At 47.3% G+C, this 57,384-nt stretch carries 55 protein-coding genes and 1 tRNA gene (1 of these 56 only partly in view); 28 read left to right on the forward strand and 28 right to left on the reverse strand.

The genetic code is table 11. From position 1 onward, the window contains the following. Nucleotides 1–471: 471 nt before the first annotated feature. The 3 genes from EGK14_RS19825 to EGK14_RS19835 all read left to right on the forward strand — a co-directional run bounded on the left by EGK14_RS19825 (nt 472) and on the right by EGK14_RS19835 (nt 3,362). Nucleotides 472–1,647, forward strand: coding sequence for a glycosyltransferase family 9 protein (locus tag EGK14_RS19825; RefSeq protein WP_125290813.1), 1,176 nt, complete (start codon nt 472–474; stop codon nt 1,645–1,647). Between the two features lie 210 nt (nt 1,648–1,857). Further along, a tRNA-Arg gene (locus EGK14_RS19830) sits at nt 1,858–1,932 on the forward strand. A 179-nt stretch (nt 1,933–2,111) separates the two neighbouring features. After that, nucleotides 2,112–3,362 (forward strand): integrase arm-type DNA-binding domain-containing protein, encoded by a 1,251-nt coding sequence (locus tag EGK14_RS19835; RefSeq protein ID WP_125290814.1) that lies wholly within the window; start codon nt 2,112–2,114, stop codon nt 3,360–3,362. Nucleotides 3,363–3,637: 275 nt separating this feature from the next. Here EGK14_RS19835 and EGK14_RS19840 read toward each other — a convergent pair whose 3' ends face one another. Genes EGK14_RS19840 through EGK14_RS19850 form a run of 3 tightly spaced genes read right to left on the reverse strand, consistent with a single transcriptional unit; the run spans nt 3,638 to nt 6,775 of the window. Further along, on the reverse strand, nt 3,638–4,198 hold the full coding sequence (locus tag EGK14_RS19840; protein WP_125290815.1) for a dCTP deaminase: 561 nt from the start codon (nt 4,196–4,198) through the stop codon (nt 3,638–3,640). Continuing rightward, nucleotides 4,195–4,929, reverse strand: coding sequence for a hypothetical protein (locus EGK14_RS19845; RefSeq protein WP_125290816.1), 735 nt, complete (start codon nt 4,927–4,929; stop codon nt 4,195–4,197). Before EGK14_RS19845 ends, EGK14_RS19840 begins: the two co-directional genes overlap by 4 nt. Then, the gene (locus EGK14_RS19850) at nt 4,922–6,775 is read right to left on the reverse strand and encodes an NUDIX hydrolase (RefSeq protein WP_125290817.1); all 1,854 of its coding nucleotides are present in this window, start codon (nt 6,773–6,775) and stop codon (nt 4,922–4,924) included. Before EGK14_RS19850 ends, EGK14_RS19845 begins: the two co-directional genes overlap by 8 nt. A gap of 1,079 nt (nt 6,776–7,854) precedes the next feature. Between EGK14_RS19850 and EGK14_RS19855 the strand changes: the two genes are divergently transcribed. The 4 genes from EGK14_RS19855 to EGK14_RS19870 all read left to right on the forward strand — a co-directional run bounded on the left by EGK14_RS19855 (nt 7,855) and on the right by EGK14_RS19870 (nt 10,670). Then, nucleotides 7,855–8,241 (forward strand): hypothetical protein, encoded by a 387-nt coding sequence (locus EGK14_RS19855; RefSeq protein ID WP_125290818.1) that lies wholly within the window; start codon nt 7,855–7,857, stop codon nt 8,239–8,241. Then, a complete protein-coding gene (locus EGK14_RS19860; RefSeq protein WP_233598545.1) occupies nt 8,210–9,445 on the forward strand; it encodes a relaxase/mobilization nuclease domain-containing protein in 1,236 nt (411 codons plus the stop codon). Before EGK14_RS19855 ends, EGK14_RS19860 begins: the two co-directional genes overlap by 32 nt. Before the next feature lie 222 nt (nt 9,446–9,667). Further along, nucleotides 9,668–10,309 carry a DUF4755 domain-containing protein gene (locus EGK14_RS19865; protein WP_158616070.1) on the forward strand — a complete coding sequence of 214 codons (642 nt, stop codon included), beginning with the start codon at nt 9,668–9,670 and terminating at the stop codon, nt 10,307–10,309. Nucleotides 10,310–10,337: 28 nt separating this feature from the next. Continuing rightward, nucleotides 10,338–10,670 carry a hypothetical protein gene (locus EGK14_RS19870; protein ID WP_125290820.1) on the forward strand — a complete coding sequence of 111 codons (333 nt, stop codon included), beginning with the start codon at nt 10,338–10,340 and terminating at the stop codon, nt 10,668–10,670. A gap of 158 nt (nt 10,671–10,828) precedes the next feature. Here EGK14_RS19870 and EGK14_RS19875 read toward each other — a convergent pair whose 3' ends face one another. From EGK14_RS19875 to EGK14_RS19890, 4 genes are read right to left on the reverse strand one after another with little or no spacing between them, the layout of a single operon-like run. Next, entirely contained in the window at nt 10,829–11,740 is a 912-nt protein-coding gene (locus tag EGK14_RS19875; protein ID WP_125290821.1) for a hypothetical protein, read from the reverse strand. Beyond that, nucleotides 11,737–13,758 carry a hypothetical protein gene (locus EGK14_RS19880; protein ID WP_199746497.1) on the reverse strand — a complete coding sequence of 674 codons (2,022 nt, stop codon included), beginning with the start codon at nt 13,756–13,758 and terminating at the stop codon, nt 11,737–11,739. The genes EGK14_RS19875 and EGK14_RS19880 overlap by 4 nt, the downstream gene beginning before the upstream one ends. 3 nt (nt 13,759–13,761) lie before the next feature. Then, nucleotides 13,762–14,664, reverse strand: coding sequence for a hypothetical protein (locus EGK14_RS19885; RefSeq protein WP_125290822.1), 903 nt, complete (start codon nt 14,662–14,664; stop codon nt 13,762–13,764). After that, the gene (locus tag EGK14_RS19890) at nt 14,661–15,854 is read right to left on the reverse strand and encodes an N-6 DNA methylase (RefSeq protein ID WP_125290823.1); all 1,194 of its coding nucleotides are present in this window, start codon (nt 15,852–15,854) and stop codon (nt 14,661–14,663) included. The genes EGK14_RS19885 and EGK14_RS19890 overlap by 4 nt, the downstream gene beginning before the upstream one ends. A gap of 329 nt (nt 15,855–16,183) precedes the next feature. On the opposite strand from EGK14_RS19890, the gene EGK14_RS19895 reads away from it, so the two are divergent. Beyond that, nucleotides 16,184–16,510, forward strand: a complete 327-nt coding sequence (locus EGK14_RS19895) for a hypothetical protein (protein WP_125290824.1) — start codon at nt 16,184–16,186, stop codon at nt 16,508–16,510. Here EGK14_RS19895 and EGK14_RS19900 read toward each other — a convergent pair. Next, on the reverse strand, nt 16,498–17,289 hold the full coding sequence (locus EGK14_RS19900; protein ID WP_125290825.1) for a DUF4225 domain-containing protein: 792 nt from the start codon (nt 17,287–17,289) through the stop codon (nt 16,498–16,500). The two genes, EGK14_RS19895 and EGK14_RS19900, sit on opposite strands and share 13 nt — an antisense overlap. Before the next feature lie 81 nt (nt 17,290–17,370). Here EGK14_RS19900 and EGK14_RS19905 point away from each other — a divergent pair, with 81 nt between their 5' ends. The 3 genes from EGK14_RS19905 (at nt 17,371) to EGK14_RS19915 (ending at nt 19,902) form a co-directional block, all read left to right on the forward strand. Continuing rightward, on the forward strand, nt 17,371–17,853 hold the full coding sequence (locus EGK14_RS19905) for a type VI secretion system tube protein Hcp (RefSeq protein WP_125290826.1): 483 nt from the start codon (nt 17,371–17,373) through the stop codon (nt 17,851–17,853). Between the two features lie 63 nt (nt 17,854–17,916). Then, on the forward strand, nt 17,917–18,903 hold the full coding sequence (locus EGK14_RS19910; protein WP_125290827.1) for a toll/interleukin-1 receptor domain-containing protein: 987 nt from the start codon (nt 17,917–17,919) through the stop codon (nt 18,901–18,903). Nucleotides 18,904–18,948: 45 nt separating this feature from the next. Further along, entirely contained in the window at nt 18,949–19,902 is a 954-nt protein-coding gene (locus tag EGK14_RS19915) for a hypothetical protein (protein ID WP_125290828.1), read from the forward strand. Between the two features lie 74 nt (nt 19,903–19,976). Here EGK14_RS19915 and EGK14_RS19920 read toward each other — a convergent pair whose 3' ends face one another. From EGK14_RS19920 to EGK14_RS19945, 6 genes are all read right to left on the reverse strand, one after another. Next, nucleotides 19,977–20,285: a DUF3892 domain-containing protein gene (locus tag EGK14_RS19920; RefSeq protein ID WP_125290829.1), complete on the reverse strand. Its 309-nt coding sequence runs from the start codon at nt 20,283–20,285 to the stop codon at nt 19,977–19,979. 134 nt (nt 20,286–20,419) lie between these two features. Then, a complete protein-coding gene (locus tag EGK14_RS19925) occupies nt 20,420–20,842 on the reverse strand; it encodes a hypothetical protein (protein ID WP_125290830.1) in 423 nt (140 codons plus the stop codon). A gap of 95 nt (nt 20,843–20,937) precedes the next feature. After that, entirely contained in the window at nt 20,938–21,357 is a 420-nt protein-coding gene (locus EGK14_RS19930; RefSeq protein ID WP_125290831.1) for a hypothetical protein, read from the reverse strand. A gap of 12 nt (nt 21,358–21,369) precedes the next feature. Further along, nucleotides 21,370–23,202, reverse strand: a complete 1,833-nt coding sequence (locus tag EGK14_RS19935; RefSeq protein ID WP_125290832.1) for an integrase — start codon at nt 23,200–23,202, stop codon at nt 21,370–21,372. Continuing rightward, on the reverse strand, nt 23,195–24,715 hold the full coding sequence (locus EGK14_RS19940; protein WP_125290833.1) for a site-specific integrase: 1,521 nt from the start codon (nt 24,713–24,715) through the stop codon (nt 23,195–23,197). The genes EGK14_RS19935 and EGK14_RS19940 overlap by 8 nt, the downstream gene beginning before the upstream one ends. Continuing rightward, nucleotides 24,708–25,925, reverse strand: coding sequence for a site-specific integrase (locus tag EGK14_RS19945; RefSeq protein WP_125290834.1), 1,218 nt, complete (start codon nt 25,923–25,925; stop codon nt 24,708–24,710). The genes EGK14_RS19940 and EGK14_RS19945 overlap by 8 nt, the downstream gene beginning before the upstream one ends. A gap of 407 nt (nt 25,926–26,332) precedes the next feature. Between EGK14_RS19945 and EGK14_RS19950 the strand changes: the two genes are divergently transcribed. Continuing rightward, the gene (locus EGK14_RS19950; protein ID WP_125290835.1) at nt 26,333–26,740 is read left to right on the forward strand and encodes a hypothetical protein; all 408 of its coding nucleotides are present in this window, start codon (nt 26,333–26,335) and stop codon (nt 26,738–26,740) included. Nucleotides 26,741–26,836: 96 nt separating this feature from the next. On the opposite strand, the gene EGK14_RS19955 is transcribed toward EGK14_RS19950, so the two are convergent. From EGK14_RS19955 to EGK14_RS19975, 4 genes are all read right to left on the reverse strand, one after another. After that, nucleotides 26,837–27,160, reverse strand: a complete 324-nt coding sequence (locus EGK14_RS19955) for a hypothetical protein (RefSeq protein WP_125290836.1) — start codon at nt 27,158–27,160, stop codon at nt 26,837–26,839. Between the two features lie 12 nt (nt 27,161–27,172). Then, nucleotides 27,173–27,379, reverse strand: a complete 207-nt coding sequence (locus EGK14_RS19960) for an AlpA family transcriptional regulator (RefSeq protein WP_125290837.1) — start codon at nt 27,377–27,379, stop codon at nt 27,173–27,175. A 99-nt stretch (nt 27,380–27,478) separates the two neighbouring features. Then, nucleotides 27,479–28,333, reverse strand: coding sequence for a DUF6387 family protein (locus tag EGK14_RS19965; protein ID WP_125290838.1), 855 nt, complete (start codon nt 28,331–28,333; stop codon nt 27,479–27,481). Nucleotides 28,334–29,312: 979 nt separating this feature from the next. Further along, a complete protein-coding gene (locus tag EGK14_RS19975; protein ID WP_125290839.1) occupies nt 29,313–29,540 on the reverse strand; it encodes a DUF333 domain-containing protein in 228 nt (75 codons plus the stop codon). A 183-nt stretch (nt 29,541–29,723) separates the two neighbouring features. On the opposite strand from EGK14_RS19975, the gene EGK14_RS19980 reads away from it, so the two are divergent. The 3 genes from EGK14_RS19980 to EGK14_RS19990 all read left to right on the forward strand — a co-directional run bounded on the left by EGK14_RS19980 (nt 29,724) and on the right by EGK14_RS19990 (nt 32,131). Further along, entirely contained in the window at nt 29,724–30,047 is a 324-nt protein-coding gene (locus EGK14_RS19980; RefSeq protein WP_125290840.1) for a hypothetical protein, read from the forward strand. Between the two features lie 117 nt (nt 30,048–30,164). Further along, nucleotides 30,165–30,377: a hypothetical protein gene (locus EGK14_RS19985; protein ID WP_125290841.1), complete on the forward strand. Its 213-nt coding sequence runs from the start codon at nt 30,165–30,167 to the stop codon at nt 30,375–30,377. 140 nt (nt 30,378–30,517) lie between these two features. Then, nucleotides 30,518–32,131, forward strand: coding sequence for an NAD-dependent malic enzyme (locus EGK14_RS19990; protein WP_125290842.1), 1,614 nt, complete (start codon nt 30,518–30,520; stop codon nt 32,129–32,131). 106 nt (nt 32,132–32,237) lie between these two features. Here the strand turns inward: EGK14_RS19990 and EGK14_RS19995 are convergent, their stop codons facing one another. After that, nucleotides 32,238–34,157 carry a methyl-accepting chemotaxis protein gene (locus EGK14_RS19995; RefSeq protein WP_125290843.1) on the reverse strand — a complete coding sequence of 640 codons (1,920 nt, stop codon included), beginning with the start codon at nt 34,155–34,157 and terminating at the stop codon, nt 32,238–32,240. 283 nt (nt 34,158–34,440) lie between these two features. On the opposite strand from EGK14_RS19995, the gene EGK14_RS20000 reads away from it, so the two are divergent. Further along, on the forward strand, nt 34,441–35,685 hold the full coding sequence (locus EGK14_RS20000; RefSeq protein WP_125290844.1) for a mechanosensitive ion channel family protein: 1,245 nt from the start codon (nt 34,441–34,443) through the stop codon (nt 35,683–35,685). A gap of 261 nt (nt 35,686–35,946) precedes the next feature. Beyond that, nucleotides 35,947–37,170: an MFS transporter gene (locus EGK14_RS20005; RefSeq protein ID WP_125290845.1), complete on the forward strand. Its 1,224-nt coding sequence runs from the start codon at nt 35,947–35,949 to the stop codon at nt 37,168–37,170. Nucleotides 37,171–37,189: 19 nt separating this feature from the next. On the opposite strand, the gene EGK14_RS20010 is transcribed toward EGK14_RS20005, so the two are convergent. After that, the gene (locus EGK14_RS20010) at nt 37,190–38,071 is read right to left on the reverse strand and encodes an SMP-30/gluconolactonase/LRE family protein (protein WP_125290846.1); all 882 of its coding nucleotides are present in this window, start codon (nt 38,069–38,071) and stop codon (nt 37,190–37,192) included. Nucleotides 38,072–38,360: 289 nt separating this feature from the next. Between EGK14_RS20010 and EGK14_RS21350 the strand changes: the two genes are divergently transcribed. Next, nucleotides 38,361–38,504 (forward strand): hypothetical protein, encoded by a 144-nt coding sequence (locus EGK14_RS21350; protein WP_199746503.1) that lies wholly within the window; start codon nt 38,361–38,363, stop codon nt 38,502–38,504. A gap of 111 nt (nt 38,505–38,615) precedes the next feature. On the opposite strand, the gene EGK14_RS20015 is transcribed toward EGK14_RS21350, so the two are convergent. The 3 genes from EGK14_RS20015 to EGK14_RS20025 form a co-directional block, all read right to left on the reverse strand. Then, nucleotides 38,616–38,900: a hypothetical protein gene (locus EGK14_RS20015; protein WP_125290847.1), complete on the reverse strand. Its 285-nt coding sequence runs from the start codon at nt 38,898–38,900 to the stop codon at nt 38,616–38,618. A 323-nt stretch (nt 38,901–39,223) separates the two neighbouring features. Further along, the gene (locus tag EGK14_RS20020) at nt 39,224–39,676 is read right to left on the reverse strand and encodes a universal stress protein (protein WP_125290848.1); all 453 of its coding nucleotides are present in this window, start codon (nt 39,674–39,676) and stop codon (nt 39,224–39,226) included. A 12-nt stretch (nt 39,677–39,688) separates the two neighbouring features. Further along, entirely contained in the window at nt 39,689–40,471 is a 783-nt protein-coding gene (locus EGK14_RS20025) for an IclR family transcriptional regulator (protein WP_125290849.1), read from the reverse strand. 162 nt (nt 40,472–40,633) lie between these two features. Here EGK14_RS20025 and EGK14_RS20030 point away from each other — a divergent pair, with 162 nt between their 5' ends. The 3 genes from EGK14_RS20030 to ypdK all read left to right on the forward strand — a co-directional run bounded on the left by EGK14_RS20030 (nt 40,634) and on the right by ypdK (nt 43,529). After that, nucleotides 40,634–42,232: an MFS transporter gene (locus EGK14_RS20030; protein WP_125290850.1), complete on the forward strand. Its 1,599-nt coding sequence runs from the start codon at nt 40,634–40,636 to the stop codon at nt 42,230–42,232. A 5-nt stretch (nt 42,233–42,237) separates the two neighbouring features. Continuing rightward, on the forward strand, nt 42,238–43,260 hold the full coding sequence (locus EGK14_RS20035; RefSeq protein WP_125290851.1) for an HlyD family secretion protein: 1,023 nt from the start codon (nt 42,238–42,240) through the stop codon (nt 43,258–43,260). Nucleotides 43,261–43,457: 197 nt separating this feature from the next. Continuing rightward, on the forward strand, nt 43,458–43,529 hold the full coding sequence (gene ypdK, locus EGK14_RS21930; protein WP_125290871.1) for a membrane protein YpdK: 72 nt from the start codon (nt 43,458–43,460) through the stop codon (nt 43,527–43,529). 60 nt (nt 43,530–43,589) lie between these two features. Here the strand turns inward: ypdK and alaC are convergent, their stop codons facing one another. Then, entirely contained in the window at nt 43,590–44,816 is a 1,227-nt protein-coding gene (alaC, locus tag EGK14_RS20045) for an alanine transaminase (RefSeq protein ID WP_125290852.1), read from the reverse strand. A 105-nt stretch (nt 44,817–44,921) separates the two neighbouring features. Beyond that, the gene (locus tag EGK14_RS20050; RefSeq protein WP_125290853.1) at nt 44,922–45,446 is read right to left on the reverse strand and encodes a GNAT family N-acetyltransferase; all 525 of its coding nucleotides are present in this window, start codon (nt 45,444–45,446) and stop codon (nt 44,922–44,924) included. Nucleotides 45,447–45,665: 219 nt separating this feature from the next. Between EGK14_RS20050 and EGK14_RS20055 the strand changes: the two genes are divergently transcribed. Beyond that, a complete protein-coding gene (locus EGK14_RS20055) occupies nt 45,666–47,345 on the forward strand; it encodes a sensor histidine kinase (RefSeq protein WP_125290872.1) in 1,680 nt (559 codons plus the stop codon). 24 nt (nt 47,346–47,369) lie between these two features. Next, on the forward strand, nt 47,370–48,098 hold the full coding sequence (locus EGK14_RS20060; protein WP_125290854.1) for a LytTR family DNA-binding domain-containing protein: 729 nt from the start codon (nt 47,370–47,372) through the stop codon (nt 48,096–48,098). A 28-nt stretch (nt 48,099–48,126) separates the two neighbouring features. On the opposite strand, the gene glk is transcribed toward EGK14_RS20060, so the two are convergent. Then, nucleotides 48,127–49,092, reverse strand: coding sequence for a glucokinase (gene glk / locus EGK14_RS20065; RefSeq protein ID WP_125290855.1), 966 nt, complete (start codon nt 49,090–49,092; stop codon nt 48,127–48,129). 181 nt (nt 49,093–49,273) lie between these two features. Beyond that, the gene (locus EGK14_RS20070; protein WP_125290856.1) at nt 49,274–50,920 is read right to left on the reverse strand and encodes an alpha-keto acid decarboxylase family protein; all 1,647 of its coding nucleotides are present in this window, start codon (nt 50,918–50,920) and stop codon (nt 49,274–49,276) included. A gap of 200 nt (nt 50,921–51,120) precedes the next feature. Here EGK14_RS20070 and mgrA point away from each other — a divergent pair, with 200 nt between their 5' ends. Then, on the forward strand, nt 51,121–52,110 hold the full coding sequence (mgrA, locus tag EGK14_RS20075; protein ID WP_125290857.1) for an L-glyceraldehyde 3-phosphate reductase: 990 nt from the start codon (nt 51,121–51,123) through the stop codon (nt 52,108–52,110). 155 nt (nt 52,111–52,265) lie between these two features. Next, the gene (locus tag EGK14_RS20080; RefSeq protein WP_125290858.1) at nt 52,266–52,607 is read left to right on the forward strand and encodes a DUF2502 domain-containing protein; all 342 of its coding nucleotides are present in this window, start codon (nt 52,266–52,268) and stop codon (nt 52,605–52,607) included. Nucleotides 52,608–52,660: 53 nt separating this feature from the next. On the opposite strand, the gene EGK14_RS20085 is transcribed toward EGK14_RS20080, so the two are convergent. Continuing rightward, nucleotides 52,661–53,899, reverse strand: a complete 1,239-nt coding sequence (locus EGK14_RS20085) for an Nramp family divalent metal transporter (protein WP_125290859.1) — start codon at nt 53,897–53,899, stop codon at nt 52,661–52,663. A 363-nt stretch (nt 53,900–54,262) separates the two neighbouring features. Here EGK14_RS20085 and EGK14_RS20090 point away from each other — a divergent pair, with 363 nt between their 5' ends. The 3 genes from EGK14_RS20090 to EGK14_RS20100 form a co-directional block, all read left to right on the forward strand. Continuing rightward, nucleotides 54,263–55,450 carry a NupC/NupG family nucleoside CNT transporter gene (locus tag EGK14_RS20090; RefSeq protein WP_125290860.1) on the forward strand — a complete coding sequence of 396 codons (1,188 nt, stop codon included), beginning with the start codon at nt 54,263–54,265 and terminating at the stop codon, nt 55,448–55,450. Nucleotides 55,451–55,889: 439 nt separating this feature from the next. Further along, on the forward strand, nt 55,890–56,972 hold the full coding sequence (locus EGK14_RS20095; RefSeq protein WP_125290861.1) for an LLM class flavin-dependent oxidoreductase: 1,083 nt from the start codon (nt 55,890–55,892) through the stop codon (nt 56,970–56,972). Continuing rightward, a protein-coding gene (locus tag EGK14_RS20100; protein ID WP_125290862.1) for an ABC transporter substrate-binding protein crosses the window boundary here: on the forward strand, nt 56,972–57,384 show its beginning. The gene runs 571 nt beyond the window's last position; the window shows 413 of its 984 coding nt (coding positions 1–413); it begins with the start codon at nt 56,972–56,974; its stop codon lies beyond the right edge, outside the window. The genes EGK14_RS20095 and EGK14_RS20100 overlap by 1 nt, the downstream gene beginning before the upstream one ends.

The following is a 57,384-nucleotide window of genomic DNA, read 5'->3' on the forward strand; positions in this document are numbered from 1 at the left end:
CCCCCGCACCCCCCCCCGCCCACCCCCGACCCCCCCTAGGCCCGGCGCCTGGGAGCTGTGATGTGTACAAGCGCCAACTCAGCAACTCAGCAACTCAGCAACTCAGCAACTCATCAACTCAGCAACTCAGCAACTCAGCAACTCAGCAACAAAGATATTATCAAATCTGAAACTTTTATATTTTTTCTTATAAAAAATAAAGCAAATAATCACATTAAAAATAAATAAAAATAGCAAAAAACCATTTTAATGATTAATAAAAAATATTATAAATATCGGCAGCACGCGTTTCTCTTTCTTGTGACACTGTTATTATCTGTTACTATAAGCCTCCGCAAACCTTCACCACAACAAAGTAAAATATATGTTTTTAATTTGTTTAATTTCGTCATGGTTAACGGTTGGCTTTATTTTATCGCATTATTTTTTCACGGATGAAGAACCTGAGGCGTATAAGGAGTGCCCCTACGAATGAGCCTGTCTCTGTCAGAACTGCATGGCGCGTTAAAAAGATTTAATCGGAAAAGAAATCGTTATCTTCACGAGCAGAAAAGGAGAATTCGGCTGGTGCTGTCAGCCCTGTTTCTGCGTAGTGCCAATAAGCATGAAAAAATCCCTCAGGCGCCGCAGCGCGTGATTTTCCCTTTTGTTAACCTTGGGATTGGCGATGCGGTATGCCATACCGGATTATGGCGAAAGTTAAAGGATCTGGGCTACAGAGTACAAATCATTGCCGAGACCAGAAGCGAGGTTTTTTTCAAAGGGCTGGACTGTGTCGATGACGTGTTTATTGTCGATATCAGATATATTGACCAGCTTAAAAAAATTGATAGCGATATCGTTATCAGCATGTACTCATGGATGCAGCGCAAAGAGCTTCTGGAGATAAAACTGCTGTCACGGATCGATTATAACTACGCCATCAGTATCGGGGGCTGGTTAAAACGTCCTTATCATATCACTCTCGATTTACCCGATAACTTCCATATCACCGAACCGCAAAAACAGCTGCTGGCAGCGCTGGGACATCCTTGTAACGTACTGCACTATTGGCTAAATCCCTTGTCTTCTGGCGATGCCTTTATCAAAGACTACCTGCAGAAATACATAAAAAAAACCTTGATTGTGCTGAGTCCTTTCGCCAGCGTGAGCGAAAGAACCATGACGCGGCAGCAAATCTTCGATCTTATTGCAAAGCTGCAGCACCGTGTGGATTGCAACATTTTTATTACGGGCGAGACGCACCAGCTGGCGACGCTTGATAATGTCCCGGACAATGTCTTTATCTGCGCCTTCGATTCCTTGTGGCATACTGTTTCATTGGTCAATAAGGCCGACCTGGTTATCTCGGTGGAAACGGCTATTGTCCATGTCGCCTGCGCGCTAAATAAAACGCTCGTCAGTATTTTTTATTCTACTAATATCAATTATGACGATGCGTTACAGAGCAATACTATCTTCAAGCCCATTGGCGAAAACGTACAGCAAATAATCGTTAACAGAACCACCCTTCCTTTCGATACGGATAAAGTTCTCCGGGCGTCTCTAGCTATGCTGGCCGCCGCCGATCGTTTCGCTGTTTATCCTGCTGGTTCTAGTTACTGTTTATCTGAACCGCCTGCGCCTGCCGCCGTGGCGGACTCCTGACTATTGCTTAAACCCCAGGCAAAATGGAACGTATTTCCGGGACATTATTAGTGATTCGCCTGTTTAAACACCGATGTGCTCAATTTACCACCATATGGGGCGAAAGCCGGTTACAGGGGAAAACGTGTCGAGAAATGAAGGCCTTGAGGCGCAGCCACACTTACGGTAACATACGCAACAGGATGAACCTTCAGCGTTTATTCTGTTGCTGTCTCCTTAGTTAAATGGATATAACGAGCCCCTCCTAAGGGCTAGTTGCAGGTTCGATTCCTGCAGGGGACACCAAATGCTAGTCTCTCAACGTATCTCAAAGTCTACTTTACCCATTCCATTCAGTCACTTAACTCATCTTGATAGTCCACCTGCGTCTCCAGCGGGCTCACAAAATCCACAGTGTTATGTTGGTACAATTGTTGGTATGTTTGGTTCGATAATGCAGATACCATCAGCCGGGGATTTTTACTATGCCGCTCACTGAGTTAAAGGTAAGAAATGCTAAGGCTGCTGTGAAGCCGGTCAAAATGACAGACGGTAATGGTATGCATCTTTTGATTACCCCACACGGTTCCAAATACTGGCGTTTTCAGTATCGCTTTGGTAGCAAACAAAAGATTCTTGCTCTCGGTGTTTATCCTGAGATCACGTTATCGGAAGCCCGACGCAGAAGAGACGAAGCCAGACAACTCGTGGCAAATGGCGTTGATCCAAGTGAAAAACGCAAAGCTGATAAGGTCAAGATCAAAGGGCTGCTGACATTTGAAAAGGTTGCACGAGATTGGCATTCCAGTAACAGGACCTGGTCGGAAAACCACAGAACTACTGTATTAAGCAGTCTTGAAAGTCATTTATTCCCTATTATTGGCAATCGTAATATCACAGAACTCAAAACCCGTGACTTATTGATTCCTCTAAAAAGGGCAGAAGCAACAGGTCACCTCGAACTCGCTTCACGTCTTCAACAACGCATAACTGCGATCATGAGATATGCTGTCCACAATGCATTGATTGAGCAAAATCCTGCCTATGACCTCGCTGGTGCTGTAATTTCTAAAAAAAGTATTCACCGCCCTGCCCTTCCTTTAGAACGGCTACCAGAGCTCATGCAACGCATTGAAGCTTACAGAGGCAAAGGCATAACACAGATTGCGACCCAGCTTACACTCCTGACATTTGTACGTTCGAGTGAATTAAGATTTGCACGTTGGTCAGAGGTAGATTTCAAAAACTCACTATGGACTATACCCGCAGAGCGACAAGCACTCACTGGGGTTAGATATTCAGCAAGAGGGGCAAAAATGAAAAGCCCTCATCTGGTGCCTTTAAGCAAACAAGCTAAAAAATTGTTGTTACAGCTACATGCAATCAGTGGTGGCAAAGACCTCATGTTCATCGGATTTAGTAATGACGACAAACCGATCAGTGAAAACACCATCAACAAAGCCCTTAGAACTATGGGATACAATACCCAAACTGAAGTTTGTGGGCATGGTTTCAGAACCATGGCTTGCAGTGCATTGATTGAATCCGGGCTTTGGTCAAGAGACGCCGTAGAGAGGCAAATGAGCCATCAAGAGCGTAACAGCGTTAGGGCAGCTTACATCCATAAAGCCGAGCATTTAGAAGAGCGGAAACTTATGCTGCAGTGGTGGGCTGACTATCTGGAAGCCTGCAAGCTGAGAACGTTGACGCCTTATAGCTTTTCTAAAAAGTTATAAACCAATATCTAAAGCTAACTTGGAGACAATTAATTTACTCGTATAGTATTACACCTTAAGACCTGCCGTTTAAAAGACTGTTCCTCTATTCAGGCAACACCTAAACTGCCATTAAAATAACCTGTACTTTGCTTATACAAGATCTGATTTTTTCTGGAAGACCTCTGCTTTCAAGTATTTTAGAAAACACTAAGCCTAACCATTTTCACATAATAGATTAAGGAGCCAAGTTGCAGAAACTTGGCTATAAATGATGAACTTAAAGTGCGAGTTGGTTATTTCGCAGGCTTTTTATTAAAATCAGAAGGTCTAGCCTCGTCTTTGCCCGAGTAGATACCTCTGTATCTTATAGAAGAAGAAGATTTTTGCTCGTGAACGCGAAGATGACAAAATTTAACATTAGGATAGACTTTTATAGGCCTATTTGAAAAATTAGTTATTTCAAAAGTGATTGATGAAGGCTTATCAATCCCAAAAGTAGCTGCAATATGACAAGAGCTAAAATTAAGTTGAAGTCCAATTCGGGCATAACATGAAAGCTGAAACAAGTCCCCACAGATCGATTCATCGAATGATAATTTTTCTACACTAGAAGCTAAAATGAAATCTCCTGGGTTTATAATGACACCATCATCACTTATTAATACCTCTTCGAAAAACTTAAAAGTGTCATCTTTTTTCGTATCGATCAGCTCTGTTCCATCTTTCATTTTCAATAGTTTTGAACCAATCCTCAATAAATAACTGGATGGTCTCATACACTCTTTATTAAAGTTTTCAATTATTAATTTTCCGTCATCAATAAAGTTAACTATATCGTTATTTGATAATATCATTTAATCACCTCAGTAAAAGAAGTCATTTGGCCCAAACCAAAATTATCATCTTCCATATTTATTTCCTTTAATTGACCTGGACTTAAAATTAAAGTTCGAGTTTTGTTTTTTGCAATTAGATTCTCAATAACCCCCAAAGCATCAGAATCTAATATATAGTTACCTTGAACTCCTTTTGCTCTCCTTCTAATATCATCAATTTCCCAAGCATTTACTACTGTGGCCTCATCAAAACCAACATGAAATAAGGGCGCACCTTCTTTAATATAAATTATCATGTTTGCAGAAACGATTTGACCAACATTAGCTGCTAAACTGTCAGTTGAGAGAAAACGTTTTTCAGGCATAACAAAAAATGAATTAAAACCTCTGCTTTCAACCACATTGATATCATCAAAACTTATTTCTTCTGGATATATTCTAACTGCACTATTTTTTAATTTTTCAATTAAAATTTTGTGCATTACACTCACAATATTACAACCAACCTCATCTCTTAAATCTTTGTGTAACTCCAATGAATCACAAAGATTTGTATATATAAAAGCACCGACTCCACCTGATATAAAATAAAAATTAAAATTTTTATTTTTACTTATTAACTTCTCCAAATCATTATAAAAATCAGTATCAATAAAGTAGTTCCTATACCCCCACCATTCAATATCTTGTTTTTCATCTCGCTTTCTTATTCTTCCGCCGCCGGGAAGGCGAATTACTATGTTAGTCATTAAAAAACCCCATTCTCTCAAATATCAAATAAGCGCCTTGAGTTAGATTCTCTTTATTATTTTTTATTTTTTCTTTACTCATCCACTCTATGCTATCTATCTCAGATTTATCATAAAGAATCTCACTGTCTTTTTTTATTTCTTCAGATGAAAATACATACCAATCATGATTCTCGGCACCATACCTGCATTTATCAGGAACTCCCTTTTCTATAGTGACTAAGTTTGTCGTTTTAAGCGATATATTAAGCTCTTCTTTAACTTCTCTTACTACAGCCTGATTCGCACTTTCATTGTTATCTAAATGCCCTGCAACAATGCTATATTTTTCATCATATGCAGGATCTGACTTCTTAATTATTAAATATTCATCATTATCTTTAAACAGAACTGCAACAGTAATATGATAGATTCCACCTCTATTTTTCTGTCCAGAAAATATGTCTTTAGAGTTAGTTTTATCGTCTTTCTTTTCTAAAGAATCTTCAATCAACCGATTAAAAACAGATACATTCCCAACCACGAACTGCCTTGATTTTTCTAAGCTAAACGCTATCAACTTGAGCCAATGGTTAGATTTTTCGTCATCTATACTACTATTTAGCTTTTCTTGATAACTATTAATGTCTTCAGATGTTATGCCATTTTCAAGCAACCACAGGCATAATTCTGAAATCACTTTTAGTTCGAAATCATTAATATCAGACACTTCCAAAAGCAGAGGTTCGATTAAAAACTTATCATTTTTAAACGAGTTAACACTTGATAAAACTATTCCAAATGGCTCGGCAGAGTCACTATCAACTCCATATCTGTAGAGATTGTTAGCATATGATAAAACGCCAGGTTGAAGTTGCATATACTTCTGCTTAACAAGCATTTTAACTTTTATTCCTGGATACTCTTTTTTAAATAAAAACAAATCAAGGTTAATTCTCTTTTCTTCGGTTGCACTGACAATATTTTTTATCGAGCTTGTTATTTTAAGCGCGCGCCTAACAATATCGAGCTTACTATTAACCTCACCCTCGTTATTTTCAATAAACTGTCCAACAGGTGTTGTAAATTTAGGATTTTGATATTCTGAGCACATATTAATAATTGCTTCATGCTTTTTTACAAAAGGACTACAAATGAAAAATGAAACTTTTGCGATGTTTCTTTGATGATGAGTTATAACTTTAATTATATCGGCAGAAATTTGTGATGTAGTACTAAATACAATTAAATCATCCTGATCTGCATCCAGAAGTTTATTAGAAAAAAAATGGTCAGAATGCTTTTTTAATTGATCTCCGATAGAATAATCTTTATCATCCATGTTAAAAAAATTACTGCCAACTTGACACTTTATCCCTTTAAGGGATTCTATAAGTAAAATATCTCTATAAATTTTAGACTTAGCTGCTTTCTGAGCAATGTTTCGAAAAGATTCAGCCCCTAAGTTTTTACTAATATTGAATGGTTCTTTTTCCATTTGCAAAGCAATCATTAGCGCTAAGCATTCATCTTCGTTTGAAGAAGCTATGAAATTTCGGTCCAAACATTTTTTGTTAAAGTACTTCTTACACAAAGATTTAATATCATTTGTAAACCCCAAAAAATCCTTTTCTTTTTCATACTTTTTTATTTGTTTTTTTATATTTCTATTAAATCTAAACCTTGAGGTATGATAAAAAAATATTTCAGTCTTATCTCTCCCTGTTATAAAACCAAAGTATGCGCCAATAGTGAGAGCCACCAGAGCATTAATAAAATCATTAATTTTTAGTACATAACGGAAAACAAGTACTATAATAACAAGCGCAATTATCGAGATCACATACCGCCTAGTAGAAACACTCATTTTCAATCCTCAAATATCAATTAAATATCTTTACACTTTTCGCCATAAGAAAATGTTTTTTATTTTAAGAAAACCAAATTTATCTTTCGGAAAAACATTGCTAGCACTTACAATTTAAAATATAGAATCTAATGGACAGTTTCATTTGATAGATTTTAAGTAATTCAAATTTTTAGGCACCCCCAATTTTGTTTGCTAACACCTTCAAATGCGAATAATTTGATCAAAATTATTCTTAAGTTGCTGAAATAAATCAAATTATTCTCTACAAAGCAACAAAACATTAGCATAACTTATTAAATAAAACAAGGTGATAGCAAGGAATGTTAACAATACAAATAAAATAACTTAATAATCATATAGTTAATTAATTTAACTTTGTTATTGACTTTTAGCCCTTGGTTCTATCATCATAAAACCTGTTAGCCTTTCTTTTGAATCGTTGAACCTTACATATTTAAGGATGTTTATGAAAAACATTTTAATGATATTGAATTATGTTCGTGAGCATTGGCTTTTGATAGTTATCAGCGTTGGCTTTTGCTTTTATTCATTTCAGCGGTGGTCTAATGAAACGAATATTCACAGCAATTTCTGGCGTAACTTTTTCTTCGCCTCTCTAATTTTTTTCGTATTAATCCACACCTACTTAATTACCAGTGAGAATTCAAGTAATAATAAATTATTTGCGCAATCTATTTCTTCAAAAAAAACAGCAATGTCAATTGAAGGTTTTAATAATGCAATATGCTGAATATAAGAATGGTATTATTGAAACCAAAATCGCCTGTTTTACATTCGATAAACCATCCCACCATTTAATAAGTTTCACTTTCATCCCTTCCTCCTTTTGTAACAACCTCCATTACTCATATCAGGTATTTTTTCTATGTCAATATCAATATCGAATTGACCTATTATGGAAGCAAGGGCTAACTCAGCGAAGCTGAGTTGCCTTGCTTTTTCTGCCCTTCGGTTGAAAAAGGTAAGTCAAAACCCACATCGTTGACATAAGTTATCTATCGATTATAAATAGATTAGGCATAAGGAATATGCTCATATTTTGAAAAGGAGTTCCTATGAATAATTTACACCGCCCTCCCCTTGCAGAAAATCTACGTATTCATTGTGTCAGCGTTAGACTAAATAACTCAGAGCTTAATACTTTAGATCATGAACGTAAGCAACACGCCAAAGGCGAATGGCTTCGCATGTGTCTGCTTAAAAACCATGTGCCTGTTATCCCAGAAATCAACCGAAGCGCATGGAAAATGTTTGGTGAGATAAATCACAGGCTCAATGAGATTGTTAGCAACCTGAACGCAAAGCAGTCATGTAACCCTCTTACCAAGACTGAACTGTTCGCCGTTAAGCGACAGATCACTGAACTTCGCTCTCGCCTCCTTACCGCTGATCTATGGAGTATCCCCTCTGATGAAGGGCATGCAGAAGATCAAACGAGGTAAGAGCTTCGCAGGTGTTGTCCTATACGCATTGAAACCAGGAACGCACCATAAAACCGATCCGGTTGTTATCGGCGGGAACATGTTGGGGGACTCAGCAGCTGAGTTGATTGCTGAGTTCAGCGCTTCTGTTTCACTTCGGACTGACGTGGCGAAACCGGTGTGGCACAACTCGCTTCGCCTGCCACAAGGTGAATCCCTAACAGCGAAGCAGTGGGTTGTGTTTGCTGACGACTACATGAATCGCATGGGGTTCAGTGAGACGCACCTACGCTGCTATGTCATGCATGACGATGAGGCCGGCCAGCACATTCATATCATTGCCAGCAGAGTGGATCTGATTGGTGGGAGGCTTTACCTGGGCAGGAATGAAAACCTTGCCAGTACACGCATAATTCAGGAGCTGGAGCTAACACATGAACTGACCAGAACAAAAGGCCCCTCTCCTTCACACAGCTCTTCCCCTGCCAGAAGGCGCAAGAAGCTATCACGTGGCGAGCAACAGAAGGAGAAGCGTGAAGGTCAGCCAACGCCCAAGACATTCCTGCAGAACGCAATAGACACGATCCTTAGTACTCACAATGACATTCCGAGCTTCGTTGAAGCACTTGGCGAGCACGGCATAACGCCCGTTCCGAATATTGCCACTTCTGGCCGCATGAATGGTTTCTCATTCGAATACTCCGGTATAGCTTTCAAAGCTTCCCAGCTAGGGAAGACGTACTCATGGGTCAACCTTCAGGAAAGGCTTCACTACGAACCTGAACGTGACAATCCCCTGCTGTTTGCTTTGAAAACTTTGGCTTCAAGTGGTAATGAGGCGAGTAAATCTGATATTCCTGTGATCGTAGAGGTGGCTTCACAGCCCTCACCCGCACCTTTAGAGACACAAGTAATTGCAGAATCTCTAGTACATGAACAAAGAACGGAAGCAACCGAAGCGCAACCCCCCTTCAACATTACGCATTTGCCAAGCGAGCAAACCAGCAGTACTGACTACTTCATGACAAGGGTATTGAAGTGGCTACTGAGCATTCCTTACCTGGCCGCTTTCACTGACCTGCTCAAAAAGGCAGGTAAGACGTTTCTCCACCAAAAATCCTCATTTTCGACAATTAATACAGTCCTCTCAGCTGAACCTGCGTTATCTGAGCCACCAGGCAGCAGCCAAACTTTGACTGAGCGCGCAACAGTGCCCTTTCGATAACCTCCTGCCTCAACGCAATTTTCCAGCCTAAGTTCTTATTTGCACAAACAATTGATCGTTTTTACAGATCGATAAATGATATACGATAGTCATCACCTATCAAAAAAGAATCATCGATCGGTACAAGTGATTTGCTTAAGTTTTGAACTCGTTCAAAAATGACCAGTAAAAGCAGTTACCAATCAGCTAGTTATGAACCACCCAACGTCAAAGGTATATAAAATGGGTACAGCGGCTTTGAATAGTCAGAAAGTACGTAAACCTTCGTTCTTTCGTTCAATCCGATTCTGGATTGTTGTATTGGTGATTGTCTGGATACTGACTGATACAAATCCAAAAGACACAGCTGGGTTCCTGTTCATGTGGACATTACCTGCCTTCTTCTTACTCCTAACAGCATATGTGTCATACACACATAAAAGAGCAAACGCGTCGACTATCGACTTGCTGAACGTAAATAACAACGGTCTGTGGAGCCATGAGTTCCAGGGCAGCAAAATGACCATTGATACAAATCGGGAGCTGTTAACTCTGGAGAATGGCAGGCGTAAGAAAGCCTATAAGTTTAGTGACGTTAAAGGCTGGAGATACCACCTCGCTAATGGAGGTGAAATCGTAGCCCTCGATATGGTTGGCATGCTGGGGAGTAAAGGCCATAACAACCTTACCCGCCTTAAAAACTTCGAGAACTCTGGATTCTTTATCCAGGTGAAAGACATTGAGTGCCCCGAATGGCAGATAAAATTTCACCCCCGTAAAGGCCGGTTCCACCATGAACGAGGGATCCGGGATACAGAAATGCAGTTGAAGCAGTGGTGTGAAATTTTTGATCAGACACTCAACAAATCCACAGCAACACAATGATCACCATTATCAAATAAGGGATTAATAAATGAATAAATTTTTATCAGTTGCAGTCCTGTCTTTGTCAGTTTTGCTCACTGGTTGCGACAGCGAGCCCTCCTCTTCCGAGATCCAGAAAGCCATGCAGGACAACATTGACCACACAAACCAGCAAGCCAAACAGCGATTCGGTGAGAACAACAAAGATATGCTCACTACTCTGAACAAAGCTGAGAAGGTTTCCTGCAAGAAGTCTGAGAAGAAAGGTACATACCTTTGCAAAGTGGATACAGACATTACTCTGCCATACTTAGGAGAAAAACAAACTGTTGCAGACTTCAACTTTACAAAGATTGACGGTAGTTGGCAGGTAACTCCATAAAATGATTTAATAAAACTGAAGTTTATATAATATATATCCAGAGGATTAAATAATTAAACTTCACCCCAAAACTTATTCTAGGTAATTGGATCGCTATAAAAAATATAATTAAGAGATAATAAAAGCACAAAATATAAAAATTGTGCCTTTATTAAATTTCAGTTAAAATTCAGCAAATAGGTATATATAGCACCTATCCCTGAACTTCTACCTTGGGACTTTTCAGGGAAGTCATAAATAGCTCCAACCTGCTTATCAATCTTATTATAACCTGTATTATTAACTAAAAAAATACATATCCCTATGACTGTGGGCTTGGTACCAAGAGGAGTAATAACGATTTTATTATGAATATATGAAAGTTCTACTAAAAGTTCATTAACAGAGTATGGATTGGATCCTGGATACACTTTAAGTTCTGCCTCAATGCCTTTAAGATAGCGCATGTGTTTTTTTAATGACGTATTTTCCCATCCGGCCTTATAAGCAGGAACTGATACATGTGCTATTAGTTTCCCAAAACTAGCACCATCATCATTCTCTAAAATATGCCCCAACCTGGAATTTTCAAAACCCAAAAAAGGTATTAACACTGCTTTGTTTCCAGAGACACTTTGATTATCAACACCAAAAGCTGGCAGAGCAACAAAAGGATGTCTATGATCACTTAATTTAAATTCAGCATCAGTTTCTGTTGTGCTTTCTTTCGTATATTCAGCAGGTTCTACGTAAACTATTTTACAAACAACTTCCCTACCAGTACGAGCAATTGCATCCAGTATATAAAGAATCTCTGGAAAGCTAAGTGATGTAGAATCGATTAAAAGATATTCAATATTATTGTCTATGAAAAAATTATGAAATTTAAATATGTTATATATTGTTTCATTAACGTTGAGCGTATAGCTTTCTTTATTATATTTAATAACATAGCGAGGCATAACTGTTATTTCATTTATAATTTTCTTAGTTCTTTCATCAAGAGCATCACCACATAAGAAAGCGTTATACTCACCGACATTGAGTGATTTAATATCAGTTTCAACTTTAATTCTTTCAATGTTTATCATATGAGCCCCAACTGCTTACCAATAATGTTTTTTTCATCTTGTAAACTTTCTTGTTCTTCTCCTAAATCCCATTTTTCACCCAAAGATTTAAGGAGAGAGTTAAAACTTTTATCATCACCAGAAAAGATTACATTTGTCTGATCTTTGTTCAGTTTGAGTTTTTTCTTTTTACGATAGCTGATACCAAAATATGGTGATAATACTGGATGCAATAAGTAGTCTTTTGTTTCAAAACTTTCGTTACTTTTAGTTTTAGTGCTTTTTTCTTCAATTAATACAGACCAAATTATAGCTTCATTTAATAAAGTTATAGTCTTCTCATCTAATTCCATTTCATTAGACAAATCGAGGGTGAAGTGATTAATCTCAACCTCACTTTGTGTTCTCCTAGATTGACTATAACTAAAGATTTTACCTAATCTATTTGCGACTTTCTTCAAATGTAATCCATGGGGTCCCAAATCTGAAATTTTCTCAAACTCTAATCGGCTAGTTTTAATTGTCGCTTGAGACTGAATATTTATAGGAATTTTTATTAACTCATCAATACTTGAAATATCCTTATTCAATTCATTACTTTCAGACTGTAACATCGTCTGATGGCATAACTCCAGAAAATGTCTTATATTACCTTTAGACAGATAAGTATATTGGTTATAACCTGCATATAATGGACAAGCTCTTTGAGGTGTTTTTTTGTAAATGAGTAAAATCACGCCAACTAAATTATTAGGTATCCAAGATTTAAATTTACTGTTTAATCCAGACTTATACAATTCCAGCTCATTCAAAATTTCACTGGGTGAATTCCGGCTTCTATTAAGTAAAACTGATGATACTAAGGTTGCTTCAGGAAAACCCGGATCAATAAAACTCTCCGGCTTAATTTTTTTCAAAGAAGAATGCATGCTTAAACCTTCTTCGATTAAATTAAACAGTTTCCGATATAAAACATCGTCAGTTATAATTTGATACGATATCTCTTTATAAGAGAAATTTGGTAAGATAGTATTTGCAAGGTCTTTTATATTTTTAATGTAGGAATCTTGTTTTCTAAACCTATCAAATCCCTTCTCTTTCATTAGTTCTTCATAATGACTATCTTTAAAATAGCTATACAGTCTAAGTAACAGTACTTCCCCTGCAAAAACATCAAAGTTCTTATTATAATGACCTTCTAAATCTATTAATTTAAAATCATTTCTTTCAACAATTTTTTCATCACTTAAAGTATCTCTAGATATCACAGCACTCTTTTTATGAGCAATACTAAATAATACAGGTGAACGACCGTGTTTAATGAGAGTATTGATTATTTTTTGTTGTGGAACAATTAAATTTTCAAACTCATCAATAAAAATATGGAAAGACAATTTTGAGAGTATTTTATCAATACCTATAATCTCATCAGTAATAAGGCTAATAGTGCTTTTGAAATCTAACACTATAGGTGGAGTTTCGGTTATAGGAGCATTGATCCAGTTACATAAAGTGAACAGTGCCGAACGTATAAGATTCCCTGCCTCAGAGAAATTAATTTCTTTTTTATCGAAAGTGATTGCAGAAATAATCTGTTGAGAACATTTAAAATTAAGTATTTTTTCTTTGCAAGAGTCTTTAATAGAATGAGAATTTGCTAAATTAATTATAAGTTTCGTGAATTCTAATAAGAGGGACAAAGACATGTAACTATTAAAAGCAACACTCCAATATTTACCAAGCCAGCTTTCCGAAATATGCTGAGTAAAAGATGTATCAGGACGCCAATAGAGCCCTAAATTTTTAATTTCCTGAATTGGGATTCGCTTTCCTTGGGGACTTAACAAGGTGCTATGGCAATAATATTTTAAGTACATAGTTTTACCTGAACCGCGCCCTCCAATTATGACGCAGGCTTTGGAAGCATTACTTATATCTATTTCATCATTATTTAATGGAATAACATACTTATTATATACGTCATCAGGAAACTCTTCAGTTCTATTTTTTGAAAATACGTCACTTAATTTTTGAGTCATAATCTATCTCTTAAAGAGTTGATTCCACTGGTCATTGTGATGTACTAATATTGACAGATTGTTATTAGGGGTGGAGTTATTAAATACATAAGTTAGTTCTAAATTACCCTTCCCTAAATTGCCGTCTATATTAATTTTATTTTTACGACACAAATTTAGATAAAATGCTTTAAAGTCTTCATGACTCAAAGAATCGATGACATTTAAGGCTATATTGTTCTTTGAAAAAAACATATGACTTGCATCAATCACCTCAACTGGACGGATAAATAAATTCTCATATTCACTCTCTAAATCTTTATAACTATTTGCCACGGCTACAAATGGTATATAAAAAACCTTAATTTTTTTTGTAGATAACAATGACTTTTCATAAAATGTCTTGAACTGCGTTCCTGTACCTATGATATCATCAAAGAAAATTAAAGCCTTAATTTTCCCTTTTTCGATTAAACTATTAGCTGCATCCAACGAAACAGTAAGAGTGCTTTCAAAAAACTGCTTTTGGATGGCAGACAAAATAACCTCACCACTTTTAACAGCTCTTCCGTCTACATTATTAATTGCAGCAAATCTAAAAGGTAGCTCCCTGCAACTTCTTCCATTTAGATCATTAATCCATTCTTTAATATTTTTTATAGTATAAACATCATTCTCTTCCAAAATTTGAGGAAGCAAAATGTGAAATATATTTTCGCTCAAAGCGAGCTTTGCTTTCTCACTCCTAAATATTATAGAGTTCAAAATGGCCGCAGCGAGATATTTTTCTTCTCTGGATTTAAAGTTTGAAAGCCATCCATGTAGTTTCCTAACCGTTAGATTATCCCAATAATTAAACTTTATTAATAGCTCCGCATTTTCAATAAAGCTATCAATTATAGAATCAAATCGCTCATCAATATTCATGCTTTTTCCATAAAGACAGGAAATTCTTTCATTATATCAATAGTAATATGCTGCGCTCCAACACCCTTAGCCGCAGTTATCAACCACTTTTGCCCAAAATCTGATTCTAGCGAACTAAGAATCATGTCAAAAATATTTTCACAGGAGGTTCTAATAATAATTATGCATTCAGACACTCTAAAATAACCGTCTTTAATAACGCCATACTTACCAATTACTCTAGTGCCAACTCGGGGTATGACAATGTCATTTTTTCGAGCTACCTTCATATTAACATTTTGAGTTATCAGTGTGTTCTCTTTAAAAAACTGAGGCTTACACCCAAAAGAATTGGTGTGTATACTAAGCAAGCTGGGATAGCGATTAAATACGCTTTTACTTCCTCTAATAATTTCAACATCGAGTTCACCCAAAGGGATTGTATTAATAGGAACAGGAAGAGAGTGATATTTAAAATCTCCTCTACCTACGAAATTATTTCTGCTTATATAAATTTCCACACCTTGATCATTAAGTGATTTGAGTAATATCCTGTCACCCGGACATTCCTTTTTAATAATAATAATATGGGTGCGAGCCTCTGTGCCAACAAAACTTTTACTTGGAACTTCTACTACTGATAAAATATTGTAGTTATCTGTAATATTTTTTCTTAACTCTGAAAAAGAAACATTAGTAAAAAAACCATCAGGAAGTATAAATGCAGCAATCCCACCTTTACGAAGTAAATCTAACGATACAAGTAAAAATAACACTTCTGCTCTTATCTTATCCTTTTGTGAATACAAACCATACCTTTTAAAAACACAATCCGAATAAGTAGTTTTATCTATACTTTTAAAAGGTGGGTTACCCACTACGATGTCATATTTTATAAAATTCTTTGCCGCTAAATTAATTGACTCTTCTAAAGTGGCATCTCGATTATAAGAGATGCAATTGTTTATGTTGCTTAATTTTTTTACGTTATTTGGATCAATATCAAAAGCAACCAGCTTTGCTGTTTTGTACACTTTGGAAGCAGCCAGCAGTAAAGCGCCTTCTCCAGCACTTAAATCTAAGATACTACGAACGTTACCATCGAATGGTATTAGCTTAATGATGTCATCGCCAAGCTCATTAGCAGTATAATACTGAGAATGCTTTTTCTTGATTTCCCGACTATCAAAAAAAAACAAGTCCATAGTCATCTGGTTTAACTCCCAAGAGGCATACAAGTTTTAGAATGACTTTTCTTTACTAAACATACTAATTTATTTTATACTAAAAATAAAACCTTAACAAGAGAATGTTACATTCCTGCTAAAACTCTACCTGCTTTGCTTAGTAGACAATTATATCGCTAATGGTATAACCACTGCATTCTGTATCATCTTTAAGTCCTAAAATTACTGTTTATGGGTGTTAGATCTTCATGTTTTAATAGCCCTGGCATGAGTTGATAAGACAAGTTAGCTTGTACCAAGGAACTAAATTTAGTTATAATAATCATTAATTAAACAAAAGACACTGCCTACTTATGAACAAATTGGATATAGAAAAACTACTGTTAGAAGAAGGATTTACCCCAAAAGAAGTCTCTGTGATACGTCAGCATGCTGAGAAAGACGGTTATCCTTATCCTTGGCTTCTTTCACAGTTAAAGAAAAGATTCATAGTTGCAATGATATTAATAGCAATCTTTCTCGCAGGGCTCATTTATACCATTTGCAGTGGCACACAAGAAAACCTTGTTTCGTATTCGATCACACTTGTAGCAGGTTTCGTGATTTTATATATATTCGTACCTTTGAAACCTGCATTCAAAGCTTACAGATTTATGAAAAAGCATGGTCACTCTTTGTAAGTATCAGAGATTGACTTAATGGCTGAAGCGTCATTATAGACTTCAATGAATAGCTCTTTTCTGCTCATTTCCTTAATACCGCGAACGTAGTCGGTATTAAGGTAATAGTAGAGACGCCAGGCCTCAGGTTTTTGTACCAGACGCAAGATGCCATAGAGAGACAGTGCCAGGTCCATTGAACTGTATGCTAACTGCCCAACCCTCTGATCGAATCCTAAAAACTCAGCTGTTGCTACATAACCCTGTTTAAGTAATCCCACACTATCAGTTTTGCCATAAACCAGGTTCTCAACAGACTCCTGAAAACCGTTGAATCCATGCAGAACCAACATTCCCCCAAAGGCTGTCCCTATGATTGTTCCTGACGCAAGGGAAGCTCCAATCACCGAAACACCTGCTATGACCTGTAGACCACTAAGCACTACCCCAACACCATTGATCACATAGCCCCAAAAATCTCCATTCCTGACAAGTTGCACTGAGGCATGAACCGCAGCCGTACCTGCCCTCAGCATTCTGTCCTGAATAGTGAGGTACTCATTTTCCTTTTTTAGGTTTTGAATGCACTCCTGGCATTGAGCATCAGTTGAATCTGAACGGACAAGGTTGAGTTGAGCATTAACGAAAGCTTTAACGTCATCCTGGAAGCGCAATCGATTGAATCCATCTTTCAGGTACAGGTGAGAAAAGTGATTGGCATTACTAAGCAACTGATTCGCCTCGGCATGAGCCATAGTCAGAAAGTAATCCTTAAATCTGTTTGGTTTCCAGTAGTCCATGGCTGTGCCTTTATGTCATTATACGTATCATTAAGTTATTTAATCAGATTACCCTTCTCAGGGAAAGTGAAAGGACCAACTATGAGCACAGATCTCTTCTTAAAAATTGATGGCATAACAGGTGAATCGCAGGATAGTAACCATAAAGGCTGGACTTCTATTGAATCTTTCACATGGGGCGCGAACCAGCCGGGGAACATGACAGTTGGAGGCGGAGGTGGTGCTGGAAAAGTTCAGTACCGTGATCTCTCGGTTCAGGCCCTCATAGACAAAGCAACTCCAGCAATCATGCGCTATGTCTCTAACGGTAAGCATATCGGTAAGGTTGAGCTTTCGGTATGTAAGGCTGGCGGGAGCCAAATCGAGTACTGTCGCATTACGCTTGAAGACGTTCTTATCACCAATGTAATTTTCAATGGCGCTACAAGCCGTGACCTGATCAGTGTCTCATATCAGTTCCAGGCTTCAAAAGTTAAAACACAGTATTGGGAACAGTCAGCAAGCGGCGGCAAAGGTGCTGAAAGCCAGTCTGGATGGGATATTAAAGGTAACAAAGAATTGTAGACTTTCAAGGATATTGGGTGATTAAGCATGATCTAAAAACTGTGAATTTTTGAGGAGCTAATTATGACTAGCATATTTGTATCATATTCGCATAAAGACGAGCAATTTCGAGAAGAGCTTGAAGTACATCTTGCTATGTTAAAAAGAGAAGGCTCAATTGACGTGTGGCATGACAGACGAATAGTGGCTGGTTCACAAATCGATTCGACCATTGACGTTGAGCTTGAGAAGTCTGACATAGTTCTGTTGCTAATAAGCCCTGATTTCCTAGCTTCAAGTTATTGTTTTGATGTTGAAGTGCAGCGAGCAATGCAACTTCGGGATCAAGGTAAGTGCGAGGTGATACCTGTCATCTTGCGGCCATGTGACTGGCAATCAGCTAATGCTCCATTTAGCAAACTTTTAGCAGTACCAAAAGACGGTATGCCCGTATCGAAGTGGCCTGACAAGGATGACGCATTTTTAGATATTGTTAAGCAGTTGCGTAAAGCATTAGAAGCTTTAGAAGCTTTTTTAGTTAAAAACACTTCAAAATCACCGAGACGCGTTACTTCTAGGAATATCTTATTCCCTTCAAATGTTCCCCATATCGATATCCCCCGCTCTAGCAATCTAAGATTAGCGAAAACGTTTAATGATGTCGATAAAGATAGATTCCTTGACGAAGCTATGAAATATGTCAAAAGATTTTTTGAACAGTCGTTATTGGAATTAAAAGAAAGAAATGAAGGAATTGATACACGCTTTATACCAATAGATCACAATGCTTTTGGTTGTGTTATATATCGCGATGGTAAAACCGTTGCTAAATGCGGCATTAGATTAAATACGGGCAGATATTTTGGAAAAGGAATTTCTTATACGAATGATGAAAGCGCTCCTGAAAACACAATGCAGGAATCTCTTTCACTTAACTATGATGAGCAATCATTATTTCTAGTCCCCATGGGTATGGGATATGGTGGTGTACAACGAACAGCAAAGCTTAGCTTTAATGGTGCCAGTGAATACCTGTGGGAGCTACTAATATCACCTCTTCAACGCTCTTAATTTATTACTGCTTTCTTAACAATTAAACTTTGAAGCGAAAACTTTATGCATGATCAACTTGTTACGATTGCTGGAATTATAGCCATTCCTTTTTCTGCTATCCTAAGTTTATGTGGGATTATGCTAGGGCTTTTCAGCTTTGACGAAAAAAGGAAGATACTTATATCATTAAAAATCACCGAATTAATATCTACAAAAAAAGTTAAAGCCGAAAAATTTGCGCAATGGTGGTCCACGAACTTCTTTTTACTCTTTGGTGCAAATTTTTTTTCTAAAAGACAAATTTTAACCATTCCGCTGTTTACAATTTTATATTCAACTTTTCTTTTTATCTCATGGTTTTTATGGATGTTGATTTTTTATAACCCTGACCATATAATACCAAATCATATCCCAACAGTTCTAGATGCATCTATAAATAACTTTTTAAATTACGGCTTTGTGTACTCTTTAGTTTTAGATTTCATCTCAATTTCGATAACACGGGTATATATAAAATATTCTTTAAGAAATAGGTTTAGCTCATTTAAAGCAATACTATTTTTTATAACGTCTATCTTATTAATTGTTTTTTTGTTTACAATAGTGATCTATAAATTAAAGATTAGTTCAATTGATGATCTATATACAATGCAAGGCCTTTATTTAGAAAAAAGACCAATTACAAATTGGGAACCAGTTCAAACATTTTATTCATCTCTTAATATAATTCATAACGAAACAATGATAATAGTGACTTCTAAAGGACTAATGACAAATTATTTCATACCTCAAGCATTAATGCTTTACACATCACTTATGGCTCAGATAAGCTTGATTATTATTTTCTTATGCTATATCCTTATTAAATCCTTAACCAAATTAGAGATCTTATCTTTGTTTCTGGTTAAAAATGCTGGAACAGCTTCAATGAGCGCTTGTGGTTTTATAGCCTTAGCTGTAATCTTAATAATATGCATCCCAATGACTCTTCTTATTTTATCTATTTTCATAACATAAAATACAAGAGCTTTAAATTTAAATAAAAATGGCTCATTCAATCCATGCAGAGCCATTTTGAATAAATACTCAAACTAATATTCAGGAAGATTTTCTAAATTATCTTTGGCAGAACCGTTAGGTTTCGTAGTGATATAATCCACACCATTGACACGATCTTTTATTACTTCCTGTCCTTTTTTCCACTTATCATCAGCGTCTTTCAAAATAGTGTAAAAGCTTTTTTTACCGTTTATTTTTTCAATTACCCATTCGCGTTTGTAGGAAGTACCATTTCCTACTGTGTCACCATTGTCGACATGTACCATAACGTCAGTAATGTGTGTATGCTTATCATTATATCTAACTTTAGATATAAGGTAATCAGCCCATTTAGTTACCATTATATTATCCAGATGTATTCGCAGCTTTATCGCTGCATTTTTCTTATACTCTTAGTAAAAAACTTTTGCCAAACGATTGTTTCAAAATAGTGATCTTAAACAATTTTGAAATTAAATTTCTCCTTAACGCAAATCTAAAGTCTTTTCCCATCCCTCTTCTTCTTTCTTGTAGTTGTCACTTGGTTTAACAGTATCGCTTTCTCATATTTAACTCGCTCCTCACGATAAACGCCCTCAGCTTCTTCATCATTATCAATGGCGTAATGAACCATAAAGCGAAAGAAAAACGTGATCTCATGTTCATAGCCAAGGTGCTGAATGAGTCTTGGAGAACTCGATTTTAGAGCGTTTGAAAGCATAGATATGATCGTAAAACGATCTGTAGGATCTGTTTTAGATTGTGGAAGGTAGTACTTAATGTAGTAGCCGACACAGAACAGCCAGATATATCTAATTATCTTGTCCTGAGCAAAACCTGATTTTTTTAATCTTTCAATGAACATTTGTAAAAGCAAAAGTAGCTTTTCTTCCTTTGAAAGAGCGTCTATCTTTTTCATAGATTGCATCCTTGCAAAATTAATCAACCACTCCCTGGTTGTATATACAACATAACATATTATTTAAATTGCGCAATATCTGCGCAATACATTATTTAATCAGCATTGGTTTCCCTGTCAATCTCAGGTAATCCATTATTAAGTTGTTCGAAACTTATTCCGTTGTGTATAGCATTGTACTGCCAGACAACAAACCTCTCTTCCAGACTTCTCAGCTCTTCTGCCAGTATTTTGTTTTTTAGTTCAAGATTCCTGATACGCTGTGAAGCAACTTTTAAATTAGCTGGCCGTTTTTCTTCATCGTTTCCAGACTTAATATTTTTCTTCTTCAGATTGAAAGCCATGACGATATCTTTGTGAAGCCCCAGTGACTGACGGGTTGGTCGCTTACCAATTAGTGGTTCAAGCCTGTCACAAAGATATTCCCATGAAAGCTTCCCTGTCTTCTCACTGTCCCAACCTGCTATTGTGTTTTTAATTATGCTGATATCTTTATTGTCTAGATGTTTAGCCATATAGCTCTCCTTTTAATTATCATTTATCCTTTCATTTCCAATCAGTTCATTCCTGCTCCCGCCTGTGAGATTTTTCATATGTGTAAAATCATCACCCTCCAGTCTTACCAGCGCTCCATCCTCAAGATTTCTGCTTTTGAGTAGCGCTACCAAATCCAGAAGTCTTGCTTGCGTTTTTTCGTGATAGGCCACCCACTTGTCAGCCCCGTACTCCTCCTCTTCCATGTCAACCTTTGCCTTTTTAAGAAGCTGCTCTGTGTATGCCGCAGTAGCTTCCAGCCTGCCTAGCAAGTCTTTGTCCCCTTTCACGCACGTATGATCGCTGCAATTGATACAGTCCCTGAACTTCGTACACGGAGAGATTACGTAGTCATGAGTGCAGTAGCCGAACTCTGTCACGTGAATGGCTGCATGGCCTGTATCTTTGACATCAATACGCCATGAAGGGTTTGCTATAGCTCGTGGGGTGTTGTTTTCTGGTTTAATGCCAATATTCTGCACATTATGCTTAACTGACTCCCGAACCTTCTCTTCCTGGCTGACGTGATTATAGGTTCTGTTTTGTGTTTCCCTCACTCTTCCTGACCACTTGGCCAGTTCAAAATCGCCAAGGCCACCACGTTGTGCAATTGTATTGAGTAAGTGTCTTGCCTGATGACTTCTGAGTGAAAGGCTGTTCCCATTTGCCCATCTATATCCGTGCCTGTCAAAAATTGTTGTAATAGAGTGAGTCCGGCGATACTCAGTGCTTCCCAGGTTGGCGCTAACCAGAGTGGCAGTTGGTCTGAAAAGAGATCTTTGCGTTGTTAAACTTGCACTGAGCTGATACCGGAACAGAAGACATAGTGCGTTGCTGTATCGAATGTTCTTTTCTTTATCGTACCAGGGAAAATCTGGGTAAAGCTCACGGCCCTTACCGGAAATCTCAATCTCTCTTGCATATGTGCGGGCGTTTTCTGAAAGAGTCCTCAGCCTCCTGATAGCTATCTCAGCAACCGGGACCATGACTTCAGGTATCCATTTCACATTTCCACCAAACCCCTTCACGGAATAGAATCTCAGCCCGTACCTCAGCTTTCCTTCCCTGTCCGCCTCACGGATTTCACAATCCGCCGGGAGCGTCAGGATTTCGGTTACTCTGGAAGGTGCGCACATGAGCAATGCAAAGACAGAGCTTATGAACACGTCCATTTCTGAAAGCTGATCATCTGGGAGTGCGAAGATTTCAGCGATAGCATTCAACGACTCTTCGTCAGGCAACTTTCCCTCACGGGCCTCTTGTGCAGTTTTAGTGAGCCTGTTGCTTGCTTCCTGCGCTCTGAGTGGACTCTTCCAGAGCAGTGACTGCATGATCAGGAATTCTTTTTCTCTGAGAAATGAAACCAGTCCTTCCAGTACTTTTCCGCAGGCGTGCGCTACTGCTTTGTTGTATGCGCTTTTTAAGGTAACAACGCACTGGTCCAGAACAGTGAGGTTAACGTACTGAATATGACTCCGCCCATTGACCTGCAAGAGGGCTGCCTCAAGTGTCCTGAAAACGATATTAAGACGCTGATTGATTTTCTTGCCTCCATTCATGTATTGGTAAAGGACATAGCTTTTAGCGAACTCAATAAAATTCTTGTCTAATGGCTCATTTACAATAACAGAGCTTTTTTTGACGCCTTTGACAGGGGTTTTAGTAAAAAGGAAAACTTTTGACCAGTTAACCTCCTCCCAGCTCACAAGGTCGTTTTTATTGAGAGTGAACCGACAGTAGCTCACAAAATCATCTATTTTCTGCGCGCAATATTTTTCCCTGCGCGTTTCGAGCACTCTTAACTTATCATTTTTAATATCATCCATTTAACACCTCCGGGTTTGATTTGATTTCTTTGCACTTATTTATCACCTCTGATACTGCAATAATTGTTCTGTCCAGTATCTGTGTAGTCACAGGATCAGACACTATGCACTGAATCCTGCTACGCTCATCGAGTAAATATACAAGTAATTTTTCATGCGGCCCTTCAACAAAAGGTCTGAAATGCATGCAGGTGTAACAGGGGATGGGCACACATGCTGTGCAGGATTTGCAACTGGCGCATTGCCCTGACTTTTCACCAGTATTTATTCTGATGTTGCCGCCGGGATATTTATCCTCACTTTTGTTAATCAGCACTCCCTGAAACATCTTTGCGTAGTAGCCAAGCTCAGTGGAAACGGCATCTTCGATTTTATTTAAACTATCTGGACCTGACTGAACATAAACGCCTGTATACATTAAAGTGGAATGATCCAGTAATTCTCCTATGACGACTTCTCCATAACCCTCTCTGGCAAGCCGGGTACCTAACGTATAGCGAAACCGCCTGGCATTCATATTTATTACTTTACCCGTCCTTTCCGAGATCACGTCCTCTGTTGTAGCTATTCTTTTGAGCGTTTGGGTACACTTTATCGCATAGGCATGAAGTCTGTCTGAAGCAAGAATCTCATGTAAATTCTCACACTCGACAACCCTCTCAAGCCTTTCCTGACAGACAAAAAATGGTAATTCTAATATCTCCTTCTCCGAGAGTTTTCTACCGAGCTGCTTGCTAAAACTCTCAGAAACAATACGTGCCTGCTCTTTAAATATGTTGAATAATTCATCTGTAATTCTGAATCGCCTGAATGAGGCTCTATACTTCTCACCTTGCTTTATTCTGGGGATATTTATATAGCATTCGTTTATGGCTCTTTCTTTTATGATATCTTTCATTTTTATCTGTGTGATTTGTAAACTTCTTCTCCCTGTGTGAATCGTGATTAAGGCCATTGCCAAATCAGAATAAGATATCGTGCCCTTTTGGTAAGCACGTGAAACTGCATCATAGAAGTTATCAAACTCCATGTCTGTAAGAGGCCCCTGATAAGGGTCTCGTCTTTTGACGACCTCACCCTTTTTATTATCTTTAATCGTCCAGTTATTAATAAGTTCTATACATTTTTCAGTAACCCCCTTAAAGCCTAATTCATGCCACTTCTTGATTAGGATCCTGAGACAAACGAGATCGTGATTAGAGAATTTTTCATTTGACTTTATTATCACCATAATAGCTTCGTCAATTAATTCAAAGCTCATCAATGAAATCAATTTCATAAAAGCCATGTTAATTTGCTTTACAGATACTGGGCTTATTTCTTCTGCAAAATATCTCATTGTATTCACATAGCTGTATTTGAGGTTTTCTGATAGTTTTTCATTGACTTCACCAATATTTAATTTTACATTCCGACTTAATACCCAGAATTTATCATCCATCCTGAATGTGTAACCTTCATTTTTTGCATTACAGATCTCTGCGTGGGCATTTAGTATTTTTATTTTATTCATAAGACACCCCGCTGCGTTTTTGGAAAATAGTATTCTGAATCCCTAGGGCTGCCTGCTCTGATTTTGAAACGATAAATCTTCTGTTGTAAATTCGTGCTGTTCCAGAACCAGGCTCCCAGCCCATATGTCTGGAGCGCATTTGCTCTTGCATTTCTTCACTTACATGTTCAGTACTTTCATCCATCTGCTTTGAAAATAAAAAGTTCCAGGTGTGTCTGAACTTATGTCCAGTCAACTGGCTTAAACCTGAGTCAATGCTTCTCAGTCTGTAAATGATCTTATGGTAAGAAGGAACGGACAGAGGATCGCCACGTGTCTCTCCTTCTTTGTGAGTAATAAAAAGGTACCCGTGCTTTTTCTTTCTGATATTGGCTTTTCTTTCGCCTGTAATATATGAATGGAGAAGTCTGGTCAGTTCGTCAGACATGGGTAAATTTCTTTCAAGCGTTTTTACAAGGGGCTGATTGACTCTTGTATCCTCAATACTGTCAGCCCTTCGTCTTATGAAAAGCATTTGCGATGCAAAATCAATATCTTCTACTCTCAGATTCAATAACTCTCCACACCTTATCCCTAATGAATGTAATACCGTGATTATAAGCTGATTTCTCTGCCGAACTTTTTTGTCGAATGGATTAAATTCACATTGCGGTTCAATAACAGAAAGAAGGATTTTCAGATCTTCTTCTTGAATTGTTTTATAGACGTTTGCTTCTGAATTCCTGTATTTTATTTTCGGCCTTCTGGCTTTTATTTTTTTCACAAAGTAGTAAGTTTTCCTGTAACCATCGTCTATATTTTTTATAGTTAGCTGACACAACCATTCGAGATACTTTGCTATTGTCGTAAGCCGTATGTACTTTGTCGCACTGCATACTCCAGAATGATGATCTTTGATACTAATCACTTTCGCAGATCTCATCCTCTTCCCGACAAAATCCCGCAGAAGATCAATTTCGTTGTTATCCAGGAATCTGGCTGTTTGAATTCGCTCTTCAATGTCTATGTTGCGTATAAAAAGAAACCGATAAAAAATTGCGATACACCCCGCCTGAGTCTCAATTGTTTTTATCGATTCATTACTGTTTCTCAATTGTGTTGTAATAAATAAACATGGATAAAACACCGGAATACCTGTTTTCTTGTTTTTTATAATGCAATAGCGCTCACCATTTTTCATTTTAAACGTTTTAATACCAAATCTTTCCATAAACTCTCCTTTTTTTTCAGTTAAATTTTTTGCAAAACAGGTATAGGTTAAATATTCAAAAACAATGACCTATTCAAATTTTACAAAAATATTTTATTAATATGCCGTTTAACAACTGTCAATAAAGGAGGAGGCTAAATATTCTTTCCAAATGTTAATCAGGTATATATTAGGCATGTTCTATTTACCTGATACCTTAAAAACACTCCATGCAGCTTGATATAACTGACTTTGCATTATCTCCGCAAAGAATTTTGCAAAATTTAAGCTGCTTTGGCTTGCAATCCTTTCCATTTTTATCGACAACTTCCACGACATTAATTTTAAATAACACAACTATTTAACTAGTCAATAGTTGCTTTTATTTTATAATTGGTTATATATAAATAAAAAGTTAGGGGGAACCTATGATTGACATTAAAAACAACATGGAAATTATGTGGATATACTTCCCTGAAAATGAAAATGAAATCTTGCAAGAATTAAATGAATCATCCGCCTTCGATTTTTACGAACGCTACCTATTAGAGTTATCAGCAAGTGAGTTCCTTGATTTCTTCCAATATTTATTGGACTACAAAATCGACAATAATTTTGATGATAAACATTCAATATCTCAACTAATTAGCTATGGCTTTGGTCAGAAACCCACTCTCGACGGAGAACCACAATTCGAAAACTTTCATTCTATTCAATCACGTGTTGCCGATCTTAGAAGCGAACATTTAACTCAACGGATTAAAAATGAACAGGAAGTGCTGGGTTCGAAGATTGAACTACAAGAAGAAACCATAAAAAAGCAAGATAGGTTGTAATTCATATATGTGCATGGGACCATGCATATGGTACACGGCCCCATTCTTATCAATGCTATATTAACCCTATAAAAATACAATTTATTTAAAATAACCTTACAACTTAAAATCCTTGAATTCATGTTCAGATTTAAACAAAAGGATCATTTTGGCCAATTTCTCAACATCTGCTTTCTGCTTAAATAAAGTCATCCATATTGAAAAGACTGCGTACTGTATTTTAAATTCAAGTTCGAAAATAGCAGATAGTGCCCCCTTTATGTTTCCTGAAAGATATTCCCCTAACCAGTAAGTAATACTTTCAGAAAACCCATCATTACACATGGCTGCAACTGCATCATGATCGAATCTTTCATCAAATGCTTGTTTACTCATGGCCGAGAAATATTTATTAGTACTGATAAAATCTTTCAGTTTCATATTAAAGCCCTCTTAAATGGTTTCGTTTCGTGATTTAGAAATTAACACCTCAATCCATTCATCAATCTCACCCTCAATAAATGCCACCGCACGAGAGCCAATCTTGATAGGTTGAGGAAACTGCTTGTTCCTAATAAGCTTATAAATCCATGACTTGCTATAACCTGTTTTATTTATTACCGCACTTAAACGAATGAGCTTTTTATTTGAAATGTTCATGCTGACGCTCTCTCTTCTGTTTCGATGAGAGCTACATTACCAGGAAGAAGGTTGGCGGGGTGAGTGTGGCTCGTGACAGCGGAGCCACTGGAGGCTGGGTCAGTTGGAATCAGAGAGTTTCATGACGTCTGAAACTCTCATATTTTTAAGGTGGGGGTTTCGATTTATGAAGAAGTTGAATTGGCGAATGAAATCGATGGTTGCTGCTTTCATAGCCAGTGGTCTATCAGCGTCTTTGATATGGTAGTTAAGACGGATAGCTGTCTCATCGTCTTCGTCTGTGTACAGCAGTCTGGAGAGCCGGTCGTCTGAAACGCGCAGGTCATACATCTTTGCCCATAAAAGAACATCGAGCATTGCTATGAGACGATAAGAGATAACCTTCTTGATTGTGCCGTAGCCGAAGCGCACAGCCCCTGATTCGTCAGCTTCAATCCCCTTAACGCGTCTCCATTGTGGAAGAGCTGATTTGATAGACTCTGCAATTTCATCGTCTGTACCACTCGCAAGATCGATTTCTAAAAGAACCGTGTTCTCACATATCTCTGACATAACCGTTGATACATAGGCTTCATGGTGGGGAAGATTTACGCAGTACTCGTCACTATCTTGTTCCCATGAGAACAGATTGACCCGGAGACCCGTTACGCTAAGTTGAGCAAGGCGGCTTATGTCTGTAATAAAGATATGCGGTGGGCTTTGAAGAGTTTGATCATCTTGCATGTAGTTAAGCTGTTCGGGCTCAAAGAGAAAAGGCTTGCCGTTGAAGATCTGTCTCATGTATCCACCGAGGCCAATCTTTTCCTCGTCTGTGGGCCAGGGTTTAAAGAGCAAGGCCCTTGCCCACAACTCATGGTAGAGGCAGTTAAGCGTGGTTTCTTCGAACTTTCTATAGTTTGAAATGTTCAGCCAGGATTTGACTGCTTTGGTGTCTTCTGTTGACCAATTTTTCAAAGCTAACTCCTTCACGATCTCTCTATGAAAAGAGTATAATCAACACTGTTTAATCAACGCTATATGGCTGTTTTGAAGAGAAAAACTTTTGTTGGTATCATTGTTGGTATAAATGATTGCAGATAAAATTATTCCTTCAAAATAAAACACTTAAACTACAGTTCGATTCCTGCAGGGGACACCATTCATGCACCATCCTGTGTTTTCTTTCTTCTCCTGACGTCCGCTTAATCTGCTGAAACCCACCTGAACGGCTGGCCGCGCCGCGTACAGACATTGTATTAATTTTTATTCGCCTGGCAGCAGCCATAGCCAGCCAGCGTGCACAAGAGTAAGGCCCATAAAAACTGGTGGAAATGCCCTAATCCAGCGGCTTAACCGGCAGGCGCAAGCCCGATAAGGCTGATTTCTTCAGCATGGCGCTTATTAAGATTTATTTCCCACTGCCCGATGCAGGACTGGCGAGCCTAAGTGTCCTCGTTGATTTCCGTAGCAACAGCAAGACACATTTTGCGCCGGTACTCTTTCCATTTATCTTGTGCTTCTAAAACCTTTGTCCATACACATCACCGTAGGTTTCACCGGTATTTTCTTTGCCGTTAAATGCACCAATGTTATTGGCTTTCATCCTTTTGACGGTTTCTGAAATTAAAACGTCGAGCTGTCTGTTGCCGTTAGGCTTTTTTGGAATAGCAGCCCGCATCAGGGCCAGGGCGTTATGTCCCCCTTAATAAAACATATCAACGATAACGTCTCTGGTTTTCTTGTCCAGCCTCGTCCACAACGGTGCTCCCGATACAAATTTAGCTACTTTAGCGCACAGGCTACGTGCTTCGTTCAGCCTTGTCTGAAAATACTCAATCCACTATGGCATAGCGGAAAAGGCGCCTTTACAAGACAGATAAACCACGTTGTACAGCAATACCGGGACATAAAATATATTCCTTTTACTACCGGCGTTTCCTTGCCGGGCACGCGTTTATTTATGATCCCGTCGATAAAGCTGCCACTCGTCGATGTGCTCGCCGGAAGGCAGCGTGCAGTAGCCCCTCTGTCCCTGCTCGGTTTTCACAATTTCCGATGTACCGCCCTGCTCAACACACCAGGCCGCCGCAGGGTTTTTCATGTTCAGCGAGGTCGGTTTACTGACATTATGCGCACAGCTGGCTGCCAATAAGGCACAGATAAACAATAAATTTTTTCTCATTATCACCTCTGTTAAGATGGATCCCATTGCGTCTCATTATCAGTCAGATAACAATGCTAAGCGCACCAGTTTAAAGTGTGGTACGTCAATTACCGCTCACTGAATTAACGATTAACGCCAAAGGATTGGGTTTTATACTCGCTTCAGCGCCCGAAACGGCCGACTAACGACAAGGAATGCTCTATGCGAACCGCCACTTTTACCCTACGTCTTACCCGGGACGTCAGCCAGTTTCTGCTGCCGGATCTGCGCGCGCTGCTGCCGCCGGAAAGCGTACAGTTTTTTTTCAACGAGCTGGATGAGGAGTGGCATTACACGCTGCTTTGTCTGCAAAGCGACCATACCTGCTCGCTGACGGTTTCCGCTATCCTGGTCTGGCATCAGCTGAAGAAAATCCATGTGATGCGCTACCGATCACCGCAGCTACAGCAGGCGCTTGCTGACCCTTCCTCTGCGGAGCTTTACGCCCTGCTACAGGTGCCGGGCGCGGTGCTTTATCTTTCCTGACGCCCGCACGGCCAGGATTTGACGCCGTTATCCTGCGGTATTCCACTGATTGGTTTTTACGCGCCCGCCGTAAACTCACCATAAAGTAACTGGAAAACCGTACCGGAGTCCTCCCTGATGCCAGATAAAGATCCTGTTGTTGAACGTCTTACCGTCGAGCTGCTTGCGCTCAGGCAGATCGTGCAGATGCTGATTGCCTATGGCAACGTGCCGACCGGCGGCAAGCTGAATAAATACCTGCAAAAAGTGGCCGATGATACGGAACAGCGCGAGGATCATCGCGGGCCGAACAAAGCCATTGCTGAGGCTATCCGCAGCTATATTAAGTAGGTTCCTGACCTCGCCAAGGCGAGGTTTTTTTGCCCTTCCCGCTTATCCTCTTTGATTTTGTTACATTTTCCCTCCAGCAACGTTGAGCGCTTTCAGCCAGGCTTATCGCATTGATGTAATGCGACCAGTAAGGGAATGTGATGACCAGACCAGACTACCGCCTGTTAACTTCCGCCACGCAGAATAAAGATACCGCTTTCAGCCAGCAGGAAAGAGCGGACGCGCATCTCGAAGGGCTGCTGCCGTCTGCGGTGGATTCGCTGGAAACGCAAATGCAGCGTGTGCTGGAACATCTGGACAACAAACCCGACGATATTGAGAAGTATATCTATTTGCAGGAGTTGGCTGACCGCAACGAAACGCTGTTTTACGCCACGCTGATGTCCGACCCGGTTACTTTTATCCCGCTGGTTTACGATCCGACTATCGCCGATGCCTGCCGAAAATATGGTCATATCTATCGTCGCCCCAAAGGTATGTACCTGACCCGGCAAATGAAAGGCCGACTGAAAGACGTTTTGCGTAACTGGCCGCAAAAAGAGGTGCGCTTTATCTGCGTTACCTCTGGCGGCCGCATCTTAGGGCTGGGTGACATCGGTGCCAACGGCGCACCCATTCCCGTAGGCAAGCTGCAGCTTTATACCGCCTGCGCCGCCGTGCCGCCTCAGGGACTGCTGCCGGTGCATCTGGATATCGGCACCGGCAATGAACAGCTTCGGGACGATCCGCTTTATACCGGCCTGCGGGAAGCCAAGCTTGACCAGTCGACGCTGGACGAACTGCTGGATGAGTTTGTCGCCGCCGCCAACGAGGTGTTTCCCGGCTGCTGCATTCATTTTGAGGACTGGCAGGGCGACGACGCCATCCGTTATCTACAGCGCTACCAGCAGCAGGCGCTGGTGTATAACGATGATATCCAGGGCACCGCCAGCGTGGTGCTCGCCGGCCTGCTGACCGCGCTGGAGACAACCGGCGGCAGGCTGGCGGAACAGCGCGTGCTGTTTGCCGGGGCAGGTTCGGCAGGCACCGGCATTGCCAATATGCTGGTTGATGCAATGGTGCAGGAAGGCGCCGATCGGGAACAAGCGCAACAGGCGATTACGCTGTTTGATAAACAAGGACTGATTATCTCCGGGCGCGACGACCTGAATGCGTCGCAAAAAGCCTATGCGCACGATATACCCGCAGAAACCGATCTGCAAAAAGTGGTTGAGCGCGTTAAGCCCACCATGCTGATTGGCGTCAGTACTCAGGGCGGACTGTTCAGCGAAGGCGTGGTAAAAGCGATGAGTAAGCTGAACGACCGCCCGATTATTTTTGCGCTGTCCAATCCTGGTGACAATGCGGAATGCACTGCCAAACAGGCCTATGAATGGAGCAACGGCAAGGCGCTGTTTGCCGCAGGCGTACAGTTCGACGAAGAGAAAATTAACGGTGAGACGCGCTACCCAGGCCAGGCGAATAATTTTTATATTTTCCCGGCGGTCAGCCTGGCGATTTACGCCGCCAGACCGGCACGCGTGAACGACAAGCTGTTTATCGAAGCGGCCCGCCTGTGCGCACGGCAGGTCAGCCAGGCGGAGCGGGAAAAGGGTAAGCTCTATCCTTCCCAGGCGGATATCGTTAAAACGGAAATCGCCATAGCCAGCGGCCTGGTACGCTACCTGTTTAAGCACGATTTGGCCGGTGTGGAAGAGCCGCAGGAGATTGACAGCTGGCTGCAAACGCTGATCTACAGGCCCGATTACGCCTGATAAAGATCGGCAATCCTTTATTCTCAAGGCATCGTTCTTCTCCATAAAGCGATGCAGGCACCAAAACAAATAACCCGGCACGATGCCGGGTTTTTATCAGTTAGCGTCAGGCCACTTTGAACGCGGAGATATCCTGCGCCAGCTGGGCGGCTTCCGTGCGCAGCGCTTCGGTGTTTTCCGCCGTCTGCGTCACCAGCAGCAGGTTTTGCTGAATGCCGCGCTCCATCTGCGACACCGCCAGGGTGACCTCACTGATGCCTTTACTCTGTTCGTCGCCCGCTACGCGGATTTCACCCACCACCTCTTTCACTTTCAGCACGTCGTTCACCAGGTCCGCCAGCTTCTCGCCCGCGCCTTCCACCAACCGACTGCCGGCCAGCACCGTGGTGTCGGACTCGCTAATCAATGCTTTGATCTCCTGCGCCGCAGCGGCGCTGCGCTGCGCCAGAGCACGCACTTCCGCCGCGACCACGGCGAAGCCACGCCCCTGTTCGCCCGCCCTGGCCGCTTCCACCGCCGCGTTCAGCGCCAGAATATTGGTCTGGAAGGCGATACCGTCAATCACGCTGAGGATTTCGCCCACGCGGCTGGAGGACGTTTTGATCGAAGCCATAGTAGCAATTACCTGATTCATTACCTCGCTGCTGCTACGGGCGATCTGCGCCGTCTGCTCCGTAAAAGAGTCCGCCAGACGGGTATTTTCCGCATTCAGCTGAACCGTGGCGTTGAGCTGCTCCATTGCCGCCGCGCTCTGCTCCAGCGCCGCCGCCTGATCGCTGATTTTCGCCGAGAACGCCTGGTTGCCTTCCGCCAGCGAACTGGCGCTGGCGGCCACGTTGACGCCGCTGGCCTGTACGCTGGTGATCACGCCTGCGATTTTATCGACGAACTGGTTAAACGACACCGCGATTTCGGCGATTTCATCTTTACCGACCGTGGCCAGACGACGGGTCAGGTCGCCGTCGCCGTTAGCGATTTCATCCAGCGCCGCACGGGTTGATTCCAGCCTTGCCGCCAGACGACGGGCAAACAGCCAGACCAGCACCAGCAAAACCACCAGCGCGGGGATCAGCACGATAAAGATATCCTGCAGGATATTATCCGCCAGCGCGGTGACTTTCGCCTGCGGCGTTACCAGACCAATAATCCAGCCGGTATCGGGCATCCTGAACAGCGTGATCTGCGCCTCCTTATTCAGTACGCCATCCTGAATATGATTCAGGGTGGTCATAGTTTTATTTTCCGCGATGCCCTTCAGCACCGGCGCCAGCCAGGGTTTTTCTGCCGCCAGCGCGCTGAACTTCTTCAGCGCCTTATCTTTGCCGCCGGGGAAATAGAGCACGTTGCCCGCGCCATCCAGCGCAAAGGCGTAGCCGCCGGTCAGATTGCCGTGTCTCTGCATAAAACCGGAAAGATTATCCAGCAGCACGTCAAAAGTCGCCACGCCGGCAAACTTTTCGCCCTGCACGTAAGGCACGCTACAGGTGACCATATTCACCTGGGAAATCGGATCCTGATAAACTTCCGACCAGCTGCATTTGCTGCGCGACGCTTCCCGAGCAGAGGTATACCAGCTCTCGTTATGGTAGCCCGCGCTGCCCGGCTCGTTGTAGCCGTCTGACCAGACCAGCGCGCCGCCTGCGTCACGAGACCAGAAGAAGCTACGGCGAGCAACGCCTTCGGTAAAGGCGTTGGGTTCCGGCCAGATACCGCCGCCCGCAATACTTTTATCGCCCTTGCTGTCGATAATCTGCGGCAGCACGCTTTTCACCAGCGTCTCCTGGTGCGGCAGCACTTCCGCCAGGCGTGCCATGCTCACCACTTCACCTTCAATGCGCAGCAGCTGCTGATTCAGCTGGCCCACGATGTTTTCACCGGTTTGTTGGATCAGGCCGTTGCTGGCCTCGACCACGCGCGGCTGTCCGCGCAGGGTGATAGCGAACCAAACCAGCAGCATGGTTAACAGCAGCATCAAAATGCCGCCAAAGATCAATTTCCCTGACAGACGAACTGGTATCCCCGGCATAATGTACTCCTCAAAACAGAACGGTGGCAAAACGGTGCCTGAATAGTTTAATTGCGCGATATTTCGTCAGCGCTTATGCAAACTATCGGCAAGCCTGGCTAAAACCTGAACGCGCCTGCCGGGGGATAACGCCCGCAGCGCAGCATAAAACCCTGAGGAAAATCCGATTTGATTTTGCCACAGCGGCCAGGCTACCCTGACGCCGCGCAGAACGTCTGCTTCTGTGTCATAACGCGCTGTTTTCGCGCGTTCTGGGCTTACCTGATTAGAGGGAACTAACCGTATGCACCATTTTATTCTTGCGCAGCTCAACGCGTTCGCAGTGCCCTGGGCGCCGCTGATTGCGCTCGTGGCCGTTCTGGCCGTCATCCTGCTGATTTCACTGATAGCGCACGGCCTGTTACACCGCTTGCTGCTGCCTCTGCTGCGGCGTATGGCGGAGAAGTCGAGCCGTCAGTGGCCAAAATCGCTGATAGACAACAAGCTTTTCAGCCGTTTTGCGCTGCTGATGCAGGGCGTATTTCTGCAGATCCAGCTGGAGCTGTTTCTCTCCGGCCTGGAACCGGCCTACAGCGCGCTGATGATCCTTAGTGAGGTCTGGATCATGATATTCGGCCTGCTGATGTTCTTCTCGCTGCTGGATATCTTTCTGGAGCTGTCGGAGAAAAGCGCGATGGCCAGCCAGATGCCGCTGCGCGGGATTTTCCAGAGCCTGAAGCTGATTGCCGCGCTGCTGGTGGCGCTGATGATTATCTCGGTGCTTATCGGTAAATCGCCGCTGGTGCTGCTGACGGGTTTGGGCGCGATGACCGCCGTGCTGATGCTGGTCTTTAAAGATCCCATCCTGGGGCTGGTGGCCGGGATCCAGCTCTCAGCCAACAATATGCTGAAGCTGGGCGACTGGCTGGATATGCCGAAATATGGCGCGGACGGCTCGGTGGTGGATATCGCGCTGACCACGGTAAAAGTGCGCAACTGGGATAATACTATTACCACTATTCCCACCTACGCGTTGATTTCCGACTCGTTTAAAAACTGGCGAGCAATGTCGGAGTCGGGCGGCCGCCGTATCAAACGCAGCGTTAATATCGATACCACCAGCATTCACTTTCTGAACGAAGATGAGGTGGTCAGACTAAAGCGCGCTCAGCTGCTGACGCCCTACCTGGAAAGCAAAATGCAGGAGGTTTCGGCCTACAACGCCGGTCTGGATACCAGCACGCCGCTGAACGGTCGCCGCATGACCAATATCGGCACGTTTCGCGCCTGGCTGGAAGCCTGGCTCAGGGCGCATCCGCACACGCATAAAGGCATGACGCTGATGGTGCGTCAGCTGGCGCCGGGCGCGGACGGCCTGCCGCTGGAGATCTACGTTTTTACCAACACCACCGTCTGGCTGGAATATGAAAGGATCCAGTCCGATATCTTTGACCACATTTTTGCCGTTCTGCCGGAGTTCGGTTTGCGCGTGCACCAGACACCAACCGGCAACGATCTGCGTAACCTGCGCATCCAGTCGGCGGAGTAGCACCCCGGGCGGGCGCAGCCTTGCGCCCGTCGCTTCGCCTGCTTTTGTTCGCTGCTGTCCGCCTGCGCCAGTCGTTTCGCCTCTGTTCCTGTCTGCCTGTACCCGTTGCTTTCCTGCTTTCGCTGCGTTTTACGCCGCCGTTCATGCCGTCTCTGCGGCATTTCATTCCTGAATGACGGCAGTTCATGCCCTCTTCGCCCCGCGTTGTTAAAACCCGCCGTATTCTGTGCTTAATTTATTACTCTTTCCGGGAGCATCCCCATGAGCACACCAACCTTCGGTTCTCGCGTTCGCTGGCTAACCCTGGCCGGCACCATTATTACGCAGTTTGCGCTGGGCTCGGTTTATACCTGGAGCCTGTTCAACGGCCAGCTCTCCCACAAGCTGGAGGCGTCGGTTAGCCAGGTCGCCTTCTCTTTCGGCCTGCTGAGCCTGGGGTTGGCCATCTCCTCTTCGCTGGCCGGAAAGCTTCAGGAACGCTTTGGGGTGCGCAACGTGACGATCGGCGCGGGCGTGCTGATGGCTTTCGGCTTCTGGCTGACCTCGCAGGCCGACAGCCTGTTTATGCTCTATCTGAGCGCGGGCGTACTGGTTGGTCTGGCCGACGGCGCGGGCTACCTGATGACGCTTTCCAACTGCGTAAAATGGTTTCCTGAACGCAAAGGCGTGATCTCGGCCTGTGCAATTGGCGCTTATGGGCTGGGCAGCCTGGGCTTTAAATTTATCTGCAGCTATTTGCTGAGCGTAAACAGTCTGGAGCACACTTTCCTGATCTGGGGAGGTATAGCGATGGCGATGATTATTGCCGGCGCGCTGCTGATGAAAGACGCGCCGAAACAGCAGGCGGTAGCAGGCGATGTCGCCAGCACTCGCGACTTTTCGCTGACCCAGGCGGCGCGTCTGCCGCAGTACTGGATGTTAGCAATAATGTTTCTGACCGCCTGCATGAGCGGGCTGTACGTAATTGGCGTGGCGAAGGATATTGGCGAAGGCATGGTTAATCTTTCCACGCAAACCGCAGCCAGTGCCGTTACGGTTATTGCTATTGCCAACCTGAGCGGTCGTCTCGTGCTGGGGGTGCTTTCCGACAGGATGGCGCGCATTCGCGTGATTACGCTGGCGCAAATCGTTTCGCTGGCGGGCATGGGCATTTTGCTGTTTACTCATATGACCGAAAGCACCTTCTTTATTTCCGTAGCCTGTGTGGCCTTCAGCTTCGGCGGCACCATCACCGTTTATCCTTCGCTGGTCAGCGATTTTTTCGGCCTGAACAACCTGACCAAAAATTACGGTCTTATTTATCTGGGCTTCGGCATCGGCAGCGTGCTGGGCTCGCTAATTGCTTCGCTGTTTGGCGGCTTTATGGTGACCTTTAGCCTGATTATGGCGCTGCTGGTGCTGTCGCTGATTATGTCGCTGACTATCCGTCTGCCGAACTGTCCGGTTAAAACAACGGAAGGGCTGCGCCAGGCGCAGCCGCTGTAGTTAACACGTCTTACCTGACTTACGCCTGTCGGAAAAGCGGTTCCGGCAGGCCCGCAACGGCGACCTCCACGGCGAACACATCGCCAGACTGCGGATAAGCCGCCAGCTCCTCTGCGCTTCGATCTTCGCGTGAACTCGTAATATAAAGCGTTTTCAGATCCGGTCCGCCAAAAGCGACCATCGTCGGCCAGCGTACCGGCAGCGGGATCTCGTCCACGATTTCGCCGGTGGCCGGATTAAGACGAATAACCCGCGAACCGTCAAACATCGCCGACCAGTAGAACCCTTCACTGTCTACCGCTGCGCCATCGGGCAGGCCGCCTTGTTCCTGCACAAAATGCCGGATAACTTCACGCGGGCCGATATCGCCCCTGTCATCGACCGGATAGCGATAAAGCACGCCGTTGGGCGTGTCGGTGTGGTACATCCATTTATCATCAGGCGAAAAGGCCAGCCCGTTAGAAATTTTGATATCTTCCGCCTCGACGGTCAGGCGCAGATGCTCGTCCAGGCGACAAAGCTTGCCGCCGTTGCGATCCTGCGGCTCCCAAAGGCTGCCGCACCAGAAGCGGCCGTGCCGGTCAACGCGGCCGTCGTTAAAACGGCTGAAGGCCGCTTCGCCGGGATTGGGCGCCACGCGCCGGGTAATGATGCCTTCTTCATCCAGCAGGCAAACGCCGCTGCGCAGCGCCGCCACGAAGCCGCCCTGCTCGTTCAGGCCAAAACAGCCGATATGTTCCGGCACCGGCATAATTTTATGCTCGCCGCTTTGCGGATCGAAGCGATGCAGCGCGGGTGCCAGAATATCGACAAAGTAAAGCGCCTGTTCGCGCACTGACCAGACCGGGCACTCGCCCAGCTCTGCCTGAGCCGCCAGCACATTTTTAACCTGATAACGCATAGCATGTCCTTGTCTTGAAAAATTGCCTTAAGTCTATCGTATAAATCTCTTTCTGCCGTTATTAACGCAAATTTTCATAAAACCGGAAACAGAAGTTGATTTAAGAACATTCTGTGTTAAAAGTCGCGCTTTTAAGCCTTCTCTTATTTCATTCTGAGGGAAGAAATCGCAAAATTTCCATACTGAATTATTTGGAAATATTTACTCTAATAACTCTACAAAAGCGGCATTATTCCTCCACTTTTGTTTTGTAGAGTGTTAGCTATTGGAAAGCGAGAGAGTAAGAATAATGAAACTAATTAGATCGATTGCGCTTCTAGGCGTAATAAGTATGCTGAGCGGCTGTATTATTCATGACGGCTATCGCGGCCACCACCATGGCGGGCCGGGCTACCATCACGGCGGACACCACGGCCATCACAGGGGCTGGTAGAAAATTATAAATGGGTGAAGTTCTTTCATCCTGAAAGCGGGCAAAGCCTGCACACGGCAATATAAAAATAAAATGCAGTCTTCAAGGCGGGTAATTACCCGCCTTCTTTTATTAGCTTTTAATGCTGTAATTACATTGATACCAGGCTTTCATTAACCCTGGCAGCCGACTTTCCTGCGGCTTTATCGGATCGACTTTATCAAAACCGCGCTCCGCGCAATAATGCTCAACGTCCTGCTCCATGGCCGTTTTGTTTACCGTGTCGGGATCGAAACGATAAAGCACGCTATTTACCGCAGGATCTTCTGCCACCTTTTCAAAAGCACCGGGCTTGTGGGAAGTACAGCCAGCGGACAGCAAAACAGCGAGCGCCAGCGCGCCAATTATTTTTTTCATCTTAACTCCTTTCTTTGCCGACGCATTCTACTTAAGCGACACGGCGACACCATCGGAAAAAACCGCTTTTGCACTTCTTTAACCGTACTTTGCAATCTTTTACCGATTGAATCGATTCAGGCTGCCGTGTAGCGCCAGGCCAAAATGAATGCCAATATACTTCCAGACACAGCGACATGTCTGCGCAACACCAGGAATTTTATTTATAATTACAAAGATTTATGCCCGCGGCGAGCGGGCTTTTTTTTGCGCTAAATTCGGGAAGCGGACGCCAGTATATTCGCTGCGCTCGCTGAGAAATTGGCCTGAAGTGCCGTTGTCTCTCAGTCGGCGCGCACGTCGACCAGCACCGGGCAGCTGGCGCGCTCAATAACGGCAGCGCTAACCGACCCTTTCAGCAGGCGATTAAAGGAAGAGAGATGGCGGCGGCCCATAATAATCATCGCGGCGCCAATCTGATTGGCGTGGGCCACGATAGTTTCGGCGGATTCGCCCGCCAGCACCCGCCCCGTGGCGCGAACGCCGCTGCCCTGCAGCTCCGCCAGCGCCTGGCGAACGGCGGCTTCCGCCGTATTCTGCTCGTCCAGCGCGCTACCGAAATCGCCGGGATCTTCCCCCGCCTCAATCACGTAATCCGCCGTGGTGCTGGCATAGCTGGCGTCGACGCAGCACAACACCACCACGTCCGCGTCCAGCGCGCGCGCCTGCTCGGTCGCCAGGGAAACCACCTTGCGCGCCAGCGCCGAATTATCCACCGCCACTAAAAGCTTTTTCATTTGCCACTCCTGTCAGTCACGTAAAGTCGCTTTGCCAATTTCATCCACCAGAGCCTCTTTGCACTTCAGGATCTCTTCGCGGAAGAGCGATTCGTGCTTTTGAAAACGGGCAGAAGGCACCAGCAGGCTGATGGAAAAGCGTCCCAGTATGGTATCTATCGCTACCGCCATGGTGGAGATCCCTTCCAGCGTCTCGCCACGATCGTAAGAGAGACCGGTACGGCGGATTTCCTGTAGTCTTTCCATCAAATCGGGATACGCTTTGACGGTCAGTTCAGTGATCGCTTCGTAGGCATCCCCTACCCACGCCCTGGCCTCTTCGTCGCTGTCCAGCGCCAGCAGCGCGCGGCCGCCGGAAGTGCTGTAAAGCGGCAGGTTGAGCCCGATGCGCGGCACCACGCGCAGCTCGCGATCGGCGACCACGTAATGCACGATAGCCAGCTGTAATCCGCTGGCGCGGGCCAGCGACACCGTTTCGCCCGTGGCATCGCTCAGCGCCTGCAGCCACGGCTGCACAATCGCCACCACATCGGTGTGCACGCTGGCGATCAGCCGCAGCAGCGCCGGACCGAGACGCACGCCGCCCGCGCCGTGACTACGCACCAGCTGCACCGAATCCAACGCGCCGACGATACGCTGTACGGTTGAGCGGGGCAGATCGACGGCCTGGGCGATTTCGCCCAGGCTCATGCCGTTGGGGCTGTCGCCCAACGCGTCCAGAATTTTTGCCGCGCGTGAGATAACCTGGATACCGCCGGTACGCTCCTCGTCGCGTAAAGCTGCAGGTTCAGACATGAGATCTCCTTCCTTGTTGATGGCGATACTGTAGCACTCTTTTCCCCTCTCCGGCAGGCTGTACCGCATTGCAATACAGCCAATCACCATGTAATATCTGCCGCCAATGTATCACAATGCAATACAGTGCATCACTTCATCTTTTCTTGCGGAGCACCGGCTATGAACGCTCAACCCGCAGCCCCGGCTAGCCACCCTTTTACCCTGCGTCTGGCGCTGGGTTTGGTGGGCGTGCTGATTGCTGCGCTGACCTCAGGACTTAACGATCGCGTAACCGATTTAGCGCTGGCCGACGTTCGCGCCGCTATCGGTTTTAGCTACGATCGGGCCACCTGGATTACCTCGGCCTATCAGGCTGCCGAAGTGGCGGCGATGATGGTCGCACCCTGGTTTGCGGTAACCTTTTCGCTGCGCCGCTTTGCGCTGGCCGTCGCGTTTGGTTTTGCGCTGGCCGGTATACTGCAGCCCTTTGCCGCAACGCCCGGGCTGTTTATCGGCTTGCGCGTTATCCAGGGGCTGTTCGGCGGCGCGCTGCCGCCGCTGCTGATGACGGTAGCGCTGCGTTTTTTGCCGCCGGGCATCAAGCTTTACGGGCTGTCCGCCTATGCCTTAACCGCCACTTTCGGCCCCAACATGGCCGCCTCGCTGGCGGCTTTCTGGACCGATGCCGTCGGCTGGCAGTTTGTGTTCTGGCAGATTGTGCCGCCGCTTCTGCTTGCCGGCGTGCTGATTGGCTGGGGGTTGCCGCAGGATCCGCTGCGCCTGGAGCGTTTTAAGCAGATAGATCTGTTCGGTATGCTGACCGGCTGTAGCGGCGTCGCGCTGATGGTGCTGACGCTGTCGCAGGGCGAGCGGCTCGACTGGCTGCAATCGCCGTTGATTGTTGGCATGCTGTGCGCGTCCATCGCGCTGCTGGTAGCGTTTTTAATCAACGAGTGGTCGCATCCGCTACCGTTATTTAAATTGCAGCTGCTCCAGCGCAAAAATTTAACGCACGGGCTGCTGGTGCTGGCTGGCGTACTGCTGGTGGCGCTTTCCGGCTCCGCCCTGCCTTCGGCCTATTTCGCTCAGGTGGCAGGGTTCCGCACCGTGCAGTTTGCGCCGCTGGCGCTGGCTATCGGCCTGCCGCAGCTGCTGATTGCGCCTTTTATGGCTTTCCTGCTGAACCTGCGCTGGGTTGACTGCCGCTGGATGCTGACCTGCGGCGCAGCGCTGCTCAGCGTGTCGTGCCTGATGGGCGCGCAGCTGACCGACGACTGGGCCAGGCAAAACTTCTGGCCGATCCAGCTGCTGCAGGCTTTTGGACAGCCAATGCTGATCCTGCCGGTGTTGATGAGCGCCACCAGCGTGATCCTGCCGCCGGAAGGGCCGTACGCCTCGGCGATGTTTAATACCGTGCGCGGCTTTTCCAGCGTGGCAGCCGGCAGCCTGGTAGAGAATTTTCTGACCCACCGGGAAAAATTTCACTCGCACACCCTGGTCGATCGGCTGGGCAATAGTCCGTGGCTGATGACGGCGGCGAACAGCGCCGACGCCTCAGCGATGCAGCCGCTGCTGCCGGACGGTTCAGCCAGCTCGGCCGAAAATTTGGGTCATTTTGCCACGCTGCTGAAGCACCAGGCGGTGATCCTCAGCATCAGCGACGCCTACCTGCTGCTGATCGGCTGCGCGCTGCTGCTGGTGCTGCTGACCGCCTGGCTGCCCAAACGCGTCTGGCCGCCGCAAACCCTTATTCAAACTCAAACTAAAGCCGTGAGATAATAACAATGTTCACACCTGCAAAAAGAACCTTAACGCTGGCCGCGCTGCTGCTGGTACTGCTGGGGATCGCCTTTTTCGTCTGGTCGGCCATGAGCCGCCATCAGGCCCGCACCGATGATGCCGTAGTGACCGCCGACTACACGGCCATCGCGCCGAAAGTTTCCGGCTATATTCGCACTGTTAACGTTGGCGATAACCAGCAGGTAAAAGCGGGCGACGTGCTGGCGACGATTGACGATCGTGACTACCGGGTCGCACTGGAAACTGCCGAAGCCAACCTGGCGGTCAGCCAGGCGAAGCTGGCCAGCGTTCAGGCCCAGCTTGAGCAGCAGCAGGCGACTATTGCGCAAAACGACGCCGCCGTCGCGGCCAGCCAGGCAACCCTGAACTATGCCGGGCAAAATGCCGAACGCTATCGCCGCCTGCTGAAAAGCGGCACCGCCACGGCGGACGAGCAGCAGAAAACCAGCGCATCCATGCAGGAAGCCGCGGCGCAGCTGCGTCAAAGCCAGGCCGCCGCGCTGGCCGCCCGTAAAGAAGTGGGCGTGCTGGAAGCCAGCCTGCGCCAGGCCAAAGCGGATATCGCCGCGTCAACCGCCAGCGTCGATCAGGCTCGCCTGAATCTTTCTTATACCGTCATTAGCGCGCCGATCAACGGCGCCGTCGGCCAGCGAGCGGCGCGCCAGGGCGCCTGGGTTGCCGCCGGAACGCGTCTGATGGCCGTGGTGCCACTACAGCAAACCTACGTGGTGGCAAACTTTCTGGAAACGCAGCTGGCTGGCGTACAGGCCGGCGCTGGCGTTACGCTGAGCGTGGACGCGCTGCCGGGCGTTACGCTGCGTGGTCATGTGGATAGCATAGCGCCTGCCACCGGCTCGACGTTTGCCGCTATCACCGCCGATAACGCAACGGGCAACTTCACTAAAGTGGCGCAGCGTTTGCCGGTCAAAATCCTGCTTGAACCAGGTCAGCCCGATCTGGCGCGCCTGAAGGTGGGTATGTCGGTGGTGCCGGAGCTGGCCCGCTGAACGGACGCAGGCGGTTTATTCAACGCCCGCGCCTGAAGCAGGCTCCTGAAAAAAAAGATAATTCCTGGAAATGTCGGCTTTATTTTGCCGCCCGCTGCGGGTAAATTAGCAGGCGTTCCCGTGACGAAAGCTGACGGCCTGAACCGGAAAACGCGGCGACGCAGGTTCAGGCTATCATCGCTCAAAGGAGTTTTTCCGTGAAATATGCATTAATGGGCATTTCGTTTTTGTTGCTGGCCTGGGCTGGTACCTTCTATCTGATGCTGTAGCCTGCCTGATAACGAAAAAGGCAGGCGCTCAGCCTGCCTCTGGCGGCCCTGGTCCGCCTGCTACTCCGCCTCGCTTTTTACCGTTCCCGGCAGAACGCCGTCGGTGCGGAACATCGCCTTAATCCCTCTTACCGCCTGACGAATACGGTCGCTGTTTTCAATCAGCGCAAAGCGCACGTGCGTATCGCCATAGTCGCCAAAGCCGATACCTGGCGAAACGCAGACTTTCGCCTCCTGTAGCATATGCTTAGCGAATTCCAGCGAACCCATATGCGCATAATGGTCCGGGATTTTCGCCCAGACATACATCGAGGCCTTGGGCATTTCTACCATCCAGCCCGCCTCGTGCAGCCCTTTCACCAGCACGTCGCGGCGGCGCCTGTACTGCTGCGCGATATCCCGTACGCACTGCTGATCGCCCTCCAGCGCGGCGATGGCGGCAACCTGCAGAGGCGTGAAAGTACCGTAATCGTGGTAGCTTTTGATCCGCGCCAGTGCGGCGACCAGCTCTTTGTTGCCGACCATAAAGCCGATACGCCAGCCCGCCATATTGTAGCTTTTAGAAAGCGTGAAAAACTCTACCGCCACGTCACGAGCGCCCGGTACTTCCATAATCGAAGGCGCTTTCCAGCCGTCATAGACGATATCGGCATAGGCCAGATCGTGGATCACCAGCACGTTATATTGTTTGGCCAGCGCGATCACTCGCTCGAAAAAATCCAGCTCAACGCACTGCGCAGTGGGATTGGACGGAAAGCCAAGGATCATCATTTTGGGTTTGGGATAGCTTTCGCGAATGGCGCGCTCCAGCTCGTTAAAGAAATCCACGCCTTCCACCAGCGGCACGGATCGCACCTGAGCGCCCGCGATAACCGCGCCGTAAATGTGGATGGGATAGCTGGGATTCGGCACCAGCACGGTATCGCCATGATCGAGCGTAGCCAGCATCAGGTGCGCCAACCCTTCTTTCGAGCCGATGGTCACAATCGCTTCTGACTCCGGATCGATATCCACCTGATAGCGATCGGCATACCAGCGTGAAATTGCCCGACGCAAACGCGGGATGCCTCGCGAGGTCGAATAGCCGTGCGTGTCCTCTCGTTGCGCCACCGAGCAGAGTTTTTCAACGATATGGGGCGGCGTAGGGCCGTCCGGGTTGCCCATGCTGAAATCGATAATATCTTCGCCGCGACGGCGCGCCGCCATTTTCAGTTCGGCAGTGATATTAAAAACATAGGGCGGAAGGCGTTCAATACGGGAAAAACGGCGTGCGGAGCTGTCAGCCATAAAGACCTCTGAGTACGTTAGCGCCCGGAACCGTCCGAGCGACGCTGACCAGAAAATGGTCGAAGCTCCAACATAGCGCAGAGTTCGTCAGCCTGTCGAGCCGAATTAATCTGTTTCCAGCTTGCCGAACCGCCAGTCGTTAACCCACTCTCCACGCAGCAGATAATTTTCCCGCAGCGTGCCCTCAAGCCGGAAGCCGTTTTTTTCCAGAATGCGTCGGGAAGGCCAGTTGCCCTCCACTACCTGCGCGGTCAGCTTGTGGAAGCAACACTGGGTGAGCAGGTAAGCGGCCATCGCGCCAAGCGCCTCGCTGCCGTAGCCCTTGCCGGTATAGCGGTTCAGCAGGGAGTAGCCGACTTCGGCCTGCCGGCAAGGCGTCCATTCTGCATTCGCACCTATCAGCCCTATCGCCTCGCCGCTTGCCCGCAGCCGCACGGTTAAACAAAGCATATGCAGGCTGGTTACCTGCCAGGGCTGTAGTCGGGTCTGAAAGCGCTGCCGGATATCCGCCAGCTGCGGGACGGCACTAATAAACTGCATACTGACGGGATCGCTGTGCACCTCGTGGAACAGCGACCAGTCTTCCGGCTGGAGCTTTTCCAACAGCAATCTTTCGGTCGTTAACTGCATGATACATCCCCTTTTTGTTACCAGGGTTTCCCCTTTTCACCCCGGGCTCTGCAGCGAGGCTACCTTGACACCTTACGCACGGCTAATCGTAGCAAAATTGATCCAGACAGGGATTGGCTGAAATCGGCGCGCGCTTGCCTGGCGCATCCCGCTCGCTTTCCTTATTATGTCGCTACTGTTTCTCCGCCAGCCGAGGCGCTTGTGCATTCGATGTTTGAGATGTTGCTTGCGGTATTAGATCGCGCCGCTCTTATGCTTATCTGCCTGTTTTTTATGACACGCACCCGTCATTTTCGTCAACTCTTACAGAAAGACGAGCACTCACGTCAGGAGCTGGTGGCGGTAACGGCTATCTTTTCGCTGTTCGCGCTGTTTGGCACCTGGAGCGGCATCAACGTTGATGGCTCGCTGGTGAACGTGCGCACCATCGCGATTATGGCCGGCGGGATCCTGTTTGGCCCGTGGGTCGGCATTGTTACCGGCGTGGTGGCCGGACTGCACCGTTTTTTAATCGATGTCCACGGCGTTACCTCGGTGCCCTGCCTCATCACCAGCATTATCGCAGGCGTCGCCGCAGGCTGGATTAACCTGAAGGTCGCCAAAGCGCGGCGCTGGAGCGTCGGCATTATAGGCGGCATGCTGTGTGAGTCGTTGACGATGGTCCTGATCCTGGTCTGGGCCAGGCCTTACGCGCTGGGCCTGGCGATCGTCGAAGAGATCGCCGTGCCGATGATCCTGGGCGCGGTCAGCATCGGCCTGATCGTGCTGCTGATCCAGAGCGTCGAGGGCGAAAAAGAGGCGATAGCCGCCCGTCAGGCCAAGCTGGCGCTGGATATTGCCAATAAAACGCTGCCGCTGTTTCGCCAGGTCAACAGCCGTTCGTTGCGAAAAGTCTGCGAAATTATTCGCGACGATATCAGCGCGGATGCGGTCGCCATCACCAATAAAAATCAAATCCTGGCCTATGTCGGCGTCGGCGAGCAGAATTACCGCGAAGGCGACGACGGCATCAGCCCGACCACGGCCAGGGCTATCGCCAATGGCGAAATTATTATCCGCAACAACGATGAGGCGCACCGCACGCCGGAAATTCATTCGATGATAGTGATCCCGCTGCGGGAGCTGGGCGAAGTCACCGGTACGCTGAAAATTTACTATCGTCATGCGCACCGCATTACCTGGTCGCTGCGGGAAATGGCTATCGGCCTGTCGCAAATTATCTCCACGCAGCTGGAAGTTTCCCGCGCCGAGCAGCTGCGTGAAATGGCGAATAAGGCCGAGCTGCGTGCGCTGCAAAGCAAAATCAACCCGCACTTTCTGTTTAACGCACTGAACGCCATCTCGTCGTCGATCCGCCTGAATCCCGATACCGCCAGGCAGCTTATCAGCAACCTTTCGCGCTATCTGCGTTACAACCTGGAGCTGAACGACGACGAAATCATTGATATCAAAAAAGAGCTTTATCAGATCAAAGACTATATCGCCATCGAACAGGCGCGTTTTGGCGATAAGCTGACGGTTATTTATGAAATTGACGAGGACATCAGCTGCTCGCTGCCCAGCCTGCTGATCCAGCCGCTGGTGGAAAACGCTATCGTGCACGGCGTACATCCCTGTCGCGGCAAAGGTGTGGTCACCATCAGCGTACAGGATGCGGGCGAGCGGATACGTATTGCGGTGCGCGATACGGGCAACGGCATTAGCGAAGAGGTGATCCAGCGCGTGGAGCGCAACGAGATGCCCGGCAACAAGATCGGCCTGCTCAACGTGCATCATCGTGTCAGGCTGCTTTACGGCGAGGGGCTGCATATTCATCGCCGCCATCCGGGTACCGAAATTGCTTTTTATATCACCAAAAAAGGGGCAACTCTGCCCGAACGTGTTTCACTGACGGCTTAGGGCCGCACTCACCGGGAAAGCGATGTGAAAGCCATTATTGTCGAAGACGAATTTCTGGCGCAGCAGGAGCTGAGCTGGCTGATCCGCCAGCACAGCCAGCTGCAAATCGAGGCCACGTTCGACGACGGGCTGGACGTATTGAAATATCTGCAAAACCATCAGCCGGACGTCATCTTTTTAGATATTAATATTCCGTCGCTGGATGGCGTGCTGCTGGCGCAAAACATCAGCAAATTCGCCCATCGTCCGCATATTGTCTTTATCACCGCCTATAAAGAGCACGCGGTAGAGGCCTTCGAGCTGGAGGCGTTTGACTATATCCTTAAGCCCTACCATGAAATGCGTATTATCACCATGCTGCGCAAGCTGGAAAATACGCTACAGCAGGCCGCGTCCGGCGGCACAGACAGCCCGCGTAGCCAGGTGCACACCATTAACCTGACGCGGGACGAGCGCATTATCGTGACGGATATCAACGATATTTACTATGCCGAAGCCCATGAGAAAATGACGTTTGTTTATACGCGGCGGGAAGAGTACGTGATGTCGATGAATATTACCGAGTTTTGCAGTCGGCTACCCGAAGAGGCTTTTTTCCGCTGTCATCGTTCTTACTGTGTGAACCTGAGCAAAATCCGCGAAATTGAACCCTGGTTTAACAATACCTATATGCTGAAGCTGCGCGACCTGGAGTTTCAGGTGCCGGTCAGCCGCAGTAAAGTGCGGGAGTTTCGCCAGCTGATGCGGCTGTAAAAAAGGCCGGAAAACCGGCCTGTTTTGCTTACAGAATGGTGCCTAAGGTCTGACGCAGATGCGCGCCCGCGCCCAGCAGGCCAGGCTTTTCATGCGTTATCAGATAGACAGGAATATTCTGCACGTAATCTTTAAAACGGCCCTTGTCTTCAAAAGCGGCACGGAAACCGGAGGCTTTGAAGAATTCCAGGAAGCGAGGCACGATGCCGCCAGCGATATAGACGCCGCCGAAGGTGCCCATGGTCAGCGCCAGGTTACCGCCGAAACGGCCCATGATCACGCAGAACATCGCCAGAGCGCGACGGCAGTCGGTGCAGCTGTCGTCCAGCGCGCGCTGAGAAACGTCCTTCGGCTTCAGGTTCTCCGGCACGCGGTTGTCGGCTTTGACAATCGCCCGGTAAAGGTTGACCAGGCCCGCGCCGGACAGTACGCGCTCGGCGGACACGTGGCCCAGCTCTTCGCGCAGCACTTCCAGGATCAGATCTTCCTCTTCGCTGTTGGCGGCGAAATCCACGTGGCCGCCCTCGCCCGGCAGGCTCACCCAGCGTTTATCCACATGGACCAGATGCGCCACGCCCAGACCGGTTCCTGCGCCGTAAACGGCGACCGGTTTGTCTTTAACCGGCGTTGTGCCGCCAAACTGCATCACGTCCTGCTCGGTCAGCATCGGGATCGCCATCGACACGGCAGTGAAGTCGTTGATGATCTCAAGATGATCAAAACCCAGATTCGCCTTCATCTTGCTGGTGGAGAAAGCCCAGTCGTGGTTGGTCATATCCACCCAGTCATCGGTGATCGGGCAGGCGATGGCGATGCAGCCATCCGTGACATCCTGCTGCTGCTCGGCAAGATAAAAACGGATGACTGCCTCAAGGCTATCGTAGTCTGCTGTGGAGAACGTTTTGGCTTGTGAGATGGCACCGTTCTCGACTTCACACAGTGCCAGGCGCGCATTGGTGCCGCCTACATCACCTACCAAAGCATACTTAGTCATTATTGTTTTGCTCCGCTTACGTCATTTGTACACACTATAAATTTCCCCCACTCAAACAACAACGCCCAACCCTCACGGGCGAACGTAAAATCGCGCTGTGACCGACTACCTTACCTGCACTGGCCGCAATTTCCCACGGGCATCAATCTGAATCTGGCGTCTGAATCGGTTATCAGATTTTTCAGGACGCGTTGCGCTTGTCCAGCGCCGCCGTTACCGCCTGCAAAAGAGGCGGCACATCCAGCTGCGGCAGCATAACCTCCACCAGCGAGAGACGCGAGGTCTGTTCAATCACTTTTACCACTTCCTGCAATTGAGCGCTCTCCTCGACCCGCCAGCTTTGCGCCTCGCCACGCGTGCTTAGCGCCTGTGGCAGCTGCGTCCAGTTCCACTGAGCAATGTCATTGTAGCGCTGATGCTCGCCGTGGATAGCCCGTTCAACAGTATAGCCGTCATTATTCAGAATAAAGACGATCGGCTTCAGACCGTCGCGCAGCATCGATCCCAGCTCCTGAATGGTCAGCTGGGCCGCTCCGTCGCCACAGAGCAAAATCACGCGCCGCGCCGGACAGGCAAGCTGTGCGCCCCAGGCGGCGGGCAGCGTAAAGCCGATAGATCCCCACAGCGGCTGACAGATAAAGGTAACGTCTTCAGGCAGCCGCAGCGCCGCCGCGCCAAACGCGGCCGTGCCCTGATCGGCCAGCACGATATCACCGGGGCGTAAAAAGTCCTGCATGATGCGCCAGAACGCATTCTGACTCAGCGCGCCAGCAGTCAGCTTGGGCAGCGTCGGCGGCAGCGCCTGCGCATCGCGCCAGCGTTCACCATAGCGCGTCGCCAGCTGGTGCAGCACGGCAACGGCATCCTTCATGGCGATCTGGCTGAACGTCTGTTTACCGACCCGGCAGCGGGACAGGCCAACGTCAATATTGCGTAGCGGATCGATTTGCTGGGTAAATCCAGCGGTGATGGTATCCGTCCAGACCGTGCCGAGGGTGATCACCACGTCGCGTTGTTCGATATGCCGCTGCGTATCGCCTGCGCTGGCGGCGCCTGAGTAGGTGCCGACAAAGCCCGGCAGCTGTTCCGGCAGCACGCTTTTGCCCATCAGCAAGGTTGAAAAAGGCAAAGCCGTTGCCGTGACCAGTTCACGCAGCGGGTCACGAATGGCTGCGCGATCGGCAAGGAAATCGGCCAACAGCGAGACGCTTTCGGCCTCCGCCAGCAGAGCCTCCGCCGCCGCGCTGAAGGCGTCCAGGCTGCTTTGCAGTGATTCGGCACGGTAAGTTAGCGTGCCGATGGGCGGCTGAACAGGCGCTTCCGCCACGTCCGTGGGCATAAAGAGGTAAACGGGACGATGTTCGCGCAGCGCGGTCAGCAGCAGCCGATCGATTTCTGCCGCCGCGTTTTCCCTGGTCAATACAGCCTGCGCTACGGTGACCTCACGGGCGATGCGTAGAAAATGCGCGTAGTCGCCGTCGCCCAGCGTATGGTGCAGCAGCAGCTTCTCTTCCTGCGCCGCGCTGGCTGGCGCGCCGACGATATGAATAACCGGCAGATATTCTGCATAGCTGCCCGCCACGCCGTTTAGGGCGCTCAGTTCACCTACGCCAAAGGTGGTGAGCAACGCCGCCGCGCCGCGACAGCGCGCATAGCCGTCGGCCGCATAGGCCGCGTTCAGCTCGTTGCTGCTGCCCGCCCAGGCAATTTTTTTGCTGGCGATAACGTGATCCAGAAACTGCAAATTGTAATCGCCCGGCACGCCAAAAAGATGCCCGATACCGATTTCCTGCAGACGCAGCAGCAGATAGTCTCCAACGCTTTGCATGGCTTTCTCCTCTGATAGGTTGTAATGAGTATTGCGCATCCTTTGCGCACCATGTGAAATCCGTTGTCGCTCGCGATGGCAAGCAAAGATGACGCCTGAGACTTTTCCGCAAGTTGCGATCCGCCGCGCGAACCGGTTCGGTGTAACCGTATACACTGCTATGCTCATTTTGCCTTTCCTTTTGAGCACAGGAACTTTTCATGGTTTACCAGCCTGACGCAAATCGTTACCAGACAATGAGTTATCACCGCTGCGGCCGCACAGGCCTGAAGCTGCCCGCCGTCTCGCTCGGCCTGTGGCATAACTTTGGCGACAGCACGCTGGTGGAGAACAGCCGTGCGCTGCTGCGCCACGCCTTCGACCAGGGTATCACCCATTTTGACCTTGCCAATAACTACGGGCCGCCGCCCGGCTCGGCAGAAGAAAACTTCGGTCGTATCCTGCGCCAGGATTTCGCTTCGCTGCGCGATGAGCTGATTATCTCTTCCAAAGCCGGCTATACAATGTGGGACGGGCCTTACGGCGACTGGGGCTCACGTAAATATCTGATCGCCAGCCTCGATCAGAGCCTGAAGCGTATGGGCCTGGACTACGTCGATATTTTTTATCATCACCGCCCCGATCCGGAAACGCCGCTGGAAGAAACCATGACCGCGTTGGATCATCTGGTACGTCAGGGGAAGGCGCTGTACATCGCGCTTTCTAACTATCCGGCGCAGCTGGCGGCGGAGGCAATTGCTATTCTGAAGCGGCTGGGTACGCCCTGTCTGATCCACCAGCCGAAATACTCTATGTTTGAACGCGCGCCGGAAGACGGCCTGCTGGACGTGCTGCAACAGCAGGGCGTCGGCTGTATCGCTTTCTCACCGCTGGCGGGCGGCGTGCTGACCGATCGTTATTTGCAGGGTATTCCGCAAGATTCACGCGCCGCCAGCGGCAGCCGTTTTCTCAGCAGCGAGCAGCTGACGCCGGAGAAGATGGAGAAAGTGCGGCAGCTGAACGAGCTGGCGCAGCAGCGCGGCCAGAAACTGTCGCAAATGGCGCTGGCCTGGGTACTGCGCGGCGGTCGCGTCACGTCGGTGTTGATCGGCGCCAGCAAAACCAGTCAGATAGACGATGCCATAACGATGCTGAACCAGCGCGAATTCAGTCAAAGCGAGCTGGATCGCATCGACGCAATCCTCGCCTGATCCCTTTGCCGCCGCGTCCTGCGGCGGCCTGTCTTGCTGACATATCCTTTAACACTTTTTCGACATTTTTAGGAATTAGCCAGGCGAAACCCCTGCGCTCTCCTTATAATACTGGCATCAGGGCGGAGCAGTTGTGCCGCTGATAAGGAGAGAAAATGAAACACCTATTGCTTATTGCCGCTTTGCTGGCAGGTTCAGCCTTACACACAGCACAGGCTGACAGCGCCCGGATTATGTTAGCGCCGGGCGTTTCGCTTCATCTGGGCGATCGCGATCGCCACGGACGCTACTGGGACGGCGGCCGCTGGCGCGAAGGCCACTGGTGGCGCAACAATTATCGCTACGGCGAAGGCCGCTGGTGGCGCCATGAACAGTGGCGTCGTCACCAGGAGATGCGTCAACGACATGAATGGCGCCGCGACCAGCGCTGGCACGACCACCAAAGGCAGCGCGAATGGCGGCACGAGCGGGATCGTCACCACGACGGACGCTGGTGAAAAAAAGGGTGCTCACAGGAGCACCCTTTTTTACTTGCTGCTTAGCGTCTCGCCTAAAACGCCATCGCCATTGATATCAGCAGATAAAAGTTCAGCGCCACCACCACCACGACGATAACCTTGCCTGCCGCCTGCATCAGGCGTGAGTTCACCAGTTCACCCATCAGTTCGCGATTGCCGGTAAAAGAGAGCAGCGGGATAAGCGCCAGCGCAATGCCGAAGCTGAGCAGCACCTGGCTCATCACCAGTATGCGCGTCGGCTCCCAGCCTGCCAGGATCACGATAAACGAGGGCAGCATCGTGACAACGCGCCGCACCAGCAGCGGAATGCGTACGTGGATAAAGCCCTGCATTACCACCTGCCCCGCCATCGTTCCCACGACGGTGGATGAAAGCCCGGCCGCCAGCAGGCTCAGACCGAAGACCACGGCCGCCGCGCGGCCCAGCAGCGGATCGAGCGTCAGATAGGCCTGATCCAGATCCGCGATGCCGGTATGGCCGCTGAAGTGGAAAGCCGCCGCCGCCGTCGCCATCATCGCCAGGTTTACAAATCCGGCGATGGTCATGGCGATCGCCACATCCAGTTTTGTCGAGGAGTAGCGCTCCGCACGGCTGCCGCCGTCAGGGCTTTGCGTTAAAGAAGAGTGCAGATAAATCACGTGCGGCATAATCGTCGCGCCCAGCACGCCCGCCGCCAGCAGCACCGCATCGGCGGTCGGCAGCGTCGGTACGGCAAGGCCCTGCATCAGATCCATCACTTTTGGCTGCGAGAAAAACAGCTCGATCACATAGGCCGCCGCCACAAACAGCAGCAGACCGCCGATGACCAGTTCCAGCGGCTTCTGGCCCCGGCTTTGCAGCATCAAAATCAAAAACGTTACCACGCCCGTCAGCACCGCACCCTGCAGTAAACTGACGCCGAAGAGCAGCTTAAAGCCGATAGCCGCGCCGATAAACTCGGCCAGATCGGTGGCCATGGCGATTATTTCCGCCTGGATCCAGTAGAACCATACGGCAGGGCGCGGAAAGCGATCGCGAATATGCTCCGCCAGGTTTTTGCCGGTAGCGATGCCCAGCTTAGCGGACATTAACTGGATCACCATCGCCATGATATTGGCCCAGACCACTACCCACAGCAGCTTGTAGCCATAGGAAGCGCCGGCCTGAATGTTGGTCGCGAAGTTGCCGGGATCGATATAGCCAATCGCCGCAATAAAAGCGGGCCCCATCAGCGCGAATTTGATTTTACGGGAACTACGGACCGTCTGCTCCGCGGTGCGGCCTTCAAACATCGTCTTACCCCTTAATACACCCGAGGAAGGTATTGTTATTCAAATGATAATGATTATCAACATCATTTGCAGTGGTTAAACTTATCGCTGTAATAGCCTACGCTAAAAAGTATAGCCTTTGCTATACCAAAAGGTAGCGTTTCTTGTGGCCGATTTGTAAGCGATAAACTTACTTTAGGTTAAAAAGTATTCCCCCACAAGTTGACGGGTGGTTTTTTAAACAGCATCAGGATGTGACTGAAAAGCAGAATGATGATTTAAGCCGATAGGAATTTATTATATTGAGGCTTTAGTCTCGTTTTTCTGCAACTTGTTACATAGAATGTGCAGCGAAATATAACAGCCTTCAAATTTGGAGCACTCATGTCCCGCATTCTGCATTTTGCTTTGGCGCTGGTGGTGGTGACGTTACTGGCCTTACTGGTCAGCAGCGATCGGAAAAATATCCGCGTCCGTTTTATTATTCAGCTTCTGGTGATCGAGGTGCTGCTGGCCTGGTTCTTCCTGAACTCCGAAATCGGCTTAGGGTTTGTCAAAGGTTTTGCCGGCTTCTTCGACAAGCTGCTGGGCTTTGCCGCCCAGGGCACCAGCTTTGTCTTTGGCGGCATGAACGATAAAGGCCTGGCGTTCTTCTGGCTTAACGTACTCTGCCCTATCGTCTTTATCTCCGCCCTTATTGGTATTCTGCAACACTTCCGTATTCTGCCTGTGGTTATCCGGGCGATCGGCACCGTGCTGTCAAAAGTCAACGGCATGGGTAAACTGGAATCTTTTAACGCGGTAAGCTCGCTGATTTTGGGACAGTCAGAAAACTTTATCGCCTATAAAGATATTCTGGGCAAAATGTCGCAGCGCCGTATGTACACCATGGCCGCTACCGCGATGTCGACCGTATCGATGTCCATCGTCGGCGCCTATATGACCATGCTCCAGCCGAAATATGTGGTGGCCGCGCTGATCCTGAATATGTTCAGCACCTTTATCGTGCTGTCGTTGATCAACCCGTACCGCATCGAAAACGAGGAAGACCTGAAGCTGAACGATCTGCATCAGGGACAGAGCTTCTTTGAAATGCTGGGCGAATATATCCTTGCCGGTTTCAAAGTGGCGGTCATCGTCGCCGCGATGCTGATTGGCTTTATCGCGCTGATCTCCGCCGTCAACACGCTGTTTGATACGATTTTTGGTATCAGCTTCCAGGGCGTACTGGGCTATGTGTTCTATCCTTTTGCCTGGGTAATGGGCGTGCCCGCCAGCGAAGCGTTACAGGTCGGCAGCATCATGGCGACCAAGCTGGTTTCCAACGAATTCGTGGCGATGATCGATCTGCAGAAAATTGCCGATACTCTGTCGCCGCGCGGCGAAGGCATCCTTTCCGTGTTCCTGGTTTCTTTTGCCAACTTCTCCTCTATCGGCATCGTAGCGGGCGCTATCAAAGGCCTGAACGAAGAGCAGGGCAACGTAGTGTCGCGCTTCGGCATGAAGCTGCTGTACGGTTCGACGCTGGTTAGCGTGCTCTCCGCTTCCATCGCAGGCCTGGTGCTGGGCTGATAGCGGTCTGGCCCGACAAGAAAGGCGAACCTTTAGGTTCGCTTTTTTTATGCGTATCGTCTCGCAATAAAACATTTCATGTAGCGCATCCGGGAAGATCGCCTTTAACCCATACTAAAAGTAATGTTATAAAGCAGCCCATAAGACTCAGGATGAGGATTTGCTATGGCGGGCTGCTGCTATGAAATCTTACATAGCTTTTAATCAGTACGCCGCAGCATTCAGCCAACCTGGCCCAGCGTTAAATCAGCACGCCTCAATGTCCAGTCAGCGCAACGCAACGTTTAGCCAGCGCCTCGTTCGTTATGCGCCAAAAACCGCCCCCGCCATAGCTGTTTTTTAACTTTCCTCAGCACATATAAGAATTTCACAGCTTACTTCTCTGAAAGTAGGGTTCCTTCTACGCCCTTTTCTGCCCGCCCACTTCGGAGAATTCAGGATGAGTATTCAGTTTCTTGGCATGATCGGCCATCGCCTGGCCTCGGAAATTATTCCGCCCAGCGGCCCCCTTTTTAACAAGCAGTACATCGCCGACTTCGCCCGCGCCCATGAACAGGCCGGTTTCGATCGCGTTCTGGTCGGTTACTGGTCAGATCAGCCCGACGGCTTTCTGGTCACCGCCCACGCGGCGGCGCATACCTCAAAAGTCAAGTTCCTGCTGGCGCACCGCCCCGGCTTTGTCTCTCCTACTCTTGCCGCCCGCAAGCTGGCGACGCTGGATCAGCTGACCGACGGCCGTCTGGCAGTGCATATTATCAGCGGCGGCAACGATGCCGAACAGCGTCGCGACGGTGATTACCTCAACAAAGCCGAACGCTACGCGCGCACCGATGAATTTTTGCAGGTGTTGAAAAAAAGCCTCACGGCCGAAGCGCCTTTCGACCATCAGGGCGAGCTTTATCAGGCTGAACAGGCCTTTTCCGCCGTCAAGCCGCTACAGCCGCAGCTGCCGGTCTATTTCGGCGGTTCCTCGCCGGAAGCAATCAGCGTGGCGGCGAAACATGCCGACGTTTTCGCACTGTGGGGCGAACCGCTGGCGGGCGCGGCCGAAACCGTGCGCACGGTACGCGCCGCCGCCGCTCGCCATGGTCGACAGATCGGTTTTAATATCTCTTTCCGTCCGATTATCGCCGCGACTGAAAAAGAAGCCTGGGAAAAAGCGGAATATATCCGCGAAACGGCCCGGCAGAAGCTGCTCGCTACCGGCCACGATTTCGGCCTGCCAAAGCCGCAGAGCGTCGGTGCGGAACGGCTGTTCGCCGCGGCTAACGAAGGCGATCGCCTGGATAAAAATCTGTGGACCGGCATCGCCAAACTGGTCGGTGGCGGCTATAACTCCACTTCGCTGGTCGGCACGCCGGATCAGGTTTCCGACGCGCTGCTTGATTACTACAGCCTGGGCATCGAAAGCGTGCTGATCCGGGGTTTCGATCCGCTCAATGACGCGCTGGAGTATGGCAAAGAGCTGATCCCGCTGACGCGCGAAAAAGTTGCGGCGCGCCGTGTCGCAAGGAGCGCCTGATGCGTCTGGTCGTCGCCATCCTGCTTTCGGTTATGGCGGGCGCCGCTACGGCGGCAGAAAAAGTGACGCTGCGCCTGGGTGACGTCAAGGGCGATCGCTTTATTTCGCTACGAGAGTCCGGCGAGCTGAATAATTTGCCTTACGAGCTGAAGCTGACCTCGTTCGACTCCGGCGCACCGGTGCAGGAGGCACTGAACGCCGGCGCGCTGGACGTAGGTTTTACCGGCGATCTGCCTTTCCTGTTTGTCTATGCCGCCGGCGCGCCGGTGAAGGCGGTAGGCGCATGGCAAAACAATCCCGACAGCATCGCCCTGCTGACGCGGCCCGACAGCGGCATCCATAAGCTGAGCGATCTGAAAGGCAAACGGATCGCCGTCAATCGCGGCGGCTGGGGACATTATCTGGTGCTGGG

This window comes from Erwinia sp. 198, assembly GCF_003937915.1.
GTDB classification, from domain to species: domain Bacteria; phylum Pseudomonadota; class Gammaproteobacteria; order Enterobacterales; family Enterobacteriaceae; genus Erwinia; species Erwinia aeris.

Bases quoted from the DNA above. Each gene is read 5' to 3' on its own strand.
- EGK14_RS19825 (WP_125290813.1), top strand. From the start codon at position 472: ATGAGCCTGTCTCTGTCAGAACTGCATGGCGCGTTAAAAAGATTTAAT.
- EGK14_RS19835 (WP_125290814.1), top strand. From the start codon at position 2,112: ATGCCGCTCACTGAGTTAAAGGTAAGAAATGCTAAGGCTGCTGTGAAG.
- EGK14_RS19840 (WP_125290815.1), bottom strand. From the start codon at position 4,198: ATGATATTATCAAATAACGATATAGTTAACTTTATTGATGACGGAAAA.
- EGK14_RS19845 (WP_125290816.1), bottom strand. From the start codon at position 4,929: ATGACTAACATAGTAATTCGCCTTCCCGGCGGCGGAAGAATAAGAAAG.
- EGK14_RS19850 (WP_125290817.1), bottom strand. From the start codon at position 6,775: ATGAGTGTTTCTACTAGGCGGTATGTGATCTCGATAATTGCGCTTGTT.
- EGK14_RS19855 (WP_125290818.1), top strand. From the start codon at position 7,855: ATGAATAATTTACACCGCCCTCCCCTTGCAGAAAATCTACGTATTCAT.
- EGK14_RS19860 (WP_233598545.1), top strand. From the start codon at position 8,210: ATGAAGGGCATGCAGAAGATCAAACGAGGTAAGAGCTTCGCAGGTGTT.
- EGK14_RS19865 (WP_158616070.1), top strand. From the start codon at position 9,668: ATGGGTACAGCGGCTTTGAATAGTCAGAAAGTACGTAAACCTTCGTTC.
- EGK14_RS19870 (WP_125290820.1), top strand. From the start codon at position 10,338: ATGAATAAATTTTTATCAGTTGCAGTCCTGTCTTTGTCAGTTTTGCTC.
- EGK14_RS19875 (WP_125290821.1), bottom strand. From the start codon at position 11,740: ATGATAAACATTGAAAGAATTAAAGTTGAAACTGATATTAAATCACTC.
- EGK14_RS19880 (WP_199746497.1), bottom strand. From the start codon at position 13,758: ATGACTCAAAAATTAAGTGACGTATTTTCAAAAAATAGAACTGAAGAG.
- EGK14_RS19885 (WP_125290822.1), bottom strand. From the start codon at position 14,664: ATGAATATTGATGAGCGATTTGATTCTATAATTGATAGCTTTATTGAA.
- EGK14_RS19890 (WP_125290823.1), bottom strand. From the start codon at position 15,854: ATGACTATGGACTTGTTTTTTTTTGATAGTCGGGAAATCAAGAAAAAG.
- EGK14_RS19895 (WP_125290824.1), top strand. From the start codon at position 16,184: ATGAACAAATTGGATATAGAAAAACTACTGTTAGAAGAAGGATTTACC.
- EGK14_RS19900 (WP_125290825.1), bottom strand. From the start codon at position 17,289: ATGGACTACTGGAAACCAAACAGATTTAAGGATTACTTTCTGACTATG.
- EGK14_RS19905 (WP_125290826.1), top strand. From the start codon at position 17,371: ATGAGCACAGATCTCTTCTTAAAAATTGATGGCATAACAGGTGAATCG.
- EGK14_RS19910 (WP_125290827.1), top strand. From the start codon at position 17,917: ATGACTAGCATATTTGTATCATATTCGCATAAAGACGAGCAATTTCGA.
- EGK14_RS19915 (WP_125290828.1), top strand. From the start codon at position 18,949: ATGCATGATCAACTTGTTACGATTGCTGGAATTATAGCCATTCCTTTT.
- EGK14_RS19920 (WP_125290829.1), bottom strand. From the start codon at position 20,285: ATGGTAACTAAATGGGCTGATTACCTTATATCTAAAGTTAGATATAAT.
- EGK14_RS19925 (WP_125290830.1), bottom strand. From the start codon at position 20,842: ATGAAAAAGATAGACGCTCTTTCAAAGGAAGAAAAGCTACTTTTGCTT.
- EGK14_RS19930 (WP_125290831.1), bottom strand. From the start codon at position 21,357: ATGGCTAAACATCTAGACAATAAAGATATCAGCATAATTAAAAACACA.
- EGK14_RS19935 (WP_125290832.1), bottom strand. From the start codon at position 23,202: ATGGATGATATTAAAAATGATAAGTTAAGAGTGCTCGAAACGCGCAGG.
- EGK14_RS19940 (WP_125290833.1), bottom strand. From the start codon at position 24,715: ATGAATAAAATAAAAATACTAAATGCCCACGCAGAGATCTGTAATGCA.
- EGK14_RS19945 (WP_125290834.1), bottom strand. From the start codon at position 25,925: ATGGAAAGATTTGGTATTAAAACGTTTAAAATGAAAAATGGTGAGCGC.
- EGK14_RS19950 (WP_125290835.1), top strand. From the start codon at position 26,333: ATGATTGACATTAAAAACAACATGGAAATTATGTGGATATACTTCCCT.
- EGK14_RS19955 (WP_125290836.1), bottom strand. From the start codon at position 27,160: ATGAAACTGAAAGATTTTATCAGTACTAATAAATATTTCTCGGCCATG.
- EGK14_RS19960 (WP_125290837.1), bottom strand. From the start codon at position 27,379: ATGAACATTTCAAATAAAAAGCTCATTCGTTTAAGTGCGGTAATAAAT.
- EGK14_RS19975 (WP_125290839.1), bottom strand. From the start codon at position 29,540: ATGAGAAAAAATTTATTGTTTATCTGTGCCTTATTGGCAGCCAGCTGT.
- EGK14_RS19980 (WP_125290840.1), top strand. From the start codon at position 29,724: ATGCGAACCGCCACTTTTACCCTACGTCTTACCCGGGACGTCAGCCAG.
- EGK14_RS19985 (WP_125290841.1), top strand. From the start codon at position 30,165: ATGCCAGATAAAGATCCTGTTGTTGAACGTCTTACCGTCGAGCTGCTT.
- EGK14_RS19990 (WP_125290842.1), top strand. From the start codon at position 30,518: ATGACCAGACCAGACTACCGCCTGTTAACTTCCGCCACGCAGAATAAA.
- EGK14_RS19995 (WP_125290843.1), bottom strand. From the start codon at position 34,157: ATGCCGGGGATACCAGTTCGTCTGTCAGGGAAATTGATCTTTGGCGGC.
- EGK14_RS20000 (WP_125290844.1), top strand. From the start codon at position 34,441: ATGCACCATTTTATTCTTGCGCAGCTCAACGCGTTCGCAGTGCCCTGG.
- EGK14_RS20005 (WP_125290845.1), top strand. From the start codon at position 35,947: ATGAGCACACCAACCTTCGGTTCTCGCGTTCGCTGGCTAACCCTGGCC.
- EGK14_RS20010 (WP_125290846.1), bottom strand. From the start codon at position 38,071: ATGCGTTATCAGGTTAAAAATGTGCTGGCGGCTCAGGCAGAGCTGGGC.
- EGK14_RS21350 (WP_199746503.1), top strand. From the start codon at position 38,361: ATGAAACTAATTAGATCGATTGCGCTTCTAGGCGTAATAAGTATGCTG.
- EGK14_RS20015 (WP_125290847.1), bottom strand. From the start codon at position 38,900: ATGAAAAAAATAATTGGCGCGCTGGCGCTCGCTGTTTTGCTGTCCGCT.
- EGK14_RS20020 (WP_125290848.1), bottom strand. From the start codon at position 39,676: ATGAAAAAGCTTTTAGTGGCGGTGGATAATTCGGCGCTGGCGCGCAAG.
- EGK14_RS20025 (WP_125290849.1), bottom strand. From the start codon at position 40,471: ATGTCTGAACCTGCAGCTTTACGCGACGAGGAGCGTACCGGCGGTATC.
- EGK14_RS20030 (WP_125290850.1), top strand. From the start codon at position 40,634: ATGAACGCTCAACCCGCAGCCCCGGCTAGCCACCCTTTTACCCTGCGT.
- EGK14_RS20035 (WP_125290851.1), top strand. From the start codon at position 42,238: ATGTTCACACCTGCAAAAAGAACCTTAACGCTGGCCGCGCTGCTGCTG.
- alaC (WP_125290852.1), bottom strand. From the start codon at position 44,816: ATGGCTGACAGCTCCGCACGCCGTTTTTCCCGTATTGAACGCCTTCCG.
- EGK14_RS20050 (WP_125290853.1), bottom strand. From the start codon at position 45,446: ATGCAGTTAACGACCGAAAGATTGCTGTTGGAAAAGCTCCAGCCGGAA.
- EGK14_RS20055 (WP_125290872.1), top strand. From the start codon at position 45,666: ATGTTGCTTGCGGTATTAGATCGCGCCGCTCTTATGCTTATCTGCCTG.
- glk (WP_125290855.1), bottom strand. From the start codon at position 49,092: ATGACTAAGTATGCTTTGGTAGGTGATGTAGGCGGCACCAATGCGCGC.
- EGK14_RS20070 (WP_125290856.1), bottom strand. From the start codon at position 50,920: ATGCAAAGCGTTGGAGACTATCTGCTGCTGCGTCTGCAGGAAATCGGT.
- mgrA (WP_125290857.1), top strand. From the start codon at position 51,121: ATGGTTTACCAGCCTGACGCAAATCGTTACCAGACAATGAGTTATCAC.
- EGK14_RS20080 (WP_125290858.1), top strand. From the start codon at position 52,266: ATGAAACACCTATTGCTTATTGCCGCTTTGCTGGCAGGTTCAGCCTTA.
- EGK14_RS20085 (WP_125290859.1), bottom strand. From the start codon at position 53,899: ATGTTTGAAGGCCGCACCGCGGAGCAGACGGTCCGTAGTTCCCGTAAA.
- EGK14_RS20090 (WP_125290860.1), top strand. From the start codon at position 54,263: ATGTCCCGCATTCTGCATTTTGCTTTGGCGCTGGTGGTGGTGACGTTA.
- EGK14_RS20095 (WP_125290861.1), top strand. From the start codon at position 55,890: ATGAGTATTCAGTTTCTTGGCATGATCGGCCATCGCCTGGCCTCGGAA.